Here is a 57,671-nt window from a genome sequence, read left to right on the forward strand (position 1 = left end):
GCATCATCGATGGAAGAGTTCAAGATCGGGAAGTTTTTCAATACAGAAACAAGCGCTTTGGCAACGTATGGAAGATACGTAAGCTTGATTTCTTTTTCAGCTGCAACAGCTTTGAATTTCTTACGATGAGCAACAAGCTCCGTTACATCTACTTCGTCCATCAATGTAACGTGAGGAGCTGTAGTTTTGGAAGTAACCATCGCTTTAGCGATTGCACGACGGATACCGCTCATTTTCTCTCTGGATTCAGGGTATTCATCACCAGAAACAACTGGAGCAGATGCTTTTTGCTCAGCAACAGGCTCATTTGCAGCTTCAGCTTGCGGAGCAGCTGCAGCACCACCGTTTTTGAAGCTGTCGATATCTTCCGCTAGCACACGTCCGCCCTTACCAGAGCCGGATACTTGTTTGATATCAACGCCTTGCTCACGAGCGTATTTGCGTACGGAAGGCATCGCGATGATAAGTTCACCGGAAACTTCAGCTTTAGGGCCTTCTTCTTTAATTTCTTTTACTGTTTCGTTGGATTCAGTAGCGTTAGCCTGGATGGAAGTCTGTTCCTGCTCAGCTGGAGCCGGAGCATCTCCTCCTTCTTCGCCGCCTTCACCCTCAAAAGTGATAAGTGTATCGCCAACAATCGCAACTTCACCTTCACCAACAGAGATCTTAAGTACTTTACCTTCATATGGAGAAGGGATTTCTACAACTGCTTTATCATTTTGCACTTCGCAAAGTACGTCGTCCTCTGCTACCGTGTCGCCTTCTTTGACGAACCATTTTACGATTTCACCTTCGTGAATACCTTCACCGATATCCGGCATTTTGAATTCGAAAGCCAAAATAATTACCTCCTGATTCTGCTTTTAGAAATTGATTACTTCGTTCGCTTTTTCTACGATGTCGTTATGGTTTGGTAGCCATACTTCTTCTGCTTGCGAGAAAGCAAATACAGTATCCGGTGCAGCCACACGCATTACTGGAGCTTCAAGATGAAGGATAGCGCGCTCTTGGATCTCAGAGATCAAGTGAGCAGCGATACCAGCTTGGCGCTGTGCTTCTTGTACAACAACTACACGACCTGTTTTCTTAACGGAAGCAAGTACTGTATCAAGGTCGATCGGGCTTACAGTACGCAAGTCGATAACTTCAGCAGATACGTTGTTCTTCTCAAGCTCTTCAGCCGCTTTCATGGACGCTTGCACCATCGCGCCATAAGCGATCAACGTCACATCTGTACCTTCGCGCTTAACAGCAGCTTTACCAAGTTCTACAGTGTACTCCTCTTCAGGAACCTCTTCACGGAAAGAACGGTATAGTTTCATGTGCTCAAGGTAGATAACTGGATCGTTGTCGCGGATCGCAGAGATCAATAGACCTTTTGCATCGTAAGGGTTGGATGGGATGACCACTTTAAGACCAGGCTGCTGTGCCATAAGTCCTTCAAGGGAGTCCGCGTGCAATTCAGGAGTGTGCACACCGCCGCCGAATGGCGCGCGGATTGTAACCGGTGCATTCTGTGTGCCGCCGGAACGATAACGCAAACGAGCCAATTGTCCGCTGATTGCGTCCATTACTTCGTAAACGAAACCAAAGAATTGGATTTCCGGTACCGGACGGAAACCTTCAAGTGCAAGACCTACAGCCATACCGCCGATTGCAGACTCAGCAAGCGGTGTATCGAATACACGCTCTTCGCCGAATTCAGCTTGCAAACCTTCAGTCGCACGGAATACACCGCCGTTTTTACCAACGTCTTCCCCGAAGATCATAACGTTTTCGTCATTCTTCAGTTCTGTACGTAGAGCATCAGTGATTGCTTGGATCATTGTCATTTGTGCCATGACTTACTTCGACTCCTTTTCTTTGTACACTTCCAATTGTTCTTCAAGGTTAGAAGGAAGGACTTCGTACATATTGTTGATCAAGTCGGATACTTTCATTTTCGGATAGTTATCCGCTTCTTTGATCGCAGCTTTGATTTCTTCTTTCGCTTGATCGATCACTTTGTTTTCTTCTTCCTCGGACCATAGACCTTTAGCTTCCAAATACTTGCGGAAACGTACCAATGGATCTTGTTTTTCCCACTCAGTATCCATATCTTCTGTACGGTAGCGAGTCGGATCGTCACCAGCCATTGTGTGTGGACCGTAACGGTAAGTAAGCGTTTCGATCAATGTAGGGCCTTCGCCGTTGATTGCGCGCTCACGAGCTTCTTTAGTAGCTGCATAAACCGCAAGGACATCCATACCATCAACAACGATGCCAGGGATTCCCACTGCAACTGCTTTCTGAGCAAGTGTTTTCGCTTTTGTCTGCTTCTCACGAGGCACAGAGATTGCGAATTGGTTGTTCTGTACGATAAAGATAGCCGGTGCATCATATGCCCCTGCGAAGTTCATACCTTCGTAGAAGTCACCTTGTGACGTACCACCATCACCTGTATAAGTAATTGCTACGGATTTTTTACCGCGGCGTTTCATACCTAATGCAACACCAGCTGCTTGCGTATACTGAGCACCAATGATGATTTGCGGGCTTAGCGCGTTTACACCTTCAGGGAACTGGTTGCCATGGAAGTGTCCACGGGAGAATAGGAATGCTTGATAAAGCGGAAGACCATGCCAGATAAGCTGCGGTACATCACGATATCCAGGCAGGATGAAGTCTTCTTTCTCCAAAGCAAAATGCGTTCCAAGCTGAGAAGCTTCCTGACCTGCTGTTGGTGCGTAGAAACCTAGTCTACCTTGTCTATTCAATGCAATGGAGCGCTGATCAAGGATGCGCGTATATACCATTCTGTGCATTAATTCTTTCAATTCTTCATCTGACAAATCCGGCAAAGCTTCTTCGTTTACAACTTCGCCATCTTCGTTAAGGATTTGAAACATTTCAAACTGTTCTTCAATACCTTCTAGCGTACGTTTCAAAGCTAGTCACCTATCCTTCCTAGAACTATATTTACTGTAATAGCCTTTCCAAAAACACAGGAAGTACCACAATAGTTTACTGTACCCGCTGCATCCCCTCTTTTAACCGGTTACAACAGAAGTACACAAAACTGTTACATAAATCATGATAACGAAAAGTGATACAATTCATGTCCTGTTATAGTTTAGCTTATCTTGCCGGAAAACGTCAACATCTTAGATTGGATATTGCCGATTATTTATGAAAACGCTATTAAAGAAATCTTCACAATTATCGGTTCACCAACTGTACTACACAATATTTTAATACTGTATCAGTGAAATAAAAAACCCTTTTCTCATTCCGAGAAAAGGGTTTCTATTCATTCCATATCCACATTCAAACCAGCCGCTTCATAGAACTGCTGTTTTTGTTCATTGAATGCTTCTGTCTCTTTATTGAATTCTTCATTAGCCGCTTTGATTTCTTCGTAGCCAGCATTGATTTTTTCGATTTGGCTCGTCAATTCATCCTGTGTAATATCATCTTGCTGAAACATTTCATATAAAACGTTATCTTCATCCAAAGCTTTTGTATAAGCATCATGGAGTTTCTCGTAAGCACTATATCTGGCTTCCATCGTTTCATAAAGTGTTTGTGCTTTTTCTTTGGCATCATCGCTTTGGAGATCATCGATGATGGAATCGATTTTCTTGAATTCCGCTTCTGCTTCATCCAAGCTTTCCTTTTCCTTAGCTAGCGCATCCTTGCGCTGTCCGATCAAGTCGATTGCTTCCTTTGATTTGCTCTTGATTTGATCCAGTTCATCCTCACCGTACTGTAAAATCTCATTGTATAAATCCTGTTCCTTCTTCTCCAGGTCCGTCAAAGAATCTTGCTGTTCGACATATCCTGATTCAAGGGATATAGTCTCCTCCAAGTGATTGTAAACCTGCTCCTCCGGCGACGCATTGTTACATGCAGTGAGTCCCACGGCGCTCCCCATCAGGAGTAGGCCTATTCCTAACTTGCGCAAAACGTATCCTCCTCTGCCATGTTTCCCACAGCTTCTATGTATTCTCCTACATTGTATAACAAAGCCTCAAAACGTTAAAGAAATACGATAACGAATCTGCAGACTGATTCTGGTGTCATTCAGACATTCTTGTGATACACTAAGGAACGGAAAAGTAACAGCGCAAGGAGTGATCAGCATGATTACCATGGATGACATTATCCGTGAAGGCAATCCCATTCTCGAACAGGTTGCAAAAGAAGTCGAATTGCCTGCTTCGGATGAAGATAAACAAACATTGACAGAAATGCTAGAGTACTTAAAGAATAGCCAAGATGAGGAAATAGCGAAAAAATACGACCTCCGTCCGGGTGTAGGCCTGGCAGCACCGCAAATCGGCCTCTCCAAACGCATGATTGCGGTCTATTTCGAAGATCCAAACGGAACCTTCTATGAATACGGTCTTTTCAATCCAAAAATCGTCAGTCATTCTGTCGAAAATACGTATCTGATGAGCGGTGAGGGCTGCTTGTCCGTCGATCGCGAAATACCCGGCTATGTACCGAGGTATACCCGTATCACAGTCAAAGCTGTCACATTGGAAGGCAAAGAAGTAAAATTGCGGCTCAAGGGCTATGCAGCTGTTGTCTTCCAGCATGAAATCGATCATTTAAACGGAACGATGTTCTATGATCGCATCAACAAGGACGACCCCTTCGCTCAACCGGAGAACTCCAAACCAATTGAACTATAAAAAATGCGCACTCAGCCAGAGTGCGCATTTTTGTTTATATCAAGCCGGCCTTCTTCAGGCCTAGTGCAAGTCCGTCTTCATCGACATGTGCCGTTTGGATGTCGGCAAGCTCTTTCAGTTCAGGAACGGCATTCCCCATTACAATGCCTGTACCCGCGAATGCTATCATCTCCAAGTCATTCAGCCCATCTCCACACGCATAAGCTGCTTGCACAGAAATATTTGCTGCTTTCAGCAGCTTCATCACACCGATTTTTTTGGAGCCGTCACCAGGCAGGACATCGCAGGAAAGAGGATGCCATCTTATGAAACGTACATGCTCATGATGCGCGGAATAAGCTGCTTCTTCCTCTTCCTCGCAGAATAGAAGTGCTTGGTAGATTGGTTCATGGTGGAAATAGTCCTTATCGATTTCAGGATATGTAAATCCAAGTGACGCTAGGCTGTCCCGGATAAATCCATTGTCCGTTTCCGATGCCTTCATGATCGTATCACCCATGAAAACCATGGCATGTTCTTTTTCGGACGCTTCATCATATAAACGCAGCAAGTGCTGTCGTTCAATCGGATTGCGATGGATGACTTCCCCTTCAAATACGACATATTGACCGTTATAGCACACGAAAGAATCGATCTCCAATTCATTGCGGATTTCCTCAAACATGAATGGAGCTCTTCCCGTCGCTATCGCCACATAATGCCCGTTATCCCTTAACGCGCGGACAGCTTCTTTGGTTGCCTTTGGAATTTCACCTTTTGTATTCAGGATTGTGCCATCGATATCCAAGAATACGATACTTTTCCCCATAGTACATCCTCCTCCTAGTCTTTCCTGCCCTTGCATCTTTCCTCGCCACTTCTTATAATCGAGTATAAGTTATGCAGGTTCGTCGAAAAATATCTTTACATGAATCCCAAGAGAAAACAACCATCCCCTTCCTTTTATCGGCAGTTTTTTTGAAAGTATGCTTTGTTTTTGTTTCCATCTTAGCGTTTTCATACTATACTGTAAGTAAGAGGGATTGGACCGGTAAACGTTTTTTCTTGCTTTTCTGCGAAACGAAAGGAGTTGCTTCGTGTGCTCAAGCGTTTGAAGGAAAAGTTAAAGAAACGGTGGAAAGATTTATTTGGCCAAAAACGACGAGTGCCTACTACGTGCGGACAAGATCTAACTGAATAGCAATACGCCAGCAATTCGGTTTTATACAGACTTGCTCCGTTCGTTATGGATAGAAAGCAATTTTGTCAACCATGAGAATAGGAGAGATAGATATGGTATTTAAAGTATATTATCAGGAAAACCCTTCCGAGATTCCTGTACGCGAGCGCACTGAGAGCTTGTACATGGAAGCGGAAAACGTCAGACAGGTTCGAAAAACATTAGCAGATCGTGCAATTAACATCGAGTTCATCCAGCCGCTCGATGAAGCACATCTTGAATATGAAAAACAATCCGAAAACTTCAACCTGGAGCAAGCGAAATGAAATTCGTAAAAAATGACCAAACAGCTGTTTTTGCCATTGGCGGACTCGGAGAAATCGGCAAGAACATGTATGGGGTCCAGTTCCAGGATGAAATCATCATTATCGATGCAGGAATCAAATTCCCGGAGGACGAGCTTCTTGGTATTGACTATGTAATTCCTGACTTCACTTACATCGTGCAAAATCAGGACAAAGTCAAAGGCTTGTTCATTACACATGGTCACGAAGACCACATCGGCGGCGTACCTTACCTCTTGAAAGAAGTGAACATTCCAATTTATGCAGGGAAGCTTGCGATGGGAATGATCAAAAATAAATTGGATGAGCATGGCCTCTTGCGAAATGCCAAGCTTAACATTTATGGTGAAGATGACATTATCAAGTTCAGAAAGACTTCTGTCAGCTTCTTCCGTACAACGCACAGTATTCCGGAATCATTCGGTGTAGTCGTTAAGACCCCTCCCGGCAACATCGTGCATACTGGTGACTTCAAATTTGATTTCACTCCAGTCGGACAGCCAGCTGATATAGCGAAAATGGCTGAAATCGGCAAAGAAGGCGTGCTTTGCTTACTTTCCGACTCAACAAATAGTGAAGTGCCAGGATTCACCATGTCTGAACGTGTTGTCGGTGAAAGCATCAGCGATATTTTCAGACGCGTCGATGGCCGCTTGATATTCGCTACTTTTGCTTCCAATATCCACCGGTTGCAGCAAGTAATCGATTCAGCTGTGAAAACAGGCCGTAAAGTTGCCATTTTCGGAAGAAGCATGGAAACAAATATCAATCTTGGTATCGAACTTGGATTCATCAATGCACCGAAAGAAACGTTCATCGATTCGCACCAGATTAATCGTCTGCCAGCGAATGAAGTTGTTATTCTATGTACCGGTTCCCAAGGTGAACCAATGGCTGCACTTTCTCGAATTGCTAACGGAACACACCGTCAGATTCAAATTCAGCCTGGCGATTCGGTTGTCTTCTCGTCTTCCCCGATTCCGGGTAACGCGATTAGTGTAAGCCGTATTATCAACATGCTGTATCGTGCAGGAGCAGCCGTCATTCATGGCGCGTTGAACAATATCCATACTTCCGGTCACGGCAGTCAAGAAGAACAGAAGCTAATGCTTCGCTTGATGAATCCGAAGTACTTCATGCCAATACACGGGGAATACCGTATGCTGGTAGAGCATATGAAACTTGGTAAGCTTACTGGTATTAGCGAAGAGAATTCATTCATCATGGATAACGGTGATGTACTGGCATTAGGTAAAGATAGTGCTGCCATTGCAGGTAAAATTCCATCTGGTTCCATTTATGTAGACGGCAGCGGTATCGGCGATATCGGTAATATCGTATTGCGTGATCGCCGCATCCTATCTGAAGAAGGACTTGTCATTGTCGTTGTCAGCATCAATATGAAAGAATTCCGCATCGCTTCCGGCCCGGATATCATTTCTCGCGGTTTCGTTTATATGCGTGAATCAGAAGATCTTATCAATGAGGCTCAAAAAATCGTTTCTGCCCACTTGAATAAAGTGATGGAAAGAAAAACAACACAATGGTCTGAAATCAAGAATGAAATTACAGATACAATTGCGCCGTTCTTGTTCGAAAAAACGAAACGCCGCCCAATGGTACTTCCGATCATCATGGAAGTATGATAAAAAGCCTGAGCATAGCGCTCAGGCTTTTCTTATTTCAATAAACGTTTGACTGACTCCTTCATATTCGGAAGCTCTATTTTCCCGGTAGAGAAGAACTCTTTGATCAGATATTCTGTATACTTCACAGCCTGCTGGTAGGATATCTTCCCTGGCAGCGGCGCCATATCCTCAATCACTACATCAATTATCGCAGGTTTATCAGAGAGGAATGCTTGCTTGATGCTTGTTTCCAAGTCTTCGAATTTTTCAACCCGATAACCCTCACCACCGCAAGATTGACCGAATTGAGCGAAATTCATTTCTCCCATATCAATTCCATAGTTGGAGGCACCGATTGTTGCTTGTTCAAACTTGATCAAGCCAAGCTGACTGTTATTTAACACAATCACTTTCACCGGCAAGTCGTATTTTACCGCTGTGACAAAATCCTGCATATTCATACTAAAGCCGCCATCCCCGCAAATTGCGATCGATTGCTTATCTGGATATGCCAACTTTGATGCGATTGCACCAGGCAGCCCGCAGCCCATTGTTGCCAGGCGTCCCGATACGACAAAGTCCTGCTGGGTCAAAGGCAGATATCTCGTTGTCCAAACTGTCACATTTCCTACATCACAGGAAATGACCGCATCCTTATCCATATTGTTTTCCAGGGCATACATGATTTGCGGCGGCTGTATAGGGGATTCTTCCCTCTTCTTCTGTATTTGCAGCTGTGTGTGCCAGTCCTTCATTTTCTCTTGGTACTTTTCCACATAAGCCGTATCCTGTTTTTCTTCCGTTAATTCGGTCAGTTCCTGGAGCACTTCCTTGCTATCTCCGGGTAAGCCCACTTCTACTGGATAAATGCTCCCGATCGTACTTGGCCTATTATCAATCTGGATAGCAGGCAGATTATCCGGCAAAAACGTACGATACGGGAAGCTCGTACCTACAAGCAGCAACAAGTCCGCTTCATTGATCGCTTCATAGGAAGGTGTTGTTCCAATCTGCCCGTGCTGCCCTAAATTATAGCTGTGATGATCCGGAATGATACCCTTGCCAAGCAGACTCAGGATAATCGGAGATTCAATATGCTCAGCAAATGTAAGCAGCTCCGTACGGGCGTGCTTTGCTCCTTTACCTGCTAAGATGATCGGTTTTTTCGCCTGGTTGATCAGTTTCACTGCTTCCTGGAGATCCTGCTTGGCCGGAGCAATCCTAGGTTTGGCATAGTTAGCTGACGTCTTACCAGGTTTCTCTGGATGCTTCTGTGCAAATAAATCATCCGAAACGACCAAGACACTCACTCCGGAGTTGGCATAAGCTTCACGTATCGCTTGATTCAACAAATCCGGCAGCTGTTCGAATGATTCTGCCCTTTCGTTGAATACAGCTACATCCTCAAACATCTGCTCAAGCTTCACTTCCTGGAAAGCACCTGTTCCCAGCTCGTTGGAAGGCACTTGCCCGACAATGGCGAGAACTGGCGCCTTGTCTTCGCGTGCATCATACAATCCATTCAGAAGGTGGACCGCTCCAGGCCCTGCAATCGACAAGCAAACCCCAAGCTTTCCGGTTAGCTTGGCATAAGCAGCTGCTGCAAGTGCACCTGCCTCCTCGTGACGGACTTGGATGAACTGCAACTCATCCTCCTTCTTATGTAAGTCACTGATGAACTCATTCACGGAATCGCCTGGTATACCGTACACATGATCCGCACCCCAGTCGATCAGTTGATCAGCCAATACTTCTCCTGTTCTTCTTTCAAACACGTTACCATCTCCCGTTTCTAATTTATCCTCCTTTTGTATGTAACCTTTTTTAACGACAAAAAAACCCAAACAGCTAAAATCTGTTTGGGTTTTTAATTCAATCATCGGCAATGGCACGCTCAAAACGACCCAAGTCACGATCTGCACCAATGACAATCAATATGTCTTCCGAGTTGAGCTCCGCATCCGGCGAAGGACTCACATTAATCTCATTTGCTTGTTTGATGGCCACGACGTTACAGCCAAAAGCCGCGCGGATGTCAAGATCTATGAGGGTCTTGCCAGCCATTTTCTTCCCGGCTTGCACTTCAACGATACTATGTTCATCACTCAGTTCCAAGTAATCGAGAATGTTGTTGCTGATAATCTTATGGGCAATCCTTCTCCCCATATCACGTTCTGGATGGACAACGTGATCAGCTCCGATTTTGCTCAACACTTTTTCATGATAATCATTTTGGGCTTTGACGGTTATTTTCTTGATACCTAGTTCTTTTAGCATTATTGTCGTCAAGATACTGGCTTGGATATTTTCCCCGATGGCGACAATCACATGCTCGATGTTTCGGATTCCTATTTCCTTCAATACCTGTTCATCCGTTGTATCGGCAATTATGGCATGGGAAGCGATATTGCGGAATTCATTCACTTTGTCTTCTTCCATATCGATTGCCAGTACGTTGAATCCTTCCCGGCTCAATTCCATGCAGATGCTCCCGCCGAAGCGGCCCAATCCGATTACGGCAAATTCTCTCTTCATCTTACTTCCTCCACTATTTCATAAACTAATCTTAGTCTATCACAAACAGTTGAGGTTGTATCATTTCTTTCCTTTTACATATTCAGCATCGAACAAGAACATCCGCATCACTAGAATCAGGGATGGAATCAGCATGAGAAGCCCCCCGGCAAATGCAATCAACAAAGCCGTACCCATTGCCGGTAATGTTGCATCTGCCGTTACCTGAATTTCGTTGTACAGCAAGTACGGCATATGGCCGATACCATACCCCAAGAGTGCAAAGAAAAACTGCAGCATGACACAAATGAACGAAAGGCCATAATGGCTTTCCCTGTATACCAAATAGATACCAATCAAAAAGAACAATACAGAAAGCCCGAACATCCACCAAAGGTCCAGCATGTTGTTATAATGCGCTGGATTCTGTCTGCTGATAAAGATGAATGCTGTCAAGCTGGCGATGATTTGCGGAGCAGCCCAGAAAAGTGCATAAGAACGGAGCAATTTGCGTGCAGGCTCGTCACCAGCTTTATTCGCGTAATACGTCAAGAAATGGGCGCTGATATAAAGTACGGATACAACGGCCAAAAAGACAACCGCCCAAGAAAAAGGGTTGGTCAGCAATTCTTTGTAGCGTAAATAGACACTGCCATTTTCATGACGCAAAAACCCTCCCTCGGATATCGTCAAACCAGTGGCAATCGCTGCAGGAATGAACAATCCGCTGGCCCCATAGAGGAAGGTATATAGTTTACTTTTCCTTGAACCATAATTCTCAAAGGCGTAAAAAGAGCCGCGAATACCAATCAATAACAAAACGATCGAACCAGGTATCAGCATGGCAGACCCAAAATAGTATCCAGCATCCGGGAAGAAGAAAGCCAGACCATAGAAGAAGAATATAAAGAATACATTCGTAATTTCCCACACTGGGGATAGGTATCTGGCAATCAGCCGATTCAGGATGTGATCTTTCTTTGTCTGCAAAGCATAATAAGCGAAAAAGCCCGCCCCGAAGTCAATGGATGCGATGATTAAATAAGCGAACAGGAAAAACCAAAGTGCTGATAGCCCCAATATTTCGTAACTCATTTTTGATCACCTCCAAATAACGTATCGGGAAAGCGCATTTCCCACTCTTTTTGGATCGGATTCTTTTTATAAAGCCTGACAAGAACCAGCGTCACGAATGTACCCAGTAATACGTAGAGGATTAAAAATGCGGCAAATACATAATGGACATATGGTGATGAGATTGCTCCTTCCGCAACACGCATATACCCCCGCAAAATCCAAGGCTGACGTCCCACTTCCGCAAAAATCCATCCAAATTCAATCGCCAGCATGGCAAGCGGTGCATTCACTACAATCGCCCTAAGCAGCCACTTATTATACTGGTCTCGTTTTTTCCAAAACATGAATACAATAAATAACATGCTGATCAATATACCGAAAGCTCCAAAAATAACCATCAAATCAAACATATAATGTATCCATAACGGCGGTATAAGATCTGCATCCACTTTATCCAGACCGGTAACCTCGCTGTTGAAATCCCCAAAAGATAAGAAGCTTAGCAGCTTTGGAAGATGAATGGCCCCTTGGATTTCATTATCCTCCGTCAGCCTGCCGAACAGGATTAAATCCGCGCCTTTTTCTGTTTTGAAATGCCACTCAGCAGCTGCCAGCTTTTCCGGCTGATAATTTGCTAAAAATTTTGCAGAAGTATCACCGGCAATTGCCGTGAAGATGGAAAAGATCAGCGTGATGATCATGGTCAGCTTGAGCGCTTTCTTATAGTACGTATTGTTTCCATATTTCAAGATGAAAAATGCTGTAATGGCTGCGAGAATAGCCCCGGATGTCATGTAGGACGAAGTGAGTACATGAAATACCTTCGAAGGTGTGGCAGGATTCAGCATCGCCATTATCGGATCAACCGACGTAATGGTACGCCCGTCCAAGGTGAAGCCTTGCGGAGTATTCATAAAGGCATTTACAGTAGTAATGAAAACGGCACTCATTCCTCCGCCTATGACAACTGGAAGCGAAAGATACCAATGTGTATACCTTCCCTTGAATCGATCCCAAGTATAAATATACGCCCCCAGGAAAATCGCTTCAAAGAAGAATGCGAAGGTTTCCATGAATAACGGTAATCCAATTACGTGGCCGGCAATCTGCATGAAAGTCGGCCAGAGCAAAAACAGCTGCAGACCAATTGCAGTCCCGGTTACCACACCAACCGCGACGATGATGACATAGCCTCTTGTCCATCTCCTGGCCAGCAAGACATATTTGGGATCTCGCTTGCGGATACCTACATATTCCGCTGCGCATATCAATAATGGAACACCAGCACCTATTGTCGCAAAGATAATATGGAAAACAAGCGTCATAGAGGTAAGCATCCGCGCTAAAATTACACTATCGTAAGCGAACAAAATGTATCCCTGCTTTCTGTATAGATAATCGCTCCTCTTGTTATGCCCAAAGAAATAAAAAATACCCAAAACAAAGAGCGTATCCCCGATGAGATACGCTCTTTGTCATTTTTCGTCGGATTGAAATTGTGTCTTTACCAGTTCGTAATACTTACCTTTCCTATCCATCAACGACTCGTGGCTGCCTTGCTCCAAAATACATCCTTGTTCCAATACAATGATATTATCGGCTTCCCTTATGGTCGAAAGACGGTGTGCGATCATAATGGCTGTGCGTCCTTGCAATAAGGTTTTCAATGCATGCTGAATCTTCAGCTCTGTTTCTGTATCAATGCTGGCAGTCGCCTCATCGAGGATGATGATCCGCGGATCGGCAAGCATGGTCCGTGCAAAAGACAGCAGCTGCCTCTCTCCTGCCGAGAGGATATTACCGCGCTCCTCGACCTCCGTCTCATAACCATCAGCCAAGCGGCTGATGAAATCATCCGCTCCGACAATACGCGCTGCATCCATCACTTGCTCGTCAGTTGCTTCCGGGTTGCCAAAACGGATATTCTCCATGATGGTCCCAGAGAAGATGAATGTATCCTGCAGGACGACACTGATTTGCTCCCTTACATCCTGGAGCCTGACATCACGTAAATCCTCTCCATCAATCTGGACAGAACCGGATGTGGGATCGTAAAAACGGCTGATCAGATTAGCGATAGTCGATTTTCCCGAACCTGTATGACCGACAAGTGCCACCGTCTGTCCGGCTTTCATATGCAAGTCGATCTCATGGAGTGCAATCCGATCTTGATTATAGGCGAACACAACCTTTTCGAATCGGATATCTCCTGTAATTCTTGGTAACGGCTTTGCATCCTTCCGAGTCTCCACATTCGGTTCCTCATCCAAAAACTCGAAGATACGCTCTGAGGATGCCATTGCGACGAGCAGCTGATTATAGATCTGCCCCAATCGTGAAATTGGTTCCCAAAACATGCCCAAGAAGAAAGCAAAGGTAACGAATGTACCAATCTCGATTTGATCCGTTAAGATCAAATGTGCTCCATAAGCAATGAGGATGACTGTCCCGATTGCATTGCTCATCTCTACGAAAGGACCGAAATACGCACTCTTTTTTGTGGCAATTCTTTCACTTTCATAGTTATCTCGGTTAAGTGCTTCAAAATAATCCGTGTTCTCTGGCTCCTGCGCGTAAGACTGTGTCACCCGGATTCCCTGGATTGCTTCATTCAGATGCGAATTCATGCGGGATTTCTGCATCCTCACTTGCTGCCAAGACCGCCTGATGCTTTGCCTCAGTTTTGTTGAAATGAAGAACATGAAAGGCAGGATGACGAGTACCGCAATGGCCAACTGGGGACTTAAGAAGAACAATATCCCGATGATACCGATCAGCATGACAGAATCGGTCAGCAAGTTGATGATTCCATTCGTGAACAGCTCCTGCAACGAGTTGATATCATTTAGTACCCGTACAAGAATCGAACCAGCAGACCGAGTATCAAAGAAACGATGTGACAGATGCTGGATATGACGGAACAGCGTTTTTCGCAAGTCATAGATCACATGCTGTCCAAGGATATTGACCCATTTGATCCGCAGTATATTGGCCGCATAGTTCAGCACATACAAACCCCCGATTCCTGCTACCAAATAAATTAGGAAACGGATATCCCCGGATGCGATTGCCATATCAATCGCCACTTTACCGATTAAAATCGGTATGAGCAGCCGGATGATCGTGGACAGCAGCATCGTCACTATGGACCCCGGCAGCAAGGTTTTGCTATACGGTTTCATAAACCCAAGCAACCGTCTGATTTGAGCCCAGTCGAATGGCTTTTCCATCACTTGATCTTGTGAATAATGGAATCGATTCGTATGCCGTTTTTTATTGTATTGCAGATTTTCCATGAGCTCCCTCCTTACTGTGCTGAACGCATGATCGCTTTTTGATCTTGATACTGGATTTCGTAGATACGCTGGTATAAGCCGCCATTTTGCAGCAGGAATTCATGTGTTCCTCGTTCGGCAACCTCCCCTTCATGGAGCACAAGTATTTCATCGGCATGTTTAACAGACGATATGCGATGGGCAATGATGAATGTCGTACGATTTTTCATCACTTCTTTCAATGCCTGTTGAATCTTCACTTCCGTCTGCATATCAACAGCGCTTGTAGCATCATCCAGAATCAAGATGCTCGGATCGATCAGCAGTGCCCTCGCGATTGCGATTCTCTGCTTCTGCCCTCCGGACAGACCCATTCCGCGTTCACCAAGCATCGTATCGTATTGATCTGGCAGCTCCATGATGAAATCATGGGCTTGCGCGCGCTTGGCCGCATCTACGATTTGCTCGAAACTGACAGTATCTGGGTTACCGTATGCAATATTCTCTTTGATTGTCGTCGAAAAAAGGAATGCCTCCTGCAGCACAAAACCAATATGCTGTCTCAGAACCCTTAAATCATAATCTTGTACAGGAATGCCATCTATGTAGACACTCCCTGAAGTAGGTTCATAAAAACGGGTCATCAACTGCGTGATACTCGTCTTCCCCGATCCCGTGCCGCCGACAAGACCGATGATCTTCCCTGGCGGTGCATCGAAGCTGATATCCTTCAAGGCCAGATCATCGTCTTTTACATATCGAAGTGTGACTTGATCAAACGTTACATGTCCGCTGATTTGTTTTGTGTTGATTGGATGTTCCTGCTGCCCGATATCTTCTTTTGCTTCCAGGACTTCCAGGAGCCTTTCACCGGATGCTTTTGCTTGCGAGAACATATTGATAATGAAACCAAGGTTCGCGAGCGGACCAAGGATATAGGAAACCAGGCTGAAGAATGCAACCAATGCACCAAGTTCAAGTTGTCCGGAAATGACCAGATACCCTCCATAGGAAATGAGGACGACCATACATATGTTTCCGATCAGTTCCATGAGGGGAAAGAACTTTGCCCATACTTTTGAAGTGAAAATGTAGTTATCTCTATAGGTGGAGTTGTTATCTGTAAAACGATCAATCTCAAATTCTTCTCTTGCTAACGATTTTACTGTATTCATCCCGCTGATGTTTTCCTGTACACGTGTATTGAGTACTCCCAGCGACGTTCTTATGCTGCGAAAAGCAGGATGGACAAGCTTATCGAAGCGATAGACGACCACAGCCAAAAAGGGCATGGAAACCATTGTAACAAGCGCAAGCGGAACGGAGTATGCGAACATGACAGCCAGACTGATCACGATCAGCAGTACAACACGCAGGAATTGCCCTATACCCGCTGAAAGGAAAAAGCGAATTCCTTCCACATCAGCAGTCAACCTGGACATCAGATCACCCGTGCGCGCATTATCATAATACGTAAAACTTAGCCGCTGCAATTTTTTGTATAGACTATTTCTCATCTTGAAAACAGTTTGAACACCGAATAAATCGCCAAGATACTGCTGCAGGAAATTGGCTATCCCCTTTAAGAGCATCAAAACGATGAATCCAGCCGAGATGATTGGAATTAGTCCGTACTGATTCCCCAAAACGACGTCATCAATCGTAATTTGCAATACGATAGGATAGACTACCGTGGCGGCTGTCACTATCGCAATGAATAGAAGCGACAAGTAAAAATTTCGCCGGTAAGGCCAGTAGAATTCCTTTAATTTCTGGAAAATACGCAAACCCTTCTCCCCCTCTTCAAATAGTCGCATGTTCTAATATATCGGGTTCCGAACTAATTTACCAGAGGTAAATTAACGATTATTTAAAAAAGTTTGAATTCAAAACATAAAAAAAGCATCGTTTATACGATGCTCTGGTAATGTTCTTGCAGGAACCGCATAAACCGTTCCAGATCCTCTCTTCTTTGGAAGCTTGCCTGGGCAGTCCGTACGCTGCCGCCACCCTTTCCTCCAAATTCGGATAGAGACGAAGAGAATAAATTTCCGCAATGAAAGTCTTCAAGATTATGGGAGACTACCAGCTTTTGTACCTGTTGATCTGAAAGCATGACAAAATCCTTGCCTGCTTCCAGCAGCTTTGCTGCCATACGCTGTAGTGCTTTGACGTTTTTTCCTTCATAAGAACGAACTACCATGCTTGCTTCCGTTTGGATAAGCTCCCGTAACTCCAATTCCTCCAGCTGTTTTTCCAGCTCCTCTGCCCTTTTGACAGCTGATTGTAAATCAGTTGATTGCTTTTTCAATCGCGGCAGAACATCTTTACTGCTCGTCTGGAATTGGCCCGCGACTTGATCCATGATGCTGAACATCTCCCTGGTGGTTTCCAAAGCACGTTTCCCGCATTGGAAATAAATACGCTGCCCCTGTTTTTGTTTCTCCGTTTTGAGTATTTTGATCATTCCGATTTGACCAGTGGATGCTGTATGCGTTCCGCCGCAAGGATTGTATTCTACTCCATCGATTTCAACGATCCTCACGTCTTCTGTGACATGCGGCTGCTTGACGACGGGCAATTCAGCTAGCTCGGCAGCGGTCACATAGTAACTGGTTATCAGCCGATCCTCATAAATTAGTTCGTTCACTTTCTGCTCCACAGAAGTCAGCTCATCCTCCGTTAATTTATCTCCGAGCAAATCGATTGTGACATCTTCTTTCCCTAGATGAAAACCAATTGTCTCCCTGCCAGAAACCAAACGAAAAGCGGCAGAGAGCAAATGTTGTCCAGTGTGCTGCTGCATGAGATCGAAGCGATACGCCCAATCAATCTGGCAGTCGACCTCTCCTTCTACTTTTGATTCCAGACCGTAATACGGCACGCCTTCCTTGCTTTCCACAGCTCTTACATCCAATTCGGCAATTGTCCCTTGATCTGCTGGCTGGCCGCCTCCGCCCGGGTAAAATGCCGTTTCTTTCAGTGAAACAAAATAAAGCCCATTTTTTTCATATGTATCCTCGATTTCAGTCTTCCAGACTTTACGGAATGCGTCTTCTCTGTATAGCAGCTTGCTCATATCAATCATCCTTTACTATCTGATAGAGCAAGCTTACCATGAATCACAGCAGGAAGCATGCTAGCTGTATTTTAAAGCGTCCAGCTGATTGATCAGCAATGTTGTGAAGTTTCCGCCGGATTGTATATGACGAATCCTTCCTTTCCTATCGAGCAAAACAATGCTCGGCAGTTTCTGCACTCTGAATCTATTCTTCATCTGATGCCTTTGATCCAAATAGACGGGAAGTTCTATGCCATTGTCAAGCACGTAATCATTTATCAATTGTTCATCCAAATCGGCAGTTGAACGGGGGACATGGACCAGTACGATATCGAAGAACTGCCCTTCATATCTTGCATAGTCCAGCAATAGAGGGAGTTTTTCCTTACATATAGTGCAGCTCACAGACCAAAAATAAATGATGAGCGGTCGTCCTCCAGCTTTGGTATCGGGTGGATAAAGCCAATTTGTCCCTTGCTGGTCAATTGCATCCGGGAGTTGGGGTATCATGAAGATGCATCCTCCTTTGGAAGCAGTTCATCACCAGGGTGCCAATTCACACCACATGCTTCCCCTGTCTGCAACGCCTCCAAAACACGCAGCAATTCCGATGTATCCCGCCCCACCAAATCTGCGTGCATTAGATAATAACAAATTTCACCTTGGGGATTTACTATTATCGTTGCGCGGACAGAAGTATAGCTTTTACTATCAAGTACACCGTAAGCCTGGGACACATTACCTGTAAAATCCGAAGCCAGCGGATAACTGATGTGCTGAATACCATTATGCTCACGAGGTATCTTCTGCCAATCGGCATGTGAAAGGAGACTATCAGTTGAAATAGCAACTACCTCCGCATCCAATTCGCGCACTTCATCAATCCTATCTGCTAAATCATTCAATTCAGTTGGACAAACTGTGCTGAAATCACGAGGATAAAAAAAGAGCACCAGCCATTTTTTCGCTTCCATCTTCTGTTTCAATCTGATTACAGCTGTCTTTCCATCAGGCAAGACGGCCGGCAGCTCAAACTGTGGTGCAACATTGCCGATCACGGGCTCTCCCCTCCTTTTATACTGTGTCACTATATGCTTAACAGCGGCATTTGTTACAGAACGTTTCATTACAGCTCAATCAGGGTATCTTTTCAAAAGCAGTAAATCGAAAAAGGAGACCGACTATGAACTTTCTAACAGACGGACTACAATACAACTACGATGGTTTGATAGAAAAAGCTGTATCGATCGGTTTGCAGTTGCTGCTTATCATCATTGGTTACTTCATCCTACGAGCCGTTGGGAAAAAACTGATCAGCACCAGCTTGAATAAAGCAAGCTCTAAACAGCGTATATCGACAAGCAGAATGAAAACGCTGGAGAAGCTGCTTATCAATACATATGGATACACTCTGATATTCCTGCTGATTGTCATGATTTTCGGTGCTTTCCATATCCAGATCGGCCCGCTGATTGCAGGTGCTGGTATCATCGGACTTGCCATCGGATTCGGTGCCCAAGGACTTGTGAGTGATGTGGTGACTGGATTCTTCATCCTGCTGGAGCGACAAATCGAAGTTGGCGATGTCGTCACTACATCCGGCTATAATGGAGTGGTCGAGGAAGTCGGACTGCGGACGACGCAGGTTCGAAGCTTCGATGGCACATTGAATTTCATTCCAAATCGTAATATCAATGGAATCAGCAACCATTCCCGCGGCAATATGCGTGCAATGGTCGACATCGGTATCAGCTATGAAGATAATATCGATCATGCACTGCGCGTCTTGCAGGAAATATGTGAGACGTTCCAGCAAGACGAACGCTTCCGTGAAGGACCGGATGTCATCGGTGTGGAAGCACTGGGAGCTTCAGAAGTTACCTTACGAATCATCGGCCATACAGCCAATAATGAACAATACGGGGCAGAACGCGATATGAAGAAAGCAATCAAAGAAGCCTTCGACAGAGAAGGAATCGATATTCCTTACCCACATCAGGTCTTTCTTCAGCGAAAAGAAGAAAGCGCAAAGCAATGAGCTTTGCGCTTTTGTTATGCTTGATTGATATAAGCTAAGACCGCTTCGACTCCATACGATAGTGCTTGTTCATCTGGCTGCAGCTTGCTGTGGTGCAAGCCATAGGGGGAGTCGACTCCTAACCAAAACATGAATCCTGGGATTTCCTTCAGCATATATCCGAAGTCCTCCCCAGTCATGGCAGGTGCAGCTTCTTTAAACGTCAAAGAAGTCTTACCCAGCGCTCCCTGGAATACTTCGACTTTGTCTCTGTCATTGAATACTTGGTAATAATTAGAGCCATAATCGATATTGATTTCACAGTCATGGCTGATTTCAAAGCCACTTGCCTGCTGCTCGATATGCTGTTTTACCAATGCAATAGCGTCGGGATCCATCGTCCGGATCGTTCCTTCCAGACGAGCTGTTTCCGCAATGGTGTTTTGAACGAAGCCGCTTTCCATCTTTCCAATCGTAATGACAGCACTTTGGAGTGGGTCCAAGTTCCGGGCAACGATCCCTTGCATATTTGTTACGAAGGTACTCGCCGCCACTACCATATCCCGAGTCAAATGCGGATATGCAGCATGTCCACCTTTTCCTTTGAAATCGATAAACAGTTCACTCGTATTGGCGAACAATAACCCTGCTCTGGAGGAGACAGTCCCGACAGGCAGCTCAGGAGCGATATGGAGCGCGAATATTTCATCCGGCCACCATTCTTTTAAAATACCACTTTGCATAAGCGGCAGAGCCCCGCCAGGACCTTCCTCAGCAGGCTGGAAAATGAAAATGATATGCTGATCAGGCTGGTCTTTGGCACATGCTGTCAATGCACCTAAAGCGATTGTCATATGCAAATCATGACCACAGGCGTGCATATGGCCTTTATGTTCTGACTCATAGGGCAGACCAGTCGCTTCCGTGATCGGCAGTCCATCAATGTCAGTACGGTAGGCAATCGTTTTCGATCCGATGGAACCGGTGACTTTCACAATGATACCAGTTCGCCACAATTTGATATTCAAGTGTTCCTGAGGCAGATTACGGATATATTCCAATAAATACGCCTGCGTTTTTTCTTCCTGGAATCCAAGCTCCGGTATACGATGCAGATCCCGCCTGATGTTGATCAATGTATCTTCCATACAATCACCTGCTATCTGATAATAAAAAAAGGAGCAGCAGCTGCTCCTTTTTTTGTTAGTTCAATTTACGAAGTTCCTGACGAATCTCTGTCTTGGATTTTGTCTGGTCATCGATTTTCTTCAATACACGAGCTGGTGTCCCGCCAACCAGTGTGTTCGGAGCAACATCTTCCGTGACGATTGCGCCCGCAGCAACGATCGCACCTTTACCTACTGTAACGCCTTCCAATACTACAACATTCGCACCGATGACAACATCATCCTCGATTACGACCGGTTTAGCGGATGGCGGCTCGATAACACCTGCCAAGACAGTACCTGCACCGATGTGGCAGTTTTTTCCTACTGTTGCGCGGCCGCCCATTACCACGTTCATATCAATCATCGTACCTTCACCGATGACAGAACCAATATTGATGGAAGCCCCCATCATAATGACAGCACCATCGCCGATTTCCACTTGGTCACGGATGACAACGCCGGGCTCGATGCGGGCATTGATTCCCTTCATGTCCAAAAGCGGAATTGCGGAATTACGACGGTCATTCTCGATGACGTAATCCTCAATTGCAGCTGTATCTTTCAAAAAGCCTTCCAATTCGCTCCATTCGCCGAATAGAACTGCTGTGTTCGTTTCCGGGAAAGCTTTGACACTTTCTGGATAAGTTAGTGTGTCCAAGCCTTTTCCTTTCACGTATACTTTAACTGGTGTAGATTTTTTACTATTCGAAATGAAAGAGATGATTTCATTTGCGTCCATCATTTTCACGGTTTTTGCCTCCTATGTACAACGTATGGAACTACTTTATCAAAACTTTTACTAATCAACAAGCTTTTTGGGGCATGCTTTACTCTTGCCGGGAAATATATGCCTTAGACATTGGTCTTATCAGCGGTAGGATGATAATGAACCTGTTCATGCAAGTATCTGTTCATCTTTTTGAGTATCGCCCGCCGAGTCAGGATCCCTTCGAAATATCCCTCATCATCAAGTACGCAAAGGAAAGCCTGATTCACAACAGCTTTCAATGCTGTCAAGAAAGTATCGGATTTCTTCAATACAGGCACATCCGTCAACATTGTTCCCGACACCTTCAACTCGGATAACTTCTCCATTTCGAATCTTTCCATGCCAAGCACTTCATTCAGGATTGCTGTTTTTGAGATCATGCCTTTCAACCTGTACATGTGATCAAGTACGGGAATGACAGAATAACCTGATTTGACAAGCACAAGCAATGCGTGCTCCAGCGGGTTATTCAGTTGGACATGAGCGACTTTTTCTGACTCGATCATCAAGTCCTCCACCGTGATTCCGGTGAGTTCCTGCAACTCTAATTTTGCCATTCGATCTCTCCTTTTGTCAGCATGCAGTAGAAGGAGGTCAATCACCATTTCCAGTTTACCACATACCCTTCTTGGCTACCAATTTCGACAATGTCCGCAAAGCGTCACATTTGGGCATCTGCACCATAAAATATTTCCAGGATTGACTCGGTTTTTATGGTGTAAAGCTAGAAAAAGCTTTATACTGAAACAAAGCAGAAATGAGGTAAATAATTGGAAACTTATATTTTCACGAAAAAAGAAGAAGCAGCCCACTCCATCACCCATGGATTCGGGGCATTACTTAGTATTGCAGCACTTGCCGTTGCCGTCGTATTGGCAAGTTTTACGGGGGATCCCTGGATCATTGTCTCCGTAGCTGTTTATGGTACGACAATGCTGCTTATGTATCTCTCTTCGACAATCGTCCATGCATTGCCCGAGGGAAAAGTGAAAGATATTTTCCAGATCATCGATCACGCAGCCATCTATCTCTTCATAGCCGGCACCTACACACCCTTGCTGCTGATCAGCCTCAGAAGCTCGCTCGGATGGACGATCTTCGGAATCGTTTGGGGAATCGCACTTGCAGGAATCATCTTCAAAATTTTCTTTGTGAAGAAATTCTTGATTATGTCGACAATCTTTTATATCTTGATGGGCTGGATGATTGTTTTGATATGGGAACCGATGCTTGCAGCTTTGCCTCAGCTGACAATCCTATATCTGATCATCGGCGGCCTTTTTTATACAATCGGCGCTGTGTTCTATGTTTGGCGTAAGATCCCTTACCATCATGCAGTATGGCATCTGTTCGTACTGGCAGGATCGGCGTTTCATTTCTTCGCTATCCTGTTCCTCATCTGATGAAACGAAGGCATTCTCCCCGTTGTATAAGGGAAGAGTGCCTTTATTACGGAAAAGAAGGTGCATTTATGAAAAAGACTTGGATTTCAGCCGCAGCGGGGACAATTTTAGCCGGAGCCGCCATTGGATATTCGTATGCAAGGTATATCGAGCCAGCCAAACTGGTGACAAAATCATATAAACTGACCAGTGAACGGCTGCCGAAAGCCTTTCACGGACTGAAAATTGTCCAGTTCAGTGATTTGCATTTAGGTTATCATTATTCCATTAAAAAACTCAGACGCTTAGTGCGTCATATTCAGGCACAGCAGGCAGATGTCATTGTATTCACCGGTGATTTTGCGGATCGGCCAATTCGGCTGAAATGGAAACAGGAAATCGTCGATTGCCTGACGATGCTTCATGCACCGCTTGGAAAGTATTGGATTTACGGTAATCATGATTACCGTGACGGAAGCGAAGCAATCGTTGCGAAATATATGAAAGCAGGCGGTTTCACACCCCTGCATAATACGGCGGCATTATTGAAGCGCAGACAGGAACATATCGTGCTCGCTGGTATTGATGATGTCATACGCAGTTCACCGAATTTGCATGCTGCCACCCAGCATAGTGATGAAGATTCTTTTACCATCCTGCTGGCACATGAACCGGATTTAGCCGAGAACGTCAAACATCTTCCAGTTGATGTCCAGCTGTCCGGACACTCGCATGGCGGACAGGTGCGGATTCCATTTTATGGAGAAGTGATCGTCCCGCCTTATGGCAGACGTTATGTGGATAGCCATTACGAAGTGGGTTCCAGGCCCCTTCATGTTTTTGTCTCAAGAGGTGTCGGCACGACAAGGATGCCTATCCGTTTTGCATGCCCGCCGGAAATATCCATCATCACTCTGCAGCACGGACGGGGACATGTGGAAATTAATTAAGAAAGAGCTTGCCAATTGTACTTCTTTTCTGTACGATAGTACCATTCTCCGATAGGGTCTATTCCTGCACTAGGAGGTTACTCGAATGAAAGTGAACTGGACATTAGAGGATATTGCAAAAGCGTTGTTCGTTGTGAATCGGCACGCGAAGACAGCTCCTGATCCAAGCCACTTATATCAACTAAAAAAACAAGCAGTAGCAAGGCTGCTGGAACAGAACAAAGCAAAAAAAATCGGATTGCACTTCTCTGAACACCCAAAACTCAGCAGACAGCACTCCACCGTGCTAGTACAAATAGCAGACTATTACTTTCATATCCCGGCTGCAAAGGAAGATTTCAAAACACTTCCGCACTTAGGAGAATTGGACAAGACCTTTCGGAACCCTAGGCCGAACCTCTCCCTTTCACAGGCAAAGCGGATCCTGTCCGGCTATTTGGATATACCGCAGCAGAGTACCAGGACTAAGCAGCAAACATCCGTTAAAAAATCGGCATTCTATACGCCATCCTCACTTGGTCAGTTCACCTGGCCCGACAAGAAAAAGCGGCGCAGCTAAACTGTACGCTTTTTCTTTTTATTTCCTATAAGTACACTCCATTTAACCAAAATAAGCATGCTGCAAATCAAGGTCATCAACAAAAGGAGCCTGTCTTTTGAAAACTCCCACTGCAGCCATCCAAAACGATGGGAATATCCTAAAATAATATGTGCAGTTACCACTGACAGAATCGAATACCACTGATGCTTCACCAACCACCTGATACAGAAAAATATTGCCGCAAACACAGACAATGCAGCTAACAGACCCATTATCGGCAAAATCATCATCATCCCTCCCTCTCCTCAGTTTCTACTAAAATCCATTCGTCTAAACAGAAAAAGAACCCCACTTTTTGCGGGATTCCTTGTCATCTTGCACTATGGTATAATGTATCAATCGTTATTCCAATTGATCAGACTGGATGCCATATTTATCATCCAGAGATTCTTCAATACGAAGCATAGCCTGATCATCCTGTAATAACTCATTTTTATTTTGCGTGATCAATTCCTCTAAAGAAAGCTTACGGGGTCTCATTAATCATTAGCCTCCTAAATATTTTCCTTTAGCTATTCCCAATACTATCACGTTATAATCAAAATTGTTTGAACATTATGTTAAGAAAGTATGTAAATGGAGGTACATAAGATGGAACAGCTTATCAATTCGCATGTTAAAAACATACAAATCTCCGGTATTCGCCGTTTTTACAACCTGGTAGCAGATAAAAAGGATATAATCAGCCTGACAATCGGTCAGCCAGACTTCCCCACCCCGCTTCATGTCAAAGAAGCCGGCATGGAAGCAATTCGCTCAAATCAAACGACATACACGCCAAATGCTGGACTGCTCACTTTACGCAGTGCAATCCGTGATTTTTACTTAAAATATGCTCCCGCCTACCGAGCAGAGGATGAAATCATCGTCACTGTCGGCGCATCGCAAGCAATTGATATTACACTGCGAACTATCCTGCAACCTGCCGATGAAGTGATTTTACCAGGTCCAGTTTATCCAGGCTATGAACCGCTTATTTCACTGGCAGGGGGAATTCCCGTTCTAGCAGATACTGCTTCGAATGGATTCAAACTGACAAAATCCATCTTGGAACAATATATTACGCCGAAAACAAAGTGCATCATCCTACCATACCCATCCAACCCGACCGGCGTGACACTTACATATGATGAATTGAAGGAAATTGCCGACTTTTTGGCTGAAAAGGATATTTTCATCCTCTCTGATGAGATTTACAGTGAGCTAACTTATGATGAAGGCCACGTCTCGATTGCCAGCTTCCCACAAGTAAGGGAAAAGACGATAATCATTAACGGGCTAAGTAAATCCCATTCCATGACAGGCTGGCGAATCGGCTTTACATTGGCACCTGCATGGCTGAGTGCTCACATGCTCAAAGTACATCAATATAACGCTACTTGTGCCACTTCCATTAGCCAGTTTGCTGCAATCGAAGCATTGACAAACGGACTGGAAGACCCCGTCGACATGCGCGAAGCATATCGGATAAGGAGGGATTACTGTCTGGAACGCCTCGCGAAAATGGGACTCACTGTCGAGAAACCAAATGGAGCGTTCTATATATTTCCGAAGTTCCCAATCAAGAAGATGACATCATTGGAGCTAGGTTTGGCACTGGTAGATGAAGTTGGTCTTGCAATTGTACCTGGAGATGCATTTTCTGAATATGGAGAAGGATACATGCGGATATCCTACGCATACAGTATGGAGCAGCTGGAAAAAGGAATGGAAAGACTGGAAAGCTTCCTTGATTCCCATACTTTAACATAATAAAAAGGACAGGTCGGGGCGCCTGTCCTTTTTATATCTTTCTTTTTGCTTCATATAAGTTCAACAGCTTGTCCAATTCCTGGCTCTTCGCTATCGATTCACTGCTTGTGAAACCTTTTTCAAATGCTACTTCTGCCATCTGCTCACGCAGTACTTCAATCTGCTGCGTCAGCCTATTTAAGTTGATTAGTTTATTGGAGTGCTGCAAGCAATATCTGGCGTGTTCAGGCAATATCATTTGATCACCATTATTCCTTCTATAGTTACAAATCTTTTCCATTACTTATCATGCCAAAAGATCGAAAGAAAGTAAAGTTTATCAAGCACTTTTCACACTTTTTACATACATACCTGACAGTCTTCCTCCTTCTCTCCTACCATTCGTCAATAGACGACAAAGCAATTTACTTCTATTTTCTCAGGTACAAGCAGTCAATTTGTCACAGAGCAGATCTCTTCGGTACGTAACGAAATCATATTTAAAAATGGGCAAACGACCATACGCCTTCATCCACTGTGCCATATAGTAAGGTGTAAGCTTTAGGAGGTGAAACAGAATGGGTTACGGATACGGTGGCTTCGGCGGTTTCGGCGGAGGATGCGAAGGCGGCGGCTACAACGGTGGCGGCTACGGCAACGGCTTTGCTTTGATCGTTGTACTTTTCATCTTGTTGATTATTGTTGGTGCAGCATTTTACTGCTAATACCCAATCAAAAAGACGGCATCTTAAAAGGATGCCGTCTTTGTTTATCCGATGATGATCCGTTCCTTCGGATAATGGAAGTTAGCCGCTTGTGATTTCCGATGCAGCGAATACAGGAATGTTAAGATACCGACGCGTCCCAAGAACATGAGCAGCATCAGGACAATCTTGCTGGCATCACTCAATTCAGCTGTGATCCCTAGGCTTAAGCCAACTGTACCAAACGCACTGCATACTTCGAATAACACTTCGGTGAGAGAGAAAGGTTCAATCGAAGTCAGGATGACAGCAGATATGAATACCAGAATCATTCCAAAGATCGTTACATTGATTGCTTTGAATAAATCTTCCGGGTGGATTTCCCGTCGAAGAACCGTTATTTGCTTATTCCCTCTGGCAAAGTGGTAAAGTGCAATGACAACCAATGCCAAGGTGGTGGTCCGTATACCACCTCCAGCGCTGCTTGGTGAAGCACCGACGAACATCAGCGCCGACATGAACAATTGATTTTGTTCAGTCAGGCTCGCAATATCCATTGTTGCAAGTCCCCCACTTCGGGTAGTAACTGATTGGAACAGCGAGTAAAACAGCGTCTCATGCCAAGATTTCCCGACAAAGAAATTCCTTGAGTCAAGCAGTGCAATAATGATGGTACCAGCAACAATAAGCACCAGGAAAGTGATCGTGGTCAGCTTTGTGAATAAGGAAAAGCGGATAAAGCTACGCTCTTCTTTGGATGCAAACATGTAATGCTTCACTTCAATCAGAACCGGGAAGCCGATTGCCCCAAGAATGATTAGCAGCATATGTACAAACTGTACGAAATAATCATGCTGAAAAGGGATAAGTGATTGCCCCGTTATATCGAAGCCTCCATTTGTCGTTGCGCTGATAGAGGCAAATAAGCCTTGAAAATATGCTTCACCTGCTGTAGGAAAATATTGCAAATAATAAGTGCCTAAGACAAGGAAACCGATCAATTCTATTGAGAGAACAACCACCAAAATCTGCCGTATGAGATTGACAGCTCCACGAAACGACATTTGGTTCTGATCAGCCATGATGAGACGCCGTTCCTTCAAGCCGATTTTCTTCCCGAACAACAGCCAGACGAAGGTTCCTAAGGTCATGACACCTATTCCTCCAAGCTGCATCGTGAATGCAATCAGTACGATTCCAGTAGTGTTGAAATATTCCTGAATCGGAACAGAAGCAAGTCCTGTCACGCTAATCGCACTGACAGCTGTAAAAAGTACATCCACGAAGGAGATATCCATTCCTTCTTTATGTGCCACTGGCAAAGCCAATAGACAGGTAGAGATAATAACTGCTACCAAATAAAATAAAATGATCAATCTGGTTGGCGAAATATTATTGAGCCACCGCCAACGCGGGTCATAGGTACGCATAATGGACTCCTTCATTGCTTGTTTCAAACGTAATCAATTATAACAGGAATATAGAAGAATAGCTCGCTTTTTCAGGGCTGGTCACTCAGCTGAACCGAATCTGCTAGAGAGGATTTCGTCCTCCCCTAGCCCATCCTTGCGCAATTTACTGATTGAAGTGAGCAAATCCAGCCTATCTTCCCTTGCAAGGCTGCCCTTCATGATTACATTTCCTTCTTCCTCTAGATCATTGACTTCCTGCACTTGAATAACGAACAATGCAGGACGATTCTCTGGTTTTGTGATCCTTACTTCAGCAAGCTGCACTTTGCGGTTCTCGGATAATGTCTGAACATAATCCAAATCTGTTTTGCCTAAGACAGCCTCGAGTACCCACTCATTATCTTCTTCTTTATTGATGATTAAGCCCTCTGTCAGTTTCATTTCTTTCCCTTGCGCCGATCCTTGATCTGTCGGGTACAAGGTTAGTTCCACCAGTTTGAATGTTTTCACAGCTTCCACTCCTTCTAATGTATCCAATTATATCTTTTTCTCTATCTTATCAGAACTAATCCTTTTCGTATGTATCGGAATAAGGATGTTTCCTATGGATAGCGCAGGGGTACAGAGCTAGGATAATGTCAGGAAGGATGATACGATGCGAAATATGGGCCTATCCGACAGCAGAAAGTGACACCCCGAGCATGCTCCTGTCAGTACTAATACGTAAAAAAACCGCCAGACTGGCGGTTTTCATGCTTTATATGCTTTTACATAATATACTTCCTCATTCAACTCTCCTGATGTTACTTCAAAACCTGCCTGCGTTAGTTTATCTGTAAGCAGGTCGGCACTGTGATCTTTGCTGAAACCAAGTGCAACGACAATACCTTTTTCGATGGTGACTCTGTATATTTCCTGGGCAGCTAACTCAAGATCATCTGTATTGTCCAGAACAAACGCTGCCAGTCCGCGCTGGAAGGAGGCATCCGGAAAATTCAGTCTGCCCTCTCCGCTCGGCATCCGGTCGATATTCGACAGTGCCTCTTCTTCTGCTCGAAGTGCTAACTCTTCCAATAAAGCTTCATCTTTTTCAAGAGCAGTGACACGATCCTTCGTCTTATGGGCAATCGGTATAACCAAATCACCATTGCCAGCTCCAATGACTATCACTTTTTCTCCGCCCTCTATTTCCAGCAACTCCAGCACCTGTGCTGCAGCAACTACTGTTGTCTTATTTACCATACAGCTCTCTCCTTTTGCAATCGATTAGTTCTGTATTGCCCTAACAAAACGAAGCTAAACGTATCTCCCTTAGCTTTCACGGATTCATCTTTTCTATCCTAAATCAAAAAAAGACAGCTGGTACGTTCCAGCTGTCAGATCAACTCGTATATTTATCTTTTTGTACTTTGCGATCGATGAAGAAACACAAATTGCCTTTCTTGGGAAAACGGTCGAATTCTTCATTTGCAGAAATCTACTCCAGTACGATATCCCAATAGCGCAACAAGTCATGGCAGCTTTTTAAGAAGAGTTGCCGATCACCACTGTATATTTCAGCTAAATTAGAATCAGTCGTCTTGAACGAAAATCTTGGCAGCATATTCTTCGTATGTTTATTTACATAGTTAATGACAGTCAAATAAATCTCATACTCGATACCCTTCAACCTGGCGACTTGACATAAACATTTTTTGTCTTTACATGATCAAGATCTATGATATCAGCCATATCGTTTCCTCCTAAGCAGGTTTGGAAACAACGATTTTCATACAGTTTATCATAACCTATCCTCTCTATGTCTAAAGAGCACACGAAGTTGAATATTTTCATCTATATAGAGGGATTGTTTCGTTTTTTGTCGAGCGGGTAGATAATTAATACACGCTAGAAATTAAAGGAGAGATAAATATGAAACCATATCTAAAAGAGTACACAAACGACGAAAAGCTTCAGGAAGACATTCAGCAGCTGAGTACCAAAGGGGTAAATAAAGACAATATTTATATCTTGTCACATGATGATGACAGAACAAAACGTGTCTCCAGCAAAGTGGATGCCAATACAATCGGGTTATCTGAGATGGGAGCCAAAAGTGCAGTAGGAAGCATGTTCAGTAAACCTGGTGATGAGCTTCGTACGAAATTACAGGAAATCGGCTTCTCCAAAGAAGAATCGGAGGATTTCGAAGAGGATTTGGATGAAGGGAAAATCTTCTTGATTGTAACCGAAACGGAAAATGTAGAAGGCTTGCTTATTTAAATGAAAAGGCACTGCTCCGATGAGCAGTGCCTTTACCTTATTTCTTCGGTAAAATGAATTTCGGCTGAGCCAAAACCAGAATGAGAATGACTATGATGCTGGCGATGAAACTCGGCAGCAAGTAGGAGCCATTATATATAAGTGAGTATGCCCATACCGTCTGCCCGGGAGCGGCCGCTGATCCGAAAAATACCATACCGCCTACAAAATGTGATGCGAATCGTCCGATACTTCCAATCAATGTTCCTATGATCAAAAATCCGACAAGCTTAGTTCGGTTATTCTCTTTTGCAGCTTTACGAGCTGATCCAGCTGTTACAGCTGCCAGTCCAACTAAAGTGAAGGCTAAAGGATAATCCAAGAAACCTTGGACAACATGTATTATATAAGGATTAGTGACTAATTGCAGCAACCCGACAACCAACCCTGTTGTAAGTCCGCCCTTCCAGCCCCAGCGAAACGCCATCAGAAATATCGGAACCATCTGTAAGGAGATACTGCCTCCCTGCGCCCATGCTTTAAATGAAAATAAGTCCAGTACGAATGCGAGAGCGGCGAATATCGCCACCTCCACTAAAAATAAAACCTTGCTTCTTGATTGCATATTGCTTCTCCCCTAATAAAAGAATGCAACAAAAAACAATGCCGCAGAGAATCCTTCCGATGGCCCCAATGCGCATTGTTTCCCCATCAAAGAAGCTACATCCCTACGCGAGTGCTAACTCACAGGTTCGAAGGGTCTGGATCGAATGTCCATCTCAGCCGGAATGGCTCCCCCTGCAGGCTTTTTTGTACCGATTTGTTTTCTGTTGTCCATCCATTATATAGAAAAATGACAGCGCTAGCAACAATTATTAAAATTTCCTATAGATGAAATATAATCCAAGTGCTAATTTTAGCAATTTTATTACTTTTACTTCATCTAACGAAATTGTTTGAATTCGAGAAAAAATATGACGTATAATGGACACTGTTCTTTAAAAAGGGAGGATTAAAAATGGATACACCGGCTACAATCCCACAAGGGAAGAAGCATCCAAAGGGATTGTATCTTCTCTTCTTCACGGAAATGTGGGAAAGATATAGCTATTACGGTATGCGTGCTGTCCTAATGCTTTACTTGACTGCTGCAGCGATAAGCGGCGGTTTGGGTATGGACACGCAACAAGCTGCATTAGTTTACAGCCTCTATACAGGAATTATCTACTTCACGCCTATTATCGGCGGTTACTTGACTGACAAGTTTATGGGGCTACGCACTGCTATTACAATTGGCGGTGTAACAATGGCGGTCGGAGATTTCACAATATTCCTATTCAACAACCAGTGGGGATTATACATCGGCATGCTGTTACTTATCATCGGAAACGGCTTTTTCAAACCGAATATCTCAACACATGTTGGTGAGCTGTATCACCCGATGGATAAACGTAAAGATGCCGCATTCACCATCTTCTATATGGGTATCAATATCGGAGCGTTCTTCTCTCCATTAGTTGCTGGATTCCTTGCAGAAGATTTATTCCATACAACTGATGCTGCTGGAATCGAACACTTTGGTTTCAAGTGGGCATTCTTGGCATCTTCCATCGGTATGATTATTGGTCAGTTGATCTTCAGTACGTTGGGTAAGCGCTATTTGGGTGATATCGGTACAAAACCCGCTCGAACTAATATTGCTGCGGAAGGTATCCCAACAAAAATGACTTCTGCTGACAAAAAGCGGACAGGTGCAGTACTGATACTAGCTGTATTTATCATTTTTTTCTGGGCAGGATTCGAACAAGCAGGTACTTCACTGACACTATATACAAGGGATTTCATTGATAGAAGTGTCGGCGGTTACACAATACCTGTTTCCTGGTTCCAGTCTGTCAACCCACTATTTATCGTGATCCTTGCACCTATCGTTTCTGCTATTTGGCTGAAATTAAGCAAATCAAAACGTGGAGATTTCCGGACAACAACAAAAATGTCCATGGGTATGATTCTATTAGGATTAGGATTTTTAATTTTAGTTCCAGCAGTACTTTACACAGGCAGTGATGAAGCTAATATTGTACACAGAGCTAATATTTTGTTCATCGTCTTTACTTACCTGTTCCATACATTAGGCGAACTTTGTCTGTCTCCAGTTGGACTATCAATGGTAAGCAGAGTGGCACCGGTTAAAATTGCCTCTCTTTTGATGGGTGTCTGGATGGCCGCAACTGGTATTGCCAGCCTGATAGCTGGAAAACTTGCTGGTCTAACAGCAACACTTGGTTATGTAGAGATATTCAGTATAATCGGTGCAGCAGCTATCATAGTAGGTCTGATACTGCTGACGGTTTCCAAAAAACTACAAACCATGCTGGACGCGAGAGACTAAATTTCAGAAACACAGTTCCTTTTCGGAGCTGTGTTTTTATATGTATTCCTTTTCCTTCGCTATGTAAACTGCTTGTGAACGATTCTGAGCTCCCAGTTTATCCATGAGTTCCGAGAAGTAGTTCCGGACTGTACCCGGAGATAAAAATAGTTCCCCGGCGATTTGTTTGGTAGAGTATCCTCTTTCAGCCAGATGGAGGATTTGTTTTTCACGCTTGCTTAGCGGATTATCAACCCCCTGTACAAATTGATACGTGATTTCGGGACTTATCACCGTGCGTCCAAGATACACGATATCCCTTACAGCAAGTGCCAGCTGATCACTCGGCGTATCTTTTAATAGGTATCCTTCCACTTTCATCTTCATCGCTTCTTTTACATAGGCTGCAGTTGAAAAGGTCGTCAACATCAGCACCTTTTCGGAGCGGTTATTTTGCCGCATCCAATCCACAACTTCCAAGCCGCTGGATTTCGGCATCTCGATATCCAGAATCAGCAAATCATATGTCTTTGTTTCGAGTGCTTGCAGAACTTCCTCCCCTGTTGCAGCCTGCGAGGCAACAAAGAAATCTTCCTCTAAATCAAGCATCGTAGCCATCGCACCCCGAAGCATGTTTTGATCATCCGCCAACAGCATACGAATCATACTTAGTTCCTCCTTCAGTTTGCATCGGAACATGTATTGTCAAACGTAATCCGCTATTTTGCCGTTTTTTAAAATGGACTCTCCCCTTCATCAACCTCACTCTTTTCCTGATTCCATCAACGCCATTTCCTTCTTGCCACTCCCTGCCATCGAAGCTGCCATTATCCTCCACTTCCAATTGAAGCTCGCTGTCCGATTGAATGACTCGAATCTTACAAGATGTGGCGTTGCTATGACGGATAACATTCGTCACTGCTTCTTTGACAATATAAGCAAGCAGCGTTTCCTTCGAACTGTCCCTTATCGACGGAAATTGCTGTACCAACTCAAAGTCAATACCCGCTTCCTGTAATCTATCATGAGCGGATTCCACTTCTTCCTGCAAAGAAACAAGCCGCAAATCGCTAACGATTTCACGCATTTCCTTTAGCAGTGATCTAGCTAGCAGCTGGATATCATGTAATTCCTGTTCTGCCCGTTCTGGATTCTGATATAAGAGTTTCTTCGATATATCACTTTTCACTGAAATAGTCGATAATGTCTGCCCAACTGTGTCATGTAAATCACGGGCAATTCTATCTCTTTCCCTTTCTTTGATCAGTTCTTCGACTCGGTTGTTTGCTTCGGATAATTCTTGGTTGACTGCTTCCCACTTTCGATTCCATGTCTCTTGAGCCTTCCAGGCTGCGGGTGTGATCAGACCGATCAATATACCCGGCAATAGATAACCCCAAATTATATTCGTTAAACCAAGTATATCTACAAGCAGCAAGCAAACTGCCACACTATTGATTGCCGCATACCCCAACCAGAATTTCCACGGCTTCTGCAATCCATACAGCATACTCGTTGCGTATAAAAGTAAATAAAAATAAGATGCTGATACGAAGAAAACGAGAAAAGCAATAAGCAGTGTCATGATCATGGAAGCAGCAAACGTACGTTCAGGCCTCCAATATGTTTCTCGATAGCAGATAAAAACAGCAACCAAGATCAGCAAAGTGAACAAAAAACAAAATCCTTCAATATTAAGTAAATACAAGCATGAATAATAGAAATACAGCAGCCAAAGATGCGGTATATAGCCCTCCTCTTTCGGAAATAAGCGAAATTTCTTCATCTATATACTCAACTCCTATGCCTGTACTGTAACGTCATTGCTCCTATAAAGCATAACAAAAAATAACAGACAAGGATTATTATATTAGAAATTTCAATACCCTCTCCTGCAGCGATGTTCCACGCACCCCTTGCGTATAAGTAAGATGGCAGCCACTCCCCGATCATTTGCACCCATTCAGGAAACGTCCCCAGCGGCATCCAAAGTCCTCCCAAAATCGCAAGGCCCAATACAACAATATTCGCTGTTACGGATGCTGTTTGTATTTTTTTCGATTGGGCAATCAAGATTCCGATTGTTAGAAATAGACTCGAGACAACCAACAGCCAAACACTTGTCATGATCCATTCTCCGATAGGACGGTCAAATTGTTTCCAAGTATTTATGACAAGGAAGAATACCGAGACAATTATTGAATTGAGCAAGAGCTGGGTAAGCATGCGAGCGACGAAATATTGTGATGACGTGACAGGATGTATAAAAAGATAGTCCATCCAAGTTTGTCTGCGATCATACATCATTTGCATGCCGAATCCTTGTACGGAATTCACTACTAAGCTGTAACAAGTCATAGAAATAAGAAAGAAATAATCAAAGTCTATTCCACTGATTACGACGCCTTTATTGATATACGTAAACAAGCAGTAAAAGATGAAAGGCGTCAGCAATGAAAAGAATAAAAAATATCTATCTTTTATCATTCGCTGAAGTTCCATGCCAACTGTCAGAATAATGGATTTCATAAGCCAACTCCCTTCCTTGACAATCCTTCCACATAGTTCTCAAGTGTATCTCCTTTAATTTCAAGCTGCTTTAGCTGGATGCTCTTCTGGATAAGCAGCTGCAGTTCCTGATCCGCATCATCTGTCAGTTTCCGAAATAACCCTTCATGCAGGCTGTACCCCATGGATAGCAGCAGTTCCTGATGCTTTTCATCTGTCCGAAAGCATACTGACTGCCTGAGCTGTCTGATTTCATCGATTGAACGATCCACGGTTAACACGCCGTCTTCCAGATATAACAATCGATCGGCAACCTCCTCTGCCTCAGAAAGGATATGCGTCGTAATCAATATGCTGACTCCATCAGCACGTACCGCTGCCAGTTGCTTATGAAACAGGCGCTTGGCTTCCAGATCCATTCCAGCTGTCGGTTCATCCATGAAGAGCAGCTTTGGCTTGGTCACTACAGCCAGCTGGAATAATAGACGCTTCATTTGTCCTGCACTCAAATTTTCTGCCAGCATTTTTCTTTTGTCATCCAACCCCGCATCTTTCAAAACAGTATCGACTTGAAACCGTCTGCCATGTAGGGAAAGCACATAGGAAGCAAATTGCCTGACTGTCAAATTCCCTATCATGGAAGGCGACTGTGGTAGATAACTAATTCGGGGATTATTCGTTGTCCACTGGATCCCGCCGGCATCTTGCTGCAGCATTCTTAAAATGATTTTGATTAAAGTGGATTTTCCAGCTCCATTTGTACCAAGCAAGAGGATACTTTCCCCCTCTGACATTTGGAACGTAATATCGCTAAGAACCGATTGTCCATGGAATGATTTACTGATATGATTCAGCATCAGCATATTGCCACCTCCCATTAACAAGATAACAAGTCATAACGCAGGAAGTAAGGAAGAAATGTCATGTAGAAATATGACATTTGTCATAGGAAAAGACCACTTCAGCAAGTGGTCTTTTATGCTAATCAAATTATTGAAGGATGTATGGTAAAGATGATAGTGATCCATAAGATCAACTTATCTTTTTTGACTTTCTTTAAGCAATTGTTTTTGATTTACGCATCTCCTCCTCTTTCTCTAGCAAGCTTTGAAATGCTTTAAGTGAAGCCTCTATATGTTCTTCCTTCGGTTTTGATGTTGTCAGGAACTGTGATGCATATGTAATCCACTTAAACGGCGTGACAACCATTCGGAAGTACTTGTTTTGATTCATGATTACTTCTCCGTAAAAAGGAAACCACAATATGATCTTCAGCCACGTGGCAATTGGAATGAATACCATGATCACCGTATATGTAATTAGTAAAAATATACATCCTGTCCCACACCACTCATGGATTCTCGATGTGTTTTTCCCTTCTTCTACATTAAGCGGTCTTCCCTGTAAATATAAGTTATGGACAATATGCTCTGCAGCATGGTATTTACCAGTTGGAGTTAATTTCAGCACGATAGTTACCATGATCAAACCTGTAAGCATTCCGAAAATAAATCCCGCCTCAGCGTTTCCTGATTGAGAAGTGAATAAACCCATTACTGCCTGGATACGATAATTCATTGCAATAGGTGCAACAAGGAACAGGAGACCTACCCACCATTTCATATAAAAGGCATAAATCGTGTCCGCAAAACCTCTAAGTACCGGAATTAGAAGCATGTTGTTCAACCAATTGGGTAATGAATTAAGCTTTTGAATCTCTACACTTATCTCACCAGTTTTATTTCTTTTTGCGCGGGATTGATAGTTTTTACCGTAAAATGAGACCGCATCACCATGTGCCATGCCGCCATTAACTAATAACTCATTTATTTTCATCATAATCCTCTCCTTTTTAAGATCACAGTCCTACGCTATCTCTGCATCACCACTCGTTATATCGCAACACGATATAACGAACAATGATATATTAATCCCTATCGCCACAATTTTCAACCCTTAATTTCCTTTTTGTTAGAAAAAGGTGCTGCTTCTGATATGCTATAATAATGTAGTCACTATAGAAGGTATGATAAACAGCCAATTGGAGGTAGCAGAATGAAAAAAACCTCACCAGTACAATACTTACCACTTACACATACAACTTTTTATATATTGATTTCCCTCACCACCCCTCTTCATGGGTATGGCATCATGCAAAAAGTAGAAGAGATGAGCAAAGGTGAGGTAAAGTTAGGTCCAGGAACTTTATATGGCGCATTAAGTAAATTGGAAAAACAAAAAATCATTGCTAAAACCCAAGAAGACGGTGAACGAAGAAAATGCTACATACTTACAGAGTTAGGGAAACAAGTTGTGAAGTTAGAGTGGAGTCGCCTGCAAAACTTAGTTGAAGTAAGTCGAAAAAAGGTTGAAAGCATTGAGGTGGAAGAGTAAATCTATGCACAAAGAAAAAAAAGTATTCAAGATCTTTTTGGCGTGGCAGGACAAGAGTGAAGAAATTTGGTTAAACAGGATGGCAAAAAAAGGATGGGCCTTGAAATCCTATAAATTTCTCTATACCTTTGAAAAAATCGAGCCTGCTTCGTATATATATAGACTGGATTATAAATCTACCAGCGACAATGACCTGAATGAATACAAAACGATTTTTCAGGATACTGGCTGGGAGTATGTTACGCGGTACGGAAATTGGTACTATTTCCGTACAAAAGAGTCCCAGGAGCATACCCCTGAAATTTATACCGAACGTGAATATCAAATTGAAAAATACAATAGCTTGCTGCAACATCTGCTTACAGTATTCATTACATTCATCATACTTGCAGTAAGCATGGCCTTTTTGCAAAATTCAATAGTATTGGATGTGTTTTTTACCTTATTAATCATGATCTTTATTTTATGTATTTTCAAAGTTAGACAAAAAATTTCTAAATTAAGGGATTAAATAAAACGGTATAAATCGGTTCCTCTACTTCAATGAAAGTAACAGGAACCGCTTTTGTGTCAACCTGCAAAAGCCTGTATCCCAGACAAGATTTCTATTAATACCTTATATAAAAAGATTGTAGAGAAACTGGAGTTCCTCTACAATCTGCCCACCACTGTCTATGGCTCTTTCCTATTATTCTGCAGTCAATTTCAGGAATTCTTCGATATCCTGCTTACATACCTCGATAGCTTTTAACCAAAATGCCTTATCCGTCAAATCTTCCTGCAAATGCTTCATCGCCAAATCTTCTACCGTCATTCGCCCAGTATCCTCCAGCAATGCATTGTAGAAGCGTTCAAAGTCTTCCGGATTCTCAGCAGCTTTGGCATAGATGCCCGTGCTGAACAAGTAACCGAACGTATACGGGAAATTATAGAACGGCACGTCTGTTGCATAGAAATGCAATTTGGATGCCCAGAATGTCGGATCATATTCATCAAGCTGGTCATTGTATGCTTCTTTTTGAGCTTCGACCATCAACTCACGCAATCGTGCTGCGGATACGAGTCCTTCTTTGCGCTCCTCATAAAATCTAGTCTCAAACAAGAATCGCGCATGGATATTCATGAAGAAAGCGATACTGCGCTGAATTTTTTCCTCAATCAATGCAATTTTTTCTTCCTTCGTTTCCGCTTCTTTTACCGCGGCATCCGAAACGATCAGTTCTGCCAATGTAGAAGCTGTTTCCGCTACGTTCATCGCATATTCTTGATTCAGCTGTTCCACATCGTTCATCGCATAACTATGATAAGCATGACCCAGTTCATGCGCAAGTGTCGATACATTGGAAGCTGTTCCGCTGAATGTCATGAAGATCCGGCTTTCTTTTTTGTCAGGGAAGCTCGTGCAAAAACCACCTGGACGTTTGCTATTACGGTCTTCCGCTTCGATCCAGCGCTTCACGAATGCTTGCTGTGAGAAATCAGCCATTTGGCTGCTGTAAGTGCGGAAATGCTTCACGATGAAATCAGCTGCTTCATCGTAAGTTACATGTTTCGTTGCAGAAGAAAGCGGCGCATCAATATCATACCAGCTCAATTTCTCCAGTCCCAAAATCTCAGCTTTACGCTGCAAATATTTTACGAATGCATCTTTCTCATCCGTAATGGCTCCCCACATAGCATCCAATGTTTCCTGAGACATACGGTTATAAGCAAGCGGTTCCTTCAACACATTATCCCATTTGCGGTGTTTGTATGACTGCAGACGGAAACCAGCCAAGTGGTTAAGCGTTTCAGCAAAGAAATCTTCCTTCTCTGTCCATGCTTCCTGCATTCTGGCAAACACATGCTGACGAACTTTCCGATCCGCAGCATCAAGCTTATTAGCTGCTTGGCCGACGGAATAATATTTCTCTTTTCCATCGATTTGCAACGGTACTTGAATACTGCCGACAATCGTGTCATACATGCTTCCCCAGCCATGGTAGCCATCGATAGCCAAATCATTCAGCAATACTTCCTGCTCAGGCGCAAGCTTTTCAGCTGCCTCTTTTTTGCGCTCATCAAGGATGAATGCATAATTGATCAATTCCGGCTGCTCAAGCAGCTGCTCCCATGTCTGCTGTGGTACTTGTGTAATCACTCTATCCACACCGGTAAGTGTCCCGCTATAAGCAGCCATAAGTTCATCTTTTTTCCCGGACCATTGCTTCGCTTTCTTATCCGTCACATCTTGCGCTACCAAACATTCAACGAATGCAACAACCTCAAATACATGTTTCGCAGATGATTCCCACTTTTCCAGGATGCGTACTAAGCCAGCAGTATCTTCACCTTGATCAGGTACTTGGAAAGAGTCCAGAGCCTGCTTCCATTCACTTATTGCCTGTTCTGCATTGCCTGCGTATTCTTCCAGGGCAGGAGAATTGCTTCCTCCCGGGAAAATCACATCCAAATCCCAAGTTTGTCCATATTTATTTGTCATATGTATACCTCCCTTAAACTACCTTCCTATTATACGCTTTGCTATATTGACTGAAAAGTTTTATTGTTCGATAATTTTCGGCGTAGATTGAAAAACATAGAAAGACCATAGCAAAACAGATGCTATGGTCTCTATATGCTAAACAAATTGTGTTCCATTTAAATTGCGGGTTTCTGCAGAAGCCGATGTTATGCCAGAGATTGGGGTTACCGTTACACTTACCGTATATGTCGTGGTACCAGTAGTCGGGACTACATCTACGAACGTATTCGGCACAAGGATTTGGTATGTTCCAGCAGCCTGACCTGATCGGCCAATGGTCACCTGATTTAAAGTAGCTGCCCCCCTTCTAAGTGTTGCAGTGACAGAAACTGACCAGTTGGCAGTCGCTACAATAGCAATTTGTGCAAGGAAATCCAATTTTTCATTGTTACCTGCCACCACTGTCGGAGTAATTGTATTTATTACGGTATCCGTATTGAGAGGAATGGCAAGAGTTGCAGTCACTTGGTTTGCTGCAAGCGCACTGACGGAAGGTAGTGCGCTGCCGGTAGAACCGGTAGCTCCCGTTATACCTGTGGCACCGGTAAGGCCTGTAACCCCTGTTGGACCGGTAGTTCCCGCCGGGCCGGTTGGTCCTGTTGGGCCCGTGAGACCGGCTGCTCCGGTTGGGCCTGTGATTCCCGCTGGACCAGTTGATCCTGTTGATCCGGTAAGACCGGTTGGTCCCGTTTCTCCTGTTGATCCAGTGAGACCGGTTGATCCTGTTTCTCCTGTTTCTCCGGTTGCCCCGGTGATGCCAGTTGCACCTGTTTCCCCTGTCACTCCAGTAAGGCCGGTTGATCCTGTTTCTCCTGTCGCACCAGTGAGACCGGTTGATCCTGTTTCTCCTGTCGCACCGGTAAGGCCGGTTGATCCTGTTTCTCCTGTTGCGCCAGTGAGACCCGTTCCTCCGGTTTCTCCTGCTGCTCCGGTAAGGCCGGTTGATCCTGTTTCCCCTGTCACTCCAGTAAGGCCGGTTGGTCCCGTTTCTCCTGTTGATCCAGTGAGACCGGTTGATCCTGTTTCCCCTGTCACTCCAGTAAGGCCGGTTGGTCCCGTTTCTCCTGTTGATCCAGTAAGACCGGTTGATCCTGTTTCCCCTGTTGATCCGGTAAGACCCGTGGCTCCTGTTTCCCCTGTCACTCCAGTAAGGCCGGTTGGTCCCGTTTCTCCTGTTGATCCGGTAAGGCCAGTTGATCCCGTTTCTCCTGTCGCACCAGTGAGACCGGTTGAGCCTGTTTCTCCTGTCGCACCGGTAAGGCCGGTTGATCCTGTTTCCCCTGTCACTCCAGTAAGGCCGGTTGGTCCCGTTTCTCCTGTTGCTCCGGTAAGTCCGGCTGGCCCTGTTTCTCCTGTTGCTCCGGTAAGGCCGGTTGGTCCCGTTTCTCCTGTTGCTCCAGTGAGACCGGTTGAGCCCGTTTCTCCTGTTGCTCCAGTGAGACCGGTTGAGCCCGTTTCTCCTGTTGCTCCAGTGAGACCGGTTGATCCTGTTTCTCCGGTTGCCCCGGTGATGCCAGTTGCACCTGTTTCCCCTGTTGCGCCAGTAAGGCCGGTTGAGCCTGTTTCTCCTGTCGCACCAGTGAGACCGGTTGATCCTGTTTCCCCTGTTGCTCCAGTGAGACCAGTGGATCCTGTTTCTCCTGTCACTCCAGTAAGGCCGGTTGGTCCCGTTCCTCCGGTTGCCCCGGTAAAGCCAGTTGAGCCTGTTTCTCCTGTCGCACCAGTGAGACCAGTTGAGCCTGTTTCTCCTGTCACTCCAGTAAGGCCGGTTGAGCCTGTTTCTCCTGTCGTACCAGTGAGACCAGTTGATCCTGTTTCCCCTGTCACTCCAGTAAGGCCGGTTGAGCCTGTTTCTCCTGTCACTCCAGTAAGGCCGGTTGGTCCCGTTCCTCCGGTTGCCCCGGTAAAGCCAGTTGAGCCTGTTTCTCCTGTCGCACCAGTGAGACCAGTTGATCCTGTTTCTCCTGTCGCACCGGTAAGGCCGGTTGATCCTGTTTCCCCTGTCACTCCAGTAAGGCCGGTTGGTCCCGTTTCTCCTGTTGATCCAGTAAGTCCGGCTGGCCCTGTTTCTCCTGTTGATCCGGTAAGGCCGGTTGGTCCCGTTTCTCCTGTTGATCCAGTGAGACCGGTTGATCCTGTTTCTCCTGTCGCACCAGTGAGACCAGTTGATCCTGTTTCTCCTGTTGCTCCAGTGAGACCGATTGATCCTGTTTCCCCTGTCACTCCAGTAAGGCCGGTTGGTCCCGTTCCTCCGGTTGCCCCGGTAAAGCCAGTTGATCCTGTTTCTCCTGTCGCACCGGTAAGGCCGGTTGATCCTGTTTCCCCTGTCACTCCAGTAAGGCCGGTTGGTCCCGTTTCTCCTGTTGATCCAGTAAGTCCGGCTGGCCCTGTTTCTCCTGTTGCTCCGGTAAGGCCGGTTGGTCCCGTTTCCCCTGTCACTCCAGTAAGGCCGGTTGGTCCCGTTTCTCCTGTTGATCCAGTGAGACCGGTTGATCCTGTTTCCCCTGTTGATCCGGTAAGACCGGTTGATCCTGTTTCCCCTGTCACTCCAGTAAGGCCGGTTGGTCCCGTTCCTCCGGTTGCCCCGGTAAAGCCAGTTGATCCTGTGTCTCCTGTTGCTCCGGTGAGGCCAGTTGAGCCCGTTTCTCCTGTTGCTCCAGTGAGACCGGTTGAGCCCGTTTCTCCTGTTGCTCCAGTGAGACCTGTTAATCCTATTTCTCCTGTTGCCCCGGTGAGACCCATTGGCCCCGTTTCTCCTGTCACTCCGGTAAGGCCCGTGGCTCCTGTTGCCCCGGTGATGCCAGTTGCACCTGTTTCTCCTGTCACTCCAGTAAGGCCGGTTGGTCCCGTTTCTCCTGTTGATCCGGTAAGTCCGGCTGGCCCTGTTTCTCCTGTTGCTCCAGTGAGACCGGTTGAGCCCGTTTCTCCTGTTGCTCCAGTGAGGCCGGTCGTTCCTGTTTCTCCTGTCACTCCGGTAAGGCCTGTGGCTCCCGTCGGTCCGGTCGTTCCCGTTACTCCGGTAGGTCCAGTCGGCCCGGTTGCACCGGTAGGTCCGGTCGGCCCAGTTATACCTATGTCATCTTCAATAAACGCTAAACTCACGTCATCTACCAAGATACTGCCATTTGCAGGGTTAGGCAGGGTATTAATTAATAAAAAAATTTGTGCCGTTCCTTCAGGTGCTGCGGCTGAGATTCCCGTAACATGAGTCCAGCCTTCTTGGGAAGCAACGGGAATACTGTCTGCTGGGATATTAAGCAGCAACCCACTGCCTATTGTCTGGAAATTCTCAGATAAGAAAACTATTTGCGCCTGTACTGCTGGTGCTGGCAGTTCACTTTCTCTTGCTAAGTAAAGTGACAGCGTATAGTTATAACCCGTTAGAACTGGTGATACATACTGTGCTATAAAAGCAGTTACCTGACTGCCATCCAGTCTTGCTGCATAGTTTCCGCTATGTGCAAATTGCTGGGTGATGGATGCAAAAGATGAAACCCATGGTACAAGACTTCCAGATTCAAATCCGCCATTTTCTACGATGTTCGGGCCAGGCATCGATGATTTCTGCCTCCTTCAAAAAAAATAAATTAATCCTTAGCTCACAATCTCTTTCTATAACTATTCACACGAATTATTTCCTGACTCCTTGTTTGACCTATATCCCTATAAGTCTTCCATAAATGTACAAGTCCATGTTTTTATAAAATCAAGGGCTATAAAAAAGTTTTTTGCCAGATTTTCTAACATACAACCCCAACAACAGTGTATTGGTAACGCTTACAAATAGATTGACTTATTTAAAGAATCTGAAAATTTATCCAAATAGCTGTTGACCTAGCTCTGGTTAGGCGTTATGATAACTGACAATCAATCAAATAAATGAATTTTCTAATTATTCATTCCGTTCATTTTTCGCATTCAATCACACGTAAAAAAAAAGAGAACTTTTGCAGCTGGGAGGTGTTTTGATCAAATGCGAAGTGACATGATCAAAACAGGGATTGACCGCGCTCCGCACCGCAGTTTGCTTCACGCGACCGGGGTTAAGACATCTGATTTAGGAAAACCATTCATCGGTGTATGCAATTCTTACATCGATATCATTCCAGGTCATATGCATTTAAACAAATTTGCCGAAGTAGTAAAAGATGCAATCCGCCAAGCTGGTGGAATTCCTTTCGAATTCAATACAATCGGCGTAGATGATGGCATTGCAATGGGCCATATCGGTATGCGTTACAGCTTGCCAAGCAGAGAGATTATAGCGGACAGCGCAGAGACTGTCATACAAGCTCACTGGTTCGATGGCGTCTTCTATATCCCGAATTGCGATAAGATAACACCCGGCATGCTGATGGCTTCAGCAAGAACCAATGTCCCTTCTGTCTTCGTTTCCGGGGGCCCGATGGAAGCTGGAGTAAGTCCGGATGGAAAACCATTGAACTTGGTGTCCATGTTCGAGGGCGTAGGCGCTGTTCAAAACGGTACAATGACCGAACAGGAATTAGCAACGATCGAAACACTGGCATGTCCGACATGCGGATCCTGCTCGGGTATGTTCACAGCCAATTCCATGAACAGTCTGATGGAAATGCTCGGTATGACCGTGCCGGGGAATGGAACATTACTAGCTACATCCGACGAACGGCATGAACTGATCTATGAAGCTGCCCGACATTTGATCCGACTTGTCAAAGAAGATATTCGTCCACGAGATATCATGACGAAAGAAACCTTTGATAATGCTTTTGCCTTGGATATGGCCATGGGCGGATCGACAAACACGGTCCTCCATACAATCGCTATCGCGCATGAGGCAGGCATTGAATACAATCTGGCAGATATCAATAAAATTGCCGAAAAAGTTCCATACCTATCCAAAATCAGTCCTGCATCCGATTATTCCATGCATGACGTCCATCTGGCCGGTGGTGTCAGTGCAATCATCAATGAGTTATGTAAAATCGACGGTCTTCTTCACAAAGAAAGAATTACCATCACCGGCAAGACAATTGCTGAGAATGTAGAAGACTACGAGATTCTAAATAAAGAAGTCATTCGTCCATTGGATAATCCGTATAGCCCAGTTGGCGGACTGAGTGTCCTGTACGGCAATCTGGCACCTGACGGAAGTGTGATCAAGGTCGGGGCAGTCGATCCTTCCATCAAGAAGTTTCTCGGAGAGGCAATCGTCTTTAATTCACAGGACGAGGCCCAGGAAGGAATCACCAATGGGACTGTGCAAGCCGGTCACGTCGTTGTCATACGCTACGAAGGTCCAAAAGGCGGTCCCGGGATGCCGGAGATGCTTTCCCCTACTTCCGCCATCGCCGGCCGCGGCTTAGCAAAAGAAGTCGCTTTGATCACAGACGGCCGCTTCTCCGGAGCTACTCGCGGTATCTCGGTCGGTCATATATCACCAGAAGCAGCCGAGGGCGGGCCGATCGCATTCGTCGAAAATGGTGATCCGATCCTCATCGACTTGGAAACTCGCAGCATTGAATTACTCGTCGATGAAGATGTTCTCAAGACCCGCCGGCAAAATTGGAAACAGCCGGAGCCAAAAATCAAATCGGGTTACCTTGCAAAGTACGCAAAACTCGTAACATCCGCCAATACTGGCGGTGTGATGAAAATATAAACTAAAACGAAGACGGGACCATAGTGACGGAAGCATTATATTCACAGAGAGCCAGGGGCGCTGAAAGCCTGGCAATATAATCCGTCATTCTCTTCCCTGAGCGCTTAGCTGAAACAACTAGTAGGCTTAGCCAGGTGCAGTGCACCTGTTATCAAAACGGAGCTTTCATGAAAGCTCCATGAGGCAGCTTACCGTAAGGAAGCTGTGAACTTGGGTGGTACCGAGAAAAGCAAAGTCTTTTTTCCCCATTTCTTGCAAGATTGCTTGAATGGAGAAAAAGGGCTTTTTTATATATCAAAAATTACTGGAGGGATATAACCATGAAGGTGAAGGCACAAGCAGTACAAGAAAGAAAGCCTGCTGCCAAAACTCCCAAAACAGGCGCTGACTTATTCGTAGAAGCACTGCAGGCAGCCGGAGTCGATACCATTTTCGGCTATCCGGGAGGAGCCGTACTTCCGATTTATGACGCCTTGTATCGTGCAGAACCCCGCTTCCAGCACATCCTGACCAGACATGAACAAGGAGCCATTCACGCTGCCGAAGGATATGCCCGCGTTTCCGGAAAACCTGGAGTCGTAATCGCAACTTCAGGACCTGGCGCGACGAATCTTATTACCGGAATTGCCGATGCCATGATGGATTCCCTGCCTCTTGTCGTATTCACAGGTCAAGTCGGCAGAAGCGTCATCGGTACCGATGCATTCCAGGAATCGGATGTGATTGGCATCACCACACCGATCACCAAACACAATTATCAGGTTCAAAAGCAAGAAGATATGCCCCGAATCATCAAGGAAGCATTTTATATCGCAACAACTGGAAGACCTGGACCTGTGGTGATTGATATCCCGAAAGATATTTCCGGTGAAGCTTATGAATCTTCGCTAGACGGGGGTGATGTCCACCTTCCTGGTTATCAGCCGACAACGAAGCCAAACAGCAACCAGATCAAAAAACTCACGCAAGCGATTGTAGAAGCAAAACGCCCGATCCTCTTAACAGGAGCAGGCATCCTGCATGCCAAGGCATCAGAAGAGGTTCGTGCCTTCGCAAAACGTTACCAGCTGCCCGTCACTTCCACCCTGCTTGGGCTCGGCGCTTATCCTGCCAGTGATGATCAGTTTCTTGGTATGGCAGGCATGCATGGGACCTATGCAGCCAATCGCGCCTTGTATGAATGCGATTTGCTGATCAATGTCGGTGCTCGATTCGATGACAGACTTACTGGGCATTTGGAGCATTTTGCCCCGCAAGCTACGATTGCACATATCGATATCGATCCAGCAGAAATCGGTAAAATCATTCCTACTGCCATTCCGGTTGTAGCAGATGCCAAAGCAGCGCTGCAGGCGCTTCAAGAAGCAGAAGCAGCGATACCGGACATCCAGCCGTGGCGTGATCATTTGCAGCAGTACAAACTAGAATTTCCGCTTTGGTTTAACAATCCAGTACAAGACCTCATCCCGCAATGGGTCATGCAAGCTGTGCACAAAGCAACAAACGGAAATGCCATCATCACGACCGATGTCGGGCAGCACCAAATGTGGGCAGCGCAATATTACGGTTTCGATCAGCCAGATCGGTGGGTGACCTCCGGCGGACTTGGCACAATGGGCTTCGGGTTCCCTGCTGCTATCGGAGCCCAGCTCGCAAGTCCCGACAGTACAGTCATCAGTGTAGTCGGCGATGGCGGGTTCCAGATGACGATGCAGGAACTATCCGTTCTGCAAGAGCGAAAGCTGCCGGTCAAAGTCTTGATTGTCAATAACCAAAGCCTCGGTATGGTAAGGCAATGGCAGGAATTCTTCTATCAGGAGCGGTATTCCGAATCATTGCTTGATGTCCAGCCTGATTTCATCAAATTGGCGGATAGCTACAATGTCAAAGGCGTTCGTTTGGAGACACAGGAACAGCTCGTAGCTGAGCTGCCTGCCCTGCTTCAATCGAAAGAACCAGTTGTGATCGACTGCCGTGTGCTGAGGCAGGAGAATGTGTTCCCGATGATTGCACCTGGAAAAGGACTGCATGAAATGATTGGAGTGAGTCGATGAAACGAATCATTACCGCCACCGTCCAAAATCGAAGTGGTGTGCTGAATCGGATAACCGGTCTGATGCAAAAAAGGCAATTCAATATTGACAGTATTTCGGTTGGTAAAACCGAAGTGGAACAAATCAGCCGCATGACATTCGTCGTCGAGGTCGAAGACATGCAAAAGCTGGAACAGCTCACAAAGCAGCTGCACAAGCAGATTGACGTCCTGAAGGTTGCCGATATTACCGAAAATGCTATCGTGGCGCGGGAACTGGCACTCGTAAAAGTGGTCTGCCCCCCTGCCAGCCGCAATGAGCTACAAAGCATCATCGCTCCTTTCAGGGCAAGTGCAGTCGACATCAGCAAAGACAGCATGATCGTCCAAGTAACCGGCGACACCGATAAGATCGAGGCTTTCCTCGAGCTGGTCCGACCATATGGAATCAAGGAATTGTCTAGAACTGGAGTAACAGCCTTCCTACGTGGGCATCAACCGCAAGCTGCGGACGGAAACACGTATTCACTTATAACCAATTAAAAACAGAGAGGAATGACTTATTTATGGCAAAAGTTATCTATCACAATGACATTCAAGAAGAGGTTTTGAAAGATAAAAAAATCGCAGTAATCGGTTATGGTTCTCAAGGTCATGCCCACGCACAGAACCTGAAAGAAAGCGGATTTGATGTAGTGGTAGGCGTTCGTCAAGGAAAATCATGGGATCAGGCAGTCGAGGATGGACATGATGTACGATCTGCATCCGAAGCAGCTCAAGCTGCGGATATCATCATGATGCTTGTACCCGATGAACTTCAGCCTGCTATCTATAAAGAAAGCATCGAGCAAAATCTGGAAACTGGAAATGCCTTGGTATTTGCTCATGGTTTCAACGTTCACTTCACCCAAATCACACCACCATCCAATGTGGATGTGTTCCTGGTCGCTCCGAAAGGTCCGGGACATCTTGTCCGACGCACTTATACAGAAGGAGCCGGCGTGCCTGCCCTATACGGCATCTATCAAGATGTAACCGGAACAGCCAAAGACGTAGCACTTGCTTACGCCAAAGGTATCGGTGCAGGACGTGCCGGCATCTTGGAGACGACGTTCCAGGAAGAAACCGAAACTGATTTGTTCGGGGAGCAGGCAGTACTTTGCGGCGGACTTACGAGCCTTGTCAAAGCAGGCTTTGAAACATTGACAGAAGCAGGTTATCAGCCGGAAGTCGCCTACTTCGAATGTCTCCATGAATTGAAACTGATTGTCGACCTTATGTATGAAGACGGTCTGGAAGGCATGCGATACAGCATTTCTGATACAGCGCAGTGGGGCGATTTCGTTTCCGGTCCGCGGGTAGTCAATGACGAAACCAAGGCGCGCATGAAAGAGGTATTGGAAGATATCCAGAACGGTACATTCGCCAAAGGCTGGATCTTGGAAAACCAAGCCAACCGCCCGCAATTCAATGCGATCAATACAAGAGAAGCAAATCACCAAATCGAAACAATCGGCCGCGAGCTTCGTGAATTGATGCCATTTGTCAAACAAGGGAAGAAAAAACAATCCACTGAGGAAGTGATTGTCCATGGCTCAAATAAAATTTTTTGATACAACGCTGCGGGATGGCGAACAGACACCAGGAGTAAATCTGAACAAACTGGAAAAGCTTGAGATCGCCAGGCAGCTGGAACGCCTCGGAATGGATGTATTGGAAGCGGGCTTCCCCGCTTCTTCCGAGGGGGATTTCCTCGCTGTCCGTGAGATAGCCCGCTCCATCAAGACAACAGCAGTAACGGCATTGGCCCGGGCAAAAAAAAGCGATATCGACATCGCATGGGAAGCATTGAAAGATGCGGAGCAGCCAAGAATCCACGTATTCCTGGCCACCTCCCCTATTCATATGGAATATAAGCTCAAAAAAACGCCAGAGGAAGTACTGCAAACGGCTGTCGAAATGGTCACCTATGCGAAGGAACGTTTTCCAATCGTCCAATTCTCTGCCGAAGATGCTTCCAGATCGGAACTGCCTTTCCTTGCACGTGTTGTGGAAGCAGTCATCGAAGCTGGTGCAACAGTTGTAAATCTGCCCGATACTGTCGGATATGCTACTCCAGCCGAGTACGGCAAGATGTTTGCTTATATGAAGGAACACGTTCCAAATATCAAAAAAGCGGATCTATCGGCACACTGTCACGATGATTTGGGAATGGCTGTCGCCAACAGTATCGCCGCTATCGAGAATGGTGCTACCCAAATCGAAGGAACAGTGAATGCCATAGGAGAACGTGCCGGCAATGCCGCCTTGGAGGAAATCGCAGTTGCCCTTCATATCCGAAAAGATGTGTATCAGCACTCTACCCGTCTCGTATTGAATGAAATTAAACGGACCAGCAGCTTGATCAGCAAGTTGACTGGCATGACAGTACCAGGCAATAAGGCAATTGTCGGAGACCATGCTTTTGCCCATGAATCCGGCATCCATCAAGACGGAATGCTGAAGCATGCGGAAACGTATGAAATCATCACACCGGAACTGGTTGGCATGAATGCTACCAATCTAGTACTTGGAAAACATTCCGGCCGACATGCATTCAATACGAGAGTTGCGGAACTTGGCTTTGTCCTTGAAGAGACGCAGCTACAGGAAGCTTTCGACCGCTTCAAACGTCTGACAGATAAAAAGAAAGAAGTAACGGATGAAGACCTCTTCACCATTGCGCTGGATATCCAGACAAAACATGATCCCGTGAAGACATATGAAGTAAAAGCCCTTCAAGTGACGATGGGTCCGCAAAATCTGCCAACGGCCACTATTGCCTTGCAGACACCTGAGCAAGGTATCAAGGAGACCGCTCGGACTGGACATGGAACTGTGGAAGCCATTTACAATACGTTGGCTGCCCTGATCGATGAACAAGTGACACTCACGGACTACCGTATCCATTCAGTCGGCAAAGGCGAAGATGCTCTGGCTGAAGTACATGTCCAATTGCAAGTCGACGGTGTAGCCTATACCGGCCGCGGCACAGCCAATGATGTTTTGAAGGCTTCCAGCCAAGCCTTTGTCAACGGCGTGAATCGCGCTTTACGCGCCGCAACACTGAAAAAAGTTCAAGCATTAATCTAATCTGACCTGGAGAGTGCTGACCATGCAAAAAAAGATCGTACTGCTACCGGGAGATGGAATCGGTCCTGCTGTGACAGAAGCCGCTGCTTCTGTCCTGCAGCAGGTAGCCGACATTTTCTCCCACACTTTTACCTTCCAAGAGAAACAAATCGGCGGTGCTGCCATTGATACATTCGGGGAACCATTGCCAGCAGACACACTTCAGGCTTGTAAAGAAGCGGATGCCATTTTACTCGGCGCTGTAGGAGGACCTGAGTGGGATCGACAGCCTCCTCATCTGCGGCCCGAAAAGGGACTGCTTCAGCTGCGCAAAGGATTGGGCCTCTTTGCAAATCTGAGGCCCGTCAAAACCTTCCCTTCCCTGCTGTCCAGTTCACCGCTGAAGCAGGAAATCGTTGCAGGAAGCGACTTGTTGATTGTACGAGAACTGACTGGCGGGCTATACTTCGGTACGCCAAGCGAACGACGGGATGAAGGACAAACGGTTGTCGACACCCTTCACTATGAGAGAAACGAAATTGAACGGATAGTCGAAACCGGTTTCCAGAGTGCCATGCTCCGTAACAAACGTCTAGCTTCCGTTGACAAAGCAAACGTACTTGAATCAAGCAAGCTGTGGCGGGAAATCGTCGACGAAAAGAGGAAGGATTATCCGGAGGTGGCCGTTGAGCATATGCTTGTTGACTCAACTGCCATGAAACTCATTACCAATCCGACTTACTTCGATGTCATTGTTACCGAAAACCTTTTCGGCGATATCCTGAGCGATGAAGCATCTGTACTGACTGGGTCTCTCGGCCTCCTTCCTTCGGCCAGCTTACGAGCCGATGCGCTTGGTCTTTACGAGCCAGTCCATGGCTCCGCTCCGGATATAGCCGGTAAGGATATTGCCAATCCGCTTGGCGCTATCCTCTCTGCTGTCATGCTCCTCCGCTACTCTTTCGGCATGGAGAAAGAGGCTGACGCCGTGGAAGCGGCTGTCAATGAAGTGCTGCAAAGCGGATTCGGAACACAAGATATGCAAGTGAAACCGGAATCGATCGTCGGTACAGAAAAAATGACTTCTCTTGTCATCGAGCAGCTGATGACAGCAAAAGTGAGTTCTTAAGAAAGGACCTGAGAACAATGCAGCAACCTAAGACGATTATCGAAAAGATATGGGAGAAACACACCGTTGTACAAGAGCCTAATAAGCCCGATCTCATGTATATCGACTTGCATCTTGTACATGAAGTGACCTCCCCTCAAGCTTTTGAGGGGCTGCGCCTGGCAGGTCGGAAAGTACGACAGCCAGAGCGGACATATGCTACCGTCGATCACAACGTACCAACAATTCATCGTTCGGTGATCCGCGATGAAGTTGCCCGCACACAGATGGAAACACTAAGAACCAACTGTGCGGAATTTGGCATCCGACTGGCAGATATTGACCATCCGGACCAAGGAATCGTGCATGTCATCGGCCCGCAACTTGGTCTTACACAGCCCGGCAAAACAATCGTATGCGGTGACAGCCATACTTCCACCCATGGAGCATTCGGTGCTTTGGCATTTGGTATCGGTACGAGCGAAGTAGAGCATGTGCTTGCCACCCAGACACTTTGGCAAAGTAAACCAAAGACATTGAATGTGCAAATTGACGGCACTCTTGGAACTGGTGTGACAGCCAAGGACCTGATTTTAGCCATCATCGGTAAGTTCGGCGTCAAATTCGGTACCGGCTATGTGCTCGAATATACCGGAGAAGCCATTCGAAACCTGTCCATGGAGGAACGGATGACGGTCTGTAATATGTCGATTGAAGCAGGGGCACGCGCTGGTTTGATAAGTCCGGATGAAACGACTTTCGAATACCTCCGCGGGAGAAGATATGCCCCGGAAGGTCCTGCTTTTGAAAAAGCAGTTTCAAAATGGCGGCAGCTTGCCACCGATGAAGGTGCTGCCTATGATCACACGGTACATTTGAATGCATCCGAAATCGAACCGCAAGTGACCTGGGGTACCAATCCAGGCATGTGTCTGCCGATATCTGCAAATGTCCCGGATCCGGCACTCATAGAGAATAAAGAAGAAAAAGCATCAGTTGAACAGGCGCTGGCGTATATGGGATTGGAGCCGAATCAACAGCTGACTTCCATCGAAATCCAACATGTTTTCATCGGCTCCTGTACAAATTCACGAATTACAGATTTGCGCAAGGCTGCCAGTGTCATCCAAGGGAAAAAGGTTCATCCTTCCGTTCGTGCCATGGTCGTACCAGGATCATTCACTGTTAAGATGCAAGCAGAACAAGAAGGTTTGGATAAGGTTTTCAAAGATGCAGGCTTTGAATGGCGTGATGCTGGCTGCAGTATGTGTCTGGCAATGAATGATGATGTCGTACCTGCTGGCGAACGCTGCGCTTCCACTTCGAACCGGAATTTCGAGGGTCGGCAAGGTGCCGGAGCCCGCACTCATTTGGCCAGTCCGGAAATGGCGGCCGCAGCAGCAATCGAAGGAAGGTTTGTCGATGTCCGGCAAGTCGCCGCACCAACTGTGTAAGGAGGATGGGAAATGGAACCGATCAAAACACATAACGGACTTGTCTATCCGCTTCCAAAGCGAAATGTCGACACAGACCAAATCATACCGAAACAATTCCTCAAACGGATAGAGAGATCTGGGTTTGGACAATTTCTTTTCTATAACTGGCGATTTGATGAGAAAGATCAGCCGCGCCAGGATTTCACGCTGAATCAGCCGAAATACAAAGGGGCATCCGTTTTGATTGCCGGGGACAATTTCGGCTGTGGTTCTTCTCGTGAACATGCTCCTTGGGCGCTTTTGGATTATGGTTTCAAAGTGATCATTGCACCTAGCTTTGCAGATATTTTCTACAATAATACGACAAAGAATGGCATACTAGCTATTAAACTATCCGAGGACAAAGTAGACTATCTGCTCAATCAGGCAGAGATAAATTCGTATATACTGACAATAGATCTGGAGAAACAAAAAGTGCATGATGAGCTAGGCTTTGAGGCAGATTTTGACATTCCTGCCTATCATAAGCATATGCTATTGAATGGACTGGACGAGATCGGCATTACATTGACCTATGCTGATCAGATAACACAATTTGAACAGACATATAATTAAAGGAGCGTGAAGGCATTGGGGATTGTTTAAGTCAGAAAAAAATACAAGCAGCTGCAGACTTTTTGAAGGAATTGGTACATCATACACCTATCAGGACCTCCACAACGCTTGACAGGTTGATGGACAGGAACGTATATATGAAGATGGAGAATGAGCAGAAATCAGGCGCGTTCAAGGCTCGCGGAGCGATTTTTAAAATCGGCAGTATGAGCGAAGAAGCTGCAAACCGTGGTGTCATCGCCGCTTCTGCCGGAAACCATGCGCAAGGTGTTGCCTTGGCCGCTGCCAAACGCGGCATCCAGGCGAAAATATATATGCCGCTCCATACACCGAAGCCAAAGGTGGAAGCGACAAGGAACTATGGTGCAGAAGTCGAACTGGCAGGCGAAACATTCCAAGAAGCGCTATTCGCTGCCCAGAAAGAGCAAAAGCAGACAGGGGCGACATTCATCCACCCTTTCGATGACGTGGATATCATCGCTGGGCAGGGCACGATTGCAGTAGAAATGCTGGAAGATCAGCCAAATCTTGACTGTATCATCGTTCCAATCGGTGGCGGCGGGCTTATCAGCGGTATTGCTTTTGCCGCCAAACAGATCAAACCTTCCATCCGGATCATCGGTGTACAAACGGAAGCAGCCTGCGCAACTTATCACGCATTCCACAAACATTTGATACCATGTCTCACGTGTACGACAATTGCAGAAGGCATTGCCGTCAAGGAGCCTGGCAAAGTAACGATGCCATTGATCCAGCAATACGTGGATGATGTGGTCACTGTTTCGGAGCGTGACATAGCAGCCGCTATCCTGCAGCTGCTCGAACGGCATAAGACGCTTGCAGAAGGAGCCGGCGCTGCTGCCTTTGCAGCCTTGATGCGCCATCATGAAAATATTCGTTCCAAGCATTGCGGTATCGTCATCAGCGGTGGGAACTTCGATCTTCAAAAGCTGTCTGAGCTGCATGAACTTACTATGCATCTCCCCGCCAACAGCATGGCATAAAGAAAGAGCAGGAGGCATCACGCTTCCTGCTCTATTTTTCTTTTTCCGGCTTCAGTCTGCCGGCCTGCTTCAGCTGTTCGCGAAGCAAATATTCAATCTGAGCATTCACACTGCGAAAGTCATCGTCTGCCCATTTCTGTACCATATCATAGATTTCCTGGTTGATGCGCAACGGAAAACTCTTTTTCTTCGCCATAACACCCCTGCTTTAATACAGTGATCCATTGTTCACGACGGGCTGTGTCCCGCGGTCGGAAACAATGGCCACCATCAAATTGTTCACCATCTGTGCCTTACGCTCTGAATCCAGCTCCAATTCACCTTCATTCAATGCTTCGATAGCATCCATCGACATACCGACTGCCCCTTGGACGATCATTTTGCGGGCTGCGATAATGGCAGCAGCTTGCTGGCGCTGCAGCATTGCCTGGGCAATCTCGGTAGAATAAGCGAGATGTGTGAATCGCGCTTCCATGACTTCCACTCCAGCTTCATTCAGGCGTGCTTCCAGTTCCGCTTGCAGTTTACCAGTGATCTCATCCCCATTTTCGCGCAAAGAGAAGCCCGTTTCATTGAAATTATCATAAGGATAGTTGGAAGCGATACTCCGAACAGCCGCCTCACTTTGAATGGCAACAAACTCCTCGTAATCATCCACGTTGAAGGCTGCTTTCGCAGTATCTATTACACGATACACAATCACCGCAGCGATTTCAATTGGATTACCTTCTATGTCATTTACTTTAAGTGTCTTGGAATTGAAGTTTCGGATACGCAGCGTGATCCGCTGTCTAGTTGTCAGAGGAATAGTCAAGAACAAACCATTGGCACGGATTGTACCGATATACTTACCGAAGAATGTCACGACGTAGGCTTGATTAGGAGGTACGATAACAATACCGGTTACCAGTACTACAGCGACTATAAACAACAGGATAGCTGGAACAATCGCCTCCTGCGTCAAACTAAATACACCTGCACCTGCACAAATAAGGATGATCAATACCCCAAGGAAACCATTCAAGGCAGCAGCTTGTTTTTCTTTCATACACGTCACTCCTACATTTTCATATTAAAGTGATATCACTTTAATATTATTATATATTCTGACAACATACTTTGCAACATGCAGACTAGCCTTTATACTTAAATTAAAAAGGAACGGAGATCTCATATGTTCTTTCATGTTTTCAGACCTTTTCGCCTGCTGCACCGTTACCTTGTCGATATAACATATCCCCAAGGGACTTATATTGCAAAGAGATATCTTGTCATCCGCAAACTCGGTTCCGGTAGCTATGGAACGACTTATCTCTGCGAAGATATTGTCCAACAAAAAACATGTACCGTTAAACAACTTCGACGCAGCCGGCAAAAGCGAAAGAAATATTTTCGCATGTTCGAGCAGGAATATGAATTGTTGAAAAAACTGGCTCACGCTTCCATCCCAGCTTCCACCTCCTTTTTTCACACGGATGACGGTTACTTTTTCGTCATGGATTTCGTAACAGGTGAGAACTTGGAACAGCATATATTCGATACAAAAAAACAATACAGCGAAAAAGAGGCGCTTGAGCTGACAATCGATATAGCAACTGTTGTCGCTTATCTGCACGATCGCCGCATTTACCACGGTGACATTCGAATTCCAAATGTCATGTTAGCAGATGGACATGCCTCACTTATCGATTTCGGACTAGCACAACAGTTCAGCGGTCCAAGAGGAAATGCGGAACAAAATCGTTTGGAACAGGATTTATTCGATATAGGGGATATTCTGCTTTACCTTTTATATACGACATTTGAGAAGACGAATAAAAAAGCTCTCCCATGGACGGAAGAGCTTACTTTATCAAGAGCATGCAGTCATGTTCTTGAAAGATTATTAGGCATTCAGGCTCCATTCCCTTCTGCGTCTGAAGCAATCGACGCGTTGGAAAAAGCGAAAGAAGCAGCAGATTAATTAGCTGCTGCTTCCATACCCGCGGCGCTTATAACGACTGCTTCCGCCATAACGATTACGGCCATAGCCACTGCTGCCGCTCGAACCATAACGTCTCCTGCCACGATGGCCGCTGGAATCGTATCTTCTGCCGCGGCGATGACTGCTGCCGCCGGCTGATTCTTGTATTTTACGGATGAACTTTTTGAACATAGGTTTACCTCCCTGAATAGGAACTAGTCCATTTACGAAAATGATACCATGTTAGTTTCCGA

Annotated in this window: 56 protein-coding genes, 1 pseudogene and 1 riboswitch (1 of these 58 only partly in view); of the genes and pseudogenes, 23 read left to right on the forward strand and 34 right to left on the reverse strand. The window is 45.4% G+C overall.

Annotated features, from left to right (window positions below; translation table 11 throughout):
* The 4 genes from BLQ53_RS07810 to BLQ53_RS07825 form a co-directional block, all read right to left on the reverse strand.
* Window positions 1–839 carry the 5' portion of a dihydrolipoamide acetyltransferase family protein gene (locus BLQ53_RS07810; RefSeq protein WP_093726731.1) on the reverse strand. It extends 448 nt beyond the left edge of the window, so the window shows 839 of its 1,287 coding nt (coding positions 1–839); it begins with the start codon at window positions 837–839; its stop codon lies beyond the left edge, outside the window.
* 24 nt (window positions 840–863) lie between these two features.
* The gene (locus BLQ53_RS07815; RefSeq protein WP_093726732.1) at window positions 864–1,841 is read right to left on the reverse strand and encodes an alpha-ketoacid dehydrogenase subunit beta; all 978 of its coding nucleotides are present in this window, start codon (window positions 1,839–1,841) and stop codon (window positions 864–866) included.
* A gap of 3 nt (window positions 1,842–1,844) precedes the next feature.
* Entirely contained in the window at window positions 1,845–2,888 is a 1,044-nt protein-coding gene (pdhA, locus tag BLQ53_RS07820; RefSeq protein ID WP_170829619.1) for a pyruvate dehydrogenase (acetyl-transferring) E1 component subunit alpha, read from the reverse strand.
* A gap of 401 nt (window positions 2,889–3,289) precedes the next feature.
* Window positions 3,290–3,943 (reverse strand): YkyA family protein, encoded by a 654-nt coding sequence (locus tag BLQ53_RS07825; protein WP_093726734.1) that lies wholly within the window; start codon window positions 3,941–3,943, stop codon window positions 3,290–3,292.
* Window positions 3,944–4,121: 178 nt separating this feature from the next.
* Here BLQ53_RS07825 and def point away from each other — a divergent pair, with 178 nt between their 5' ends.
* A complete protein-coding gene (def, locus tag BLQ53_RS07830; RefSeq protein WP_093726735.1) occupies window positions 4,122–4,676 on the forward strand; it encodes a peptide deformylase in 555 nt (184 codons plus the stop codon).
* A 34-nt stretch (window positions 4,677–4,710) separates the two neighbouring features.
* On the opposite strand, the gene BLQ53_RS07835 is transcribed toward def, so the two are convergent.
* Window positions 4,711–5,484, reverse strand: coding sequence for a Cof-type HAD-IIB family hydrolase (locus BLQ53_RS07835; RefSeq protein WP_093726736.1), 774 nt, complete (start codon window positions 5,482–5,484; stop codon window positions 4,711–4,713).
* 464 nt (window positions 5,485–5,948) lie between these two features.
* Between BLQ53_RS07835 and BLQ53_RS07840 the strand changes: the two genes are divergently transcribed.
* Together BLQ53_RS07840 and rnjA are read left to right on the forward strand one after the other, a co-directional pair.
* On the forward strand, window positions 5,949–6,161 hold the full coding sequence (locus tag BLQ53_RS07840; protein WP_093726737.1) for a DNA-dependent RNA polymerase subunit epsilon: 213 nt from the start codon (window positions 5,949–5,951) through the stop codon (window positions 6,159–6,161).
* Entirely contained in the window at window positions 6,158–7,825 is a 1,668-nt protein-coding gene (rnjA, locus tag BLQ53_RS07845; protein WP_093726738.1) for a ribonuclease J1, read from the forward strand. The genes BLQ53_RS07840 and rnjA overlap by 4 nt, the downstream gene beginning before the upstream one ends.
* Before the next feature lie 32 nt (window positions 7,826–7,857).
* On the opposite strand, the gene BLQ53_RS07850 is transcribed toward rnjA, so the two are convergent.
* The 9 genes from BLQ53_RS07850 to BLQ53_RS07890 form a co-directional block, all read right to left on the reverse strand.
* Window positions 7,858–9,582, reverse strand: a complete 1,725-nt coding sequence (locus BLQ53_RS07850) for a pyruvate oxidase (protein WP_244499286.1) — start codon at window positions 9,580–9,582, stop codon at window positions 7,858–7,860.
* A gap of 97 nt (window positions 9,583–9,679) precedes the next feature.
* Window positions 9,680–10,342 (reverse strand): potassium channel family protein, encoded by a 663-nt coding sequence (locus BLQ53_RS07855; RefSeq protein ID WP_093726740.1) that lies wholly within the window; start codon window positions 10,340–10,342, stop codon window positions 9,680–9,682.
* A 60-nt stretch (window positions 10,343–10,402) separates the two neighbouring features.
* Window positions 10,403–11,416 (reverse strand): cytochrome d ubiquinol oxidase subunit II, encoded by a 1,014-nt coding sequence (locus tag BLQ53_RS07860; RefSeq protein ID WP_093726741.1) that lies wholly within the window; start codon window positions 11,414–11,416, stop codon window positions 10,403–10,405.
* Window positions 11,413–12,768 (reverse strand): cytochrome ubiquinol oxidase subunit I, encoded by a 1,356-nt coding sequence (locus BLQ53_RS07865; RefSeq protein ID WP_244499287.1) that lies wholly within the window; start codon window positions 12,766–12,768, stop codon window positions 11,413–11,415. The genes BLQ53_RS07860 and BLQ53_RS07865 overlap by 4 nt, the downstream gene beginning before the upstream one ends.
* A gap of 105 nt (window positions 12,769–12,873) precedes the next feature.
* Complete coding sequence (locus tag BLQ53_RS07870) at window positions 12,874–14,694, reverse strand: ABC transporter ATP-binding protein (protein WP_093726742.1); 1,821 nt, start codon at window positions 14,692–14,694, stop codon at window positions 12,874–12,876.
* A gap of 11 nt (window positions 14,695–14,705) precedes the next feature.
* Window positions 14,706–16,460, reverse strand: a complete 1,755-nt coding sequence (locus BLQ53_RS07875) for an ABC transporter ATP-binding protein (protein ID WP_093726743.1) — start codon at window positions 16,458–16,460, stop codon at window positions 14,706–14,708.
* 122 nt (window positions 16,461–16,582) lie between these two features.
* On the reverse strand, window positions 16,583–17,752 hold the full coding sequence (locus tag BLQ53_RS07880) for an alanyl-tRNA editing protein (RefSeq protein ID WP_170829612.1): 1,170 nt from the start codon (window positions 17,750–17,752) through the stop codon (window positions 16,583–16,585).
* Between the two features lie 60 nt (window positions 17,753–17,812).
* A complete protein-coding gene (locus BLQ53_RS07885) occupies window positions 17,813–18,244 on the reverse strand; it encodes a TlpA disulfide reductase family protein (RefSeq protein ID WP_093726745.1) in 432 nt (143 codons plus the stop codon).
* Complete coding sequence (locus BLQ53_RS07890) at window positions 18,241–18,792, reverse strand: peroxiredoxin (protein ID WP_244499288.1); 552 nt, start codon at window positions 18,790–18,792, stop codon at window positions 18,241–18,243. The genes BLQ53_RS07885 and BLQ53_RS07890 overlap by 4 nt, the downstream gene beginning before the upstream one ends.
* Before the next feature lie 125 nt (window positions 18,793–18,917).
* Between BLQ53_RS07890 and BLQ53_RS07895 the strand changes: the two genes are divergently transcribed.
* A complete protein-coding gene (locus BLQ53_RS07895; protein ID WP_093726747.1) occupies window positions 18,918–19,772 on the forward strand; it encodes a mechanosensitive ion channel family protein in 855 nt (284 codons plus the stop codon).
* Between the two features lie 14 nt (window positions 19,773–19,786).
* Here the strand turns inward: BLQ53_RS07895 and BLQ53_RS07900 are convergent, their stop codons facing one another.
* The 3 genes from BLQ53_RS07900 to cbpB form a co-directional block, all read right to left on the reverse strand.
* Entirely contained in the window at window positions 19,787–20,899 is a 1,113-nt protein-coding gene (locus BLQ53_RS07900; RefSeq protein WP_093726748.1) for an N-acetyldiaminopimelate deacetylase, read from the reverse strand.
* A gap of 55 nt (window positions 20,900–20,954) precedes the next feature.
* Window positions 20,955–21,668 (reverse strand): 2,3,4,5-tetrahydropyridine-2,6-dicarboxylate N-acetyltransferase, encoded by a 714-nt coding sequence (gene dapD / locus BLQ53_RS07905; RefSeq protein WP_093726749.1) that lies wholly within the window; start codon window positions 21,666–21,668, stop codon window positions 20,955–20,957.
* Between the two features lie 104 nt (window positions 21,669–21,772).
* Complete coding sequence (cbpB, locus tag BLQ53_RS07910) at window positions 21,773–22,246, reverse strand: cyclic-di-AMP-binding protein CbpB (protein WP_093726750.1); 474 nt, start codon at window positions 22,244–22,246, stop codon at window positions 21,773–21,775.
* A 213-nt stretch (window positions 22,247–22,459) separates the two neighbouring features.
* Here cbpB and trhA point away from each other — a divergent pair, with 213 nt between their 5' ends.
* The 3 genes from trhA to BLQ53_RS07925 all read left to right on the forward strand — a co-directional run bounded on the left by trhA (window position 22,460) and on the right by BLQ53_RS07925 (window position 24,580).
* Complete coding sequence (gene trhA, locus BLQ53_RS07915; RefSeq protein WP_093726751.1) at window positions 22,460–23,092, forward strand: PAQR family membrane homeostasis protein TrhA; 633 nt, start codon at window positions 22,460–22,462, stop codon at window positions 23,090–23,092.
* Window positions 23,093–23,160: 68 nt separating this feature from the next.
* Entirely contained in the window at window positions 23,161–24,021 is an 861-nt protein-coding gene (locus BLQ53_RS07920; RefSeq protein WP_170829613.1) for a metallophosphoesterase, read from the forward strand.
* Between the two features lie 85 nt (window positions 24,022–24,106).
* Complete coding sequence (locus BLQ53_RS07925) at window positions 24,107–24,580, forward strand: YkyB family protein (RefSeq protein ID WP_093726753.1); 474 nt, start codon at window positions 24,107–24,109, stop codon at window positions 24,578–24,580.
* Here the strand turns inward: BLQ53_RS07925 and BLQ53_RS07930 are convergent.
* Both BLQ53_RS07930 and BLQ53_RS07935 read right to left on the reverse strand, forming a co-directional pair.
* Window positions 24,577–24,855, reverse strand: coding sequence for a hypothetical protein (locus BLQ53_RS07930; protein ID WP_093726754.1), 279 nt, complete (start codon window positions 24,853–24,855; stop codon window positions 24,577–24,579). The two genes, BLQ53_RS07925 and BLQ53_RS07930, sit on opposite strands and share 4 nt — an antisense overlap.
* Before the next feature lie 109 nt (window positions 24,856–24,964).
* Window positions 24,965–25,102 (reverse strand): FbpB family small basic protein, encoded by a 138-nt coding sequence (locus BLQ53_RS07935; RefSeq protein ID WP_093726755.1) that lies wholly within the window; start codon window positions 25,100–25,102, stop codon window positions 24,965–24,967.
* 111 nt (window positions 25,103–25,213) lie between these two features.
* Between BLQ53_RS07935 and BLQ53_RS07940 the strand changes: the two genes are divergently transcribed.
* On the forward strand, window positions 25,214–26,374 hold the full coding sequence (locus BLQ53_RS07940; protein WP_093726756.1) for an aminotransferase A: 1,161 nt from the start codon (window positions 25,214–25,216) through the stop codon (window positions 26,372–26,374).
* A 31-nt stretch (window positions 26,375–26,405) separates the two neighbouring features.
* Here the strand turns inward: BLQ53_RS07940 and BLQ53_RS19365 are convergent, their stop codons facing one another.
* Window positions 26,406–26,654 carry a Spo0E family sporulation regulatory protein-aspartic acid phosphatase gene (locus tag BLQ53_RS19365; protein WP_342005122.1) on the reverse strand — a complete coding sequence of 83 codons (249 nt, stop codon included), beginning with the start codon at window positions 26,652–26,654 and terminating at the stop codon, window positions 26,406–26,408.
* Window positions 26,655–26,997: 343 nt separating this feature from the next.
* Between BLQ53_RS19365 and BLQ53_RS19180 the strand changes: the two are divergent.
* Window positions 26,998–27,078 (forward strand): annotated as a pseudogene (locus tag BLQ53_RS19180) (YjcZ family sporulation protein); the annotation flags it as partial.
* A 44-nt stretch (window positions 27,079–27,122) separates the two neighbouring features.
* Here the strand turns inward: BLQ53_RS19180 and BLQ53_RS07955 are convergent.
* The 3 genes from BLQ53_RS07955 to BLQ53_RS07965 all read right to left on the reverse strand — a co-directional run bounded on the left by BLQ53_RS07955 (window position 27,123) and on the right by BLQ53_RS07965 (window position 29,711).
* Window positions 27,123–28,487, reverse strand: a complete 1,365-nt coding sequence (locus tag BLQ53_RS07955; RefSeq protein ID WP_093726758.1) for a TrkH family potassium uptake protein — start codon at window positions 28,485–28,487, stop codon at window positions 27,123–27,125.
* An 81-nt stretch (window positions 28,488–28,568) separates the two neighbouring features.
* Window positions 28,569–28,979, reverse strand: coding sequence for a YwpF family protein (locus tag BLQ53_RS07960; protein WP_170829614.1), 411 nt, complete (start codon window positions 28,977–28,979; stop codon window positions 28,569–28,571).
* A gap of 240 nt (window positions 28,980–29,219) precedes the next feature.
* Complete coding sequence (locus tag BLQ53_RS07965; protein ID WP_093726760.1) at window positions 29,220–29,711, reverse strand: class I SAM-dependent methyltransferase; 492 nt, start codon at window positions 29,709–29,711, stop codon at window positions 29,220–29,222.
* Window positions 29,712–30,380: 669 nt separating this feature from the next.
* Here BLQ53_RS07965 and BLQ53_RS07970 point away from each other — a divergent pair.
* Window positions 30,381–30,731 carry a YflT domain-containing protein gene (locus BLQ53_RS07970; protein WP_093726761.1) on the forward strand — a complete coding sequence of 117 codons (351 nt, stop codon included), beginning with the start codon at window positions 30,381–30,383 and terminating at the stop codon, window positions 30,729–30,731.
* 37 nt (window positions 30,732–30,768) lie between these two features.
* Here BLQ53_RS07970 and thiT read toward each other — a convergent pair whose 3' ends face one another.
* Complete coding sequence (thiT, locus tag BLQ53_RS07975) at window positions 30,769–31,335, reverse strand: energy-coupled thiamine transporter ThiT (protein ID WP_093726762.1); 567 nt, start codon at window positions 31,333–31,335, stop codon at window positions 30,769–30,771.
* Window positions 31,336–31,418: 83 nt separating this feature from the next.
* Window positions 31,419–31,519, reverse strand: a riboswitch (TPP riboswitch).
* Between the two features lie 209 nt (window positions 31,520–31,728).
* Between thiT and BLQ53_RS07980 the strand changes: the two genes are divergently transcribed.
* Complete coding sequence (locus BLQ53_RS07980) at window positions 31,729–33,102, forward strand: peptide MFS transporter (RefSeq protein WP_093726763.1); 1,374 nt, start codon at window positions 31,729–31,731, stop codon at window positions 33,100–33,102.
* Between the two features lie 36 nt (window positions 33,103–33,138).
* Here the strand turns inward: BLQ53_RS07980 and BLQ53_RS19060 are convergent, their stop codons facing one another.
* From BLQ53_RS19060 to BLQ53_RS08005, 5 genes are all read right to left on the reverse strand, one after another.
* Window positions 33,139–33,747 carry a response regulator transcription factor gene (locus tag BLQ53_RS19060; RefSeq protein ID WP_212733360.1) on the reverse strand — a complete coding sequence of 203 codons (609 nt, stop codon included), beginning with the start codon at window positions 33,745–33,747 and terminating at the stop codon, window positions 33,139–33,141.
* A complete protein-coding gene (locus tag BLQ53_RS07990) occupies window positions 33,722–34,867 on the reverse strand; it encodes a sensor histidine kinase (RefSeq protein WP_093726765.1) in 1,146 nt (381 codons plus the stop codon). Before BLQ53_RS07990 ends, BLQ53_RS19060 begins: the two co-directional genes overlap by 26 nt.
* An 8-nt stretch (window positions 34,868–34,875) precedes the next feature.
* Window positions 34,876–35,610, reverse strand: a complete 735-nt coding sequence (locus tag BLQ53_RS07995; RefSeq protein ID WP_093726766.1) for an ABC transporter permease — start codon at window positions 35,608–35,610, stop codon at window positions 34,876–34,878.
* Window positions 35,607–36,452: an ABC transporter ATP-binding protein gene (locus BLQ53_RS08000; RefSeq protein ID WP_170829615.1), complete on the reverse strand. Its 846-nt coding sequence runs from the start codon at window positions 36,450–36,452 to the stop codon at window positions 35,607–35,609. Before BLQ53_RS08000 ends, BLQ53_RS07995 begins: the two co-directional genes overlap by 4 nt.
* A gap of 193 nt (window positions 36,453–36,645) precedes the next feature.
* Window positions 36,646–37,425 carry a DUF1385 domain-containing protein gene (locus BLQ53_RS08005; protein ID WP_170829616.1) on the reverse strand — a complete coding sequence of 260 codons (780 nt, stop codon included), beginning with the start codon at window positions 37,423–37,425 and terminating at the stop codon, window positions 36,646–36,648.
* 219 nt (window positions 37,426–37,644) lie between these two features.
* On the opposite strand from BLQ53_RS08005, the gene BLQ53_RS08010 reads away from it, so the two are divergent.
* Complete coding sequence (locus BLQ53_RS08010; RefSeq protein WP_093726769.1) at window positions 37,645–37,983, forward strand: PadR family transcriptional regulator; 339 nt, start codon at window positions 37,645–37,647, stop codon at window positions 37,981–37,983.
* A 4-nt stretch (window positions 37,984–37,987) separates the two neighbouring features.
* Window positions 37,988–38,494 carry a DUF2812 domain-containing protein gene (locus tag BLQ53_RS08015; protein ID WP_093726770.1) on the forward strand — a complete coding sequence of 169 codons (507 nt, stop codon included), beginning with the start codon at window positions 37,988–37,990 and terminating at the stop codon, window positions 38,492–38,494.
* 177 nt (window positions 38,495–38,671) lie between these two features.
* Here BLQ53_RS08015 and BLQ53_RS08020 read toward each other — a convergent pair whose 3' ends face one another.
* Window positions 38,672–40,465: a M3 family oligoendopeptidase gene (locus BLQ53_RS08020; RefSeq protein ID WP_093726771.1), complete on the reverse strand. Its 1,794-nt coding sequence runs from the start codon at window positions 40,463–40,465 to the stop codon at window positions 38,672–38,674.
* A 138-nt stretch (window positions 40,466–40,603) separates the two neighbouring features.
* Entirely contained in the window at window positions 40,604–44,062 is a 3,459-nt protein-coding gene (locus tag BLQ53_RS19425) for an NTTRR-F1 domain (protein ID WP_093726772.1), read from the reverse strand.
* Window positions 44,063–44,480: 418 nt separating this feature from the next.
* Between BLQ53_RS19425 and ilvD the strand changes: the two genes are divergently transcribed.
* From ilvD to ilvA, 9 genes are all read left to right on the forward strand, one after another.
* The gene (gene ilvD / locus BLQ53_RS08030; protein WP_093726773.1) at window positions 44,481–46,148 is read left to right on the forward strand and encodes a dihydroxy-acid dehydratase; all 1,668 of its coding nucleotides are present in this window, start codon (window positions 44,481–44,483) and stop codon (window positions 46,146–46,148) included.
* A 320-nt stretch (window positions 46,149–46,468) separates the two neighbouring features.
* Entirely contained in the window at window positions 46,469–48,202 is a 1,734-nt protein-coding gene (ilvB, locus tag BLQ53_RS08035) for a biosynthetic-type acetolactate synthase large subunit (protein ID WP_093726774.1), read from the forward strand.
* A complete protein-coding gene (gene ilvN, locus BLQ53_RS08040; protein WP_093726775.1) occupies window positions 48,199–48,723 on the forward strand; it encodes an acetolactate synthase small subunit in 525 nt (174 codons plus the stop codon). The genes ilvB and ilvN overlap by 4 nt, the downstream gene beginning before the upstream one ends.
* Before the next feature lie 23 nt (window positions 48,724–48,746).
* A complete protein-coding gene (ilvC, locus tag BLQ53_RS08045; RefSeq protein ID WP_093726776.1) occupies window positions 48,747–49,793 on the forward strand; it encodes a ketol-acid reductoisomerase in 1,047 nt (348 codons plus the stop codon).
* Window positions 49,771–51,312 carry a 2-isopropylmalate synthase gene (locus tag BLQ53_RS08050; protein WP_093726777.1) on the forward strand — a complete coding sequence of 514 codons (1,542 nt, stop codon included), beginning with the start codon at window positions 49,771–49,773 and terminating at the stop codon, window positions 51,310–51,312. The genes ilvC and BLQ53_RS08050 overlap by 23 nt, the downstream gene beginning before the upstream one ends.
* 22 nt (window positions 51,313–51,334) lie before the next feature.
* Complete coding sequence (gene leuB, locus BLQ53_RS08055; RefSeq protein ID WP_093726778.1) at window positions 51,335–52,420, forward strand: 3-isopropylmalate dehydrogenase; 1,086 nt, start codon at window positions 51,335–51,337, stop codon at window positions 52,418–52,420.
* 17 nt (window positions 52,421–52,437) lie between these two features.
* Window positions 52,438–53,853: a 3-isopropylmalate dehydratase large subunit gene (leuC, locus tag BLQ53_RS08060; RefSeq protein WP_093726779.1), complete on the forward strand. Its 1,416-nt coding sequence runs from the start codon at window positions 52,438–52,440 to the stop codon at window positions 53,851–53,853.
* A gap of 12 nt (window positions 53,854–53,865) precedes the next feature.
* On the forward strand, window positions 53,866–54,450 hold the full coding sequence (gene leuD, locus BLQ53_RS08065; RefSeq protein ID WP_093726780.1) for a 3-isopropylmalate dehydratase small subunit: 585 nt from the start codon (window positions 53,866–53,868) through the stop codon (window positions 54,448–54,450).
* A 14-nt stretch (window positions 54,451–54,464) separates the two neighbouring features.
* Window positions 54,465–55,454, forward strand: a complete 990-nt coding sequence (gene ilvA / locus BLQ53_RS08070; protein ID WP_425288289.1) for a threonine ammonia-lyase — start codon at window positions 54,465–54,467, stop codon at window positions 55,452–55,454.
* Between the two features lie 31 nt (window positions 55,455–55,485).
* On the opposite strand, the gene BLQ53_RS08075 is transcribed toward ilvA, so the two are convergent.
* Window positions 55,486–55,650 (reverse strand): type II toxin-antitoxin system antitoxin, encoded by a 165-nt coding sequence (locus BLQ53_RS08075; RefSeq protein ID WP_093726782.1) that lies wholly within the window; start codon window positions 55,648–55,650, stop codon window positions 55,486–55,488.
* 12 nt (window positions 55,651–55,662) lie between these two features.
* Window positions 55,663–56,502: an SPFH domain-containing protein gene (locus BLQ53_RS08080; protein WP_093726783.1), complete on the reverse strand. Its 840-nt coding sequence runs from the start codon at window positions 56,500–56,502 to the stop codon at window positions 55,663–55,665.
* Window positions 56,503–56,628: 126 nt separating this feature from the next.
* Between BLQ53_RS08080 and BLQ53_RS08085 the strand changes: the two genes are divergently transcribed.
* Window positions 56,629–57,417, forward strand: a complete 789-nt coding sequence (locus tag BLQ53_RS08085) for a serine/threonine protein kinase (protein WP_093726784.1) — start codon at window positions 56,629–56,631, stop codon at window positions 57,415–57,417.
* On the opposite strand, the gene BLQ53_RS08090 is transcribed toward BLQ53_RS08085, so the two are convergent.
* The gene (locus BLQ53_RS08090; RefSeq protein ID WP_093726785.1) at window positions 57,418–57,609 is read right to left on the reverse strand and encodes a hypothetical protein; all 192 of its coding nucleotides are present in this window, start codon (window positions 57,607–57,609) and stop codon (window positions 57,418–57,420) included.
* Window positions 57,610–57,671 lie beyond the last annotated feature (62 nt).

Source organism: Terribacillus halophilus (genome assembly GCF_900101385.1).
GTDB classification, from domain to species: domain Bacteria; phylum Bacillota; class Bacilli; order Bacillales; family Amphibacillaceae; genus Terribacillus; species Terribacillus halophilus.

Coding starts and splice junctions, on each gene's coding strand:
- ilvD (WP_093726773.1), top strand. CDS start 44,481: ATGCGAAGTGACATGATCAAAACAGGGATTGACCGCGCTCCGCACCGC.
- BLQ53_RS07815 (WP_093726732.1), bottom strand. CDS start 1,841: ATGGCACAAATGACAATGATCCAAGCAATCACTGATGCTCTACGTACA.
- BLQ53_RS08010 (WP_093726769.1), top strand. CDS start 37,645: ATGAAAAAAACCTCACCAGTACAATACTTACCACTTACACATACAACT.
- leuB (WP_093726778.1), top strand. CDS start 51,335: ATGCAAAAAAAGATCGTACTGCTACCGGGAGATGGAATCGGTCCTGCT.
- BLQ53_RS08020 (WP_093726771.1), bottom strand. CDS start 40,465: ATGACAAATAAATATGGACAAACTTGGGATTTGGATGTGATTTTCCCG.
- BLQ53_RS07990 (WP_093726765.1), bottom strand. CDS start 34,867: ATGAAGAAATTTCGCTTATTTCCGAAAGAGGAGGGCTATATACCGCAT.
- BLQ53_RS08085 (WP_093726784.1), top strand. CDS start 56,629: ATGTTCTTTCATGTTTTCAGACCTTTTCGCCTGCTGCACCGTTACCTT.
- BLQ53_RS07970 (WP_093726761.1), top strand. CDS start 30,381: ATGAAACCATATCTAAAAGAGTACACAAACGACGAAAAGCTTCAGGAA.
- BLQ53_RS07920 (WP_170829613.1), top strand. CDS start 23,161: ATGAAAAAGACTTGGATTTCAGCCGCAGCGGGGACAATTTTAGCCGGA.
- BLQ53_RS08080 (WP_093726783.1), bottom strand. CDS start 56,502: ATGAAAGAAAAACAAGCTGCTGCCTTGAATGGTTTCCTTGGGGTATTG.
- BLQ53_RS07925 (WP_093726753.1), top strand. CDS start 24,107: ATGAAAGTGAACTGGACATTAGAGGATATTGCAAAAGCGTTGTTCGTT.
- BLQ53_RS08050 (WP_093726777.1), top strand. CDS start 49,771: ATGGCTCAAATAAAATTTTTTGATACAACGCTGCGGGATGGCGAACAG.
- BLQ53_RS07965 (WP_093726760.1), bottom strand. CDS start 29,711: ATGGTAAATAAGACAACAGTAGTTGCTGCAGCACAGGTGCTGGAGTTG.
- BLQ53_RS19425 (WP_093726772.1), bottom strand. CDS start 44,062: ATGCCTGGCCCGAACATCGTAGAAAATGGCGGATTTGAATCTGGAAGT.
- BLQ53_RS07860 (WP_093726741.1), bottom strand. CDS start 11,416: ATGAGTTACGAAATATTGGGGCTATCAGCACTTTGGTTTTTCCTGTTC.
- BLQ53_RS07895 (WP_093726747.1), top strand. CDS start 18,918: ATGAACTTTCTAACAGACGGACTACAATACAACTACGATGGTTTGATA.
- BLQ53_RS07980 (WP_093726763.1), top strand. CDS start 31,729: ATGGATACACCGGCTACAATCCCACAAGGGAAGAAGCATCCAAAGGGA.
- BLQ53_RS07935 (WP_093726755.1), bottom strand. CDS start 25,102: ATGAGACCCCGTAAGCTTTCTTTAGAGGAATTGATCACGCAAAATAAA.
- BLQ53_RS07855 (WP_093726740.1), bottom strand. CDS start 10,342: ATGAAGAGAGAATTTGCCGTAATCGGATTGGGCCGCTTCGGCGGGAGC.
- BLQ53_RS07930 (WP_093726754.1), bottom strand. CDS start 24,855: ATGATGATGATTTTGCCGATAATGGGTCTGTTAGCTGCATTGTCTGTG.
- ilvN (WP_093726775.1), top strand. CDS start 48,199: ATGAAACGAATCATTACCGCCACCGTCCAAAATCGAAGTGGTGTGCTG.
- BLQ53_RS07835 (WP_093726736.1), bottom strand. CDS start 5,484: ATGGGGAAAAGTATCGTATTCTTGGATATCGATGGCACAATCCTGAAT.
- BLQ53_RS19060 (WP_212733360.1), bottom strand. CDS start 33,747: ATGATTCGTATGCTGTTGGCGGATGATCAAAACATGCTTCGGGGTGCG.
- BLQ53_RS08015 (WP_093726770.1), top strand. CDS start 37,988: ATGCACAAAGAAAAAAAAGTATTCAAGATCTTTTTGGCGTGGCAGGAC.
- leuD (WP_093726780.1), top strand. CDS start 53,866: ATGGAACCGATCAAAACACATAACGGACTTGTCTATCCGCTTCCAAAG.
- BLQ53_RS07880 (WP_170829612.1), bottom strand. CDS start 17,752: ATGAGCAAGCTGCTATACAGAGAAGACGCATTCCGTAAAGTCTGGAAG.
- BLQ53_RS07940 (WP_093726756.1), top strand. CDS start 25,214: ATGGAACAGCTTATCAATTCGCATGTTAAAAACATACAAATCTCCGGT.
- BLQ53_RS08090 (WP_093726785.1), bottom strand. CDS start 57,609: ATGTTCAAAAAGTTCATCCGTAAAATACAAGAATCAGCCGGCGGCAGC.
- BLQ53_RS07955 (WP_093726758.1), bottom strand. CDS start 28,487: ATGCGTACCTATGACCCGCGTTGGCGGTGGCTCAATAATATTTCGCCA.
- BLQ53_RS07900 (WP_093726748.1), bottom strand. CDS start 20,899: ATGGAAGATACATTGATCAACATCAGGCGGGATCTGCATCGTATACCG.
- BLQ53_RS08000 (WP_170829615.1), bottom strand. CDS start 36,452: ATGCTGATGCTGAATCATATCAGTAAATCATTCCATGGACAATCGGTT.
- BLQ53_RS07840 (WP_093726737.1), top strand. CDS start 5,949: ATGGTATTTAAAGTATATTATCAGGAAAACCCTTCCGAGATTCCTGTA.
- BLQ53_RS07885 (WP_093726745.1), bottom strand. CDS start 18,244: ATGATACCCCAACTCCCGGATGCAATTGACCAGCAAGGGACAAATTGG.
- leuC (WP_093726779.1), top strand. CDS start 52,438: ATGCAGCAACCTAAGACGATTATCGAAAAGATATGGGAGAAACACACC.
- def (WP_093726735.1), top strand. CDS start 4,122: ATGATTACCATGGATGACATTATCCGTGAAGGCAATCCCATTCTCGAA.
- BLQ53_RS08005 (WP_170829616.1), bottom strand. CDS start 37,425: ATGAAAATAAATGAGTTATTAGTTAATGGCGGCATGGCACATGGTGAT.
- BLQ53_RS08075 (WP_093726782.1), bottom strand. CDS start 55,650: ATGGCGAAGAAAAAGAGTTTTCCGTTGCGCATCAACCAGGAAATCTAT.
- rnjA (WP_093726738.1), top strand. CDS start 6,158: ATGAAATTCGTAAAAAATGACCAAACAGCTGTTTTTGCCATTGGCGGA.
- BLQ53_RS19365 (WP_342005122.1), bottom strand. CDS start 26,654: ATGGAAAAGATTTGTAACTATAGAAGGAATAATGGTGATCAAATGATA.
- ilvC (WP_093726776.1), top strand. CDS start 48,747: ATGGCAAAAGTTATCTATCACAATGACATTCAAGAAGAGGTTTTGAAA.
- BLQ53_RS07870 (WP_093726742.1), bottom strand. CDS start 14,694: ATGGAAAATCTGCAATACAATAAAAAACGGCATACGAATCGATTCCAT.
- thiT (WP_093726762.1), bottom strand. CDS start 31,335: ATGCAATCAAGAAGCAAGGTTTTATTTTTAGTGGAGGTGGCGATATTC.
- BLQ53_RS07995 (WP_093726766.1), bottom strand. CDS start 35,610: ATGAAATCCATTATTCTGACAGTTGGCATGGAACTTCAGCGAATGATA.
- cbpB (WP_093726750.1), bottom strand. CDS start 22,246: ATGGCAAAATTAGAGTTGCAGGAACTCACCGGAATCACGGTGGAGGAC.
- pdhA (WP_170829619.1), bottom strand. CDS start 2,888: ATGTTTCAAATCCTTAACGAAGATGGCGAAGTTGTAAACGAAGAAGCT.
- ilvB (WP_093726774.1), top strand. CDS start 46,469: ATGAAGGTGAAGGCACAAGCAGTACAAGAAAGAAAGCCTGCTGCCAAA.